The 55425-nt window shown below is 63.2% G+C and carries 53 protein-coding genes, 1 other RNA gene and 1 pseudogene; 34 read left to right on the top strand and 21 right to left on the bottom strand.

Annotated elements, in window-relative coordinates; genetic code table 11:
- The 5 genes and pseudogenes from AC1DXS_RS16680 to AC1DXS_RS16700 form a co-directional block, all read left to right on the top strand.
- Positions 1-293, top strand: a pseudogene (locus AC1DXS_RS16680) (hypothetical protein); the annotation flags it as partial.
- A 228-nt stretch (positions 294-521) separates the two neighbouring features.
- Entirely contained in the window at positions 522-899 is a 378-nt protein-coding gene (locus AC1DXS_RS16685; RefSeq protein WP_477738596.1) for a DUF2946 family protein, read from the top strand.
- A gap of 80 nt (positions 900-979) precedes the next feature.
- Entirely contained in the window at positions 980-3337 is a 2358-nt protein-coding gene (locus AC1DXS_RS16690; protein ID WP_477738597.1) for a TonB-dependent receptor, read from the top strand.
- Between the two features lie 45 nt (positions 3338-3382).
- Positions 3383-3934, top strand: a complete 552-nt coding sequence (locus AC1DXS_RS16695; RefSeq protein WP_477738598.1) for a YcnI family copper-binding membrane protein — start codon at positions 3383-3385, stop codon at positions 3932-3934.
- A gap of 58 nt (positions 3935-3992) precedes the next feature.
- Positions 3993-4478, top strand: a complete 486-nt coding sequence (locus AC1DXS_RS16700; RefSeq protein WP_477738599.1) for a copper chaperone PCu(A)C — start codon at positions 3993-3995, stop codon at positions 4476-4478.
- Positions 4479-4487: 9 nt separating this feature from the next.
- On the opposite strand, the gene AC1DXS_RS16705 is transcribed toward AC1DXS_RS16700, so the two are convergent.
- Positions 4488-5651, bottom strand: coding sequence for a helix-turn-helix domain-containing protein (locus AC1DXS_RS16705; protein ID WP_477738600.1), 1164 nt, complete (start codon positions 5649-5651; stop codon positions 4488-4490).
- Positions 5652-5728: 77 nt separating this feature from the next.
- Positions 5729-6115, bottom strand: coding sequence for a fluoride efflux transporter CrcB (crcB, locus tag AC1DXS_RS16710; RefSeq protein ID WP_477738601.1), 387 nt, complete (start codon positions 6113-6115; stop codon positions 5729-5731).
- Positions 6116-6164: 49 nt separating this feature from the next.
- Here crcB and AC1DXS_RS16715 point away from each other — a divergent pair, with 49 nt between their 5' ends.
- Positions 6165-6881: an aspartate/glutamate racemase family protein gene (locus AC1DXS_RS16715; RefSeq protein WP_477738602.1), complete on the top strand. Its 717-nt coding sequence runs from the start codon at positions 6165-6167 to the stop codon at positions 6879-6881.
- Between the two features lie 15 nt (positions 6882-6896).
- Here the strand turns inward: AC1DXS_RS16715 and AC1DXS_RS16720 are convergent, their stop codons facing one another.
- The 3 genes from AC1DXS_RS16720 to AC1DXS_RS16730 are packed head-to-tail and all read right to left on the bottom strand — an operon-like array spanning position 6897 to position 9776.
- On the bottom strand, positions 6897-8207 hold the full coding sequence (locus AC1DXS_RS16720; RefSeq protein ID WP_477738603.1) for a TRAP transporter large permease: 1311 nt from the start codon (positions 8205-8207) through the stop codon (positions 6897-6899).
- A 31-nt stretch (positions 8208-8238) separates the two neighbouring features.
- Positions 8239-8772 carry a TRAP transporter small permease gene (locus AC1DXS_RS16725; protein WP_477738604.1) on the bottom strand — a complete coding sequence of 178 codons (534 nt, stop codon included), beginning with the start codon at positions 8770-8772 and terminating at the stop codon, positions 8239-8241.
- Between the two features lie 20 nt (positions 8773-8792).
- A complete protein-coding gene (locus AC1DXS_RS16730; protein WP_477738605.1) occupies positions 8793-9776 on the bottom strand; it encodes a TRAP transporter substrate-binding protein in 984 nt (327 codons plus the stop codon).
- A 120-nt stretch (positions 9777-9896) separates the two neighbouring features.
- Between AC1DXS_RS16730 and AC1DXS_RS16735 the strand changes: the two genes are divergently transcribed.
- The 13 genes from AC1DXS_RS16735 to AC1DXS_RS16795 all read left to right on the top strand — a co-directional run bounded on the left by AC1DXS_RS16735 (position 9897) and on the right by AC1DXS_RS16795 (position 23843).
- Positions 9897-10847 carry a LysR family transcriptional regulator gene (locus tag AC1DXS_RS16735; RefSeq protein ID WP_477738606.1) on the top strand — a complete coding sequence of 317 codons (951 nt, stop codon included), beginning with the start codon at positions 9897-9899 and terminating at the stop codon, positions 10845-10847.
- A 121-nt stretch (positions 10848-10968) separates the two neighbouring features.
- Complete coding sequence (locus tag AC1DXS_RS16740) at positions 10969-12234, top strand: ABC transporter substrate-binding protein (protein ID WP_477738607.1); 1266 nt, start codon at positions 10969-10971, stop codon at positions 12232-12234.
- 137 nt (positions 12235-12371) lie between these two features.
- On the top strand, positions 12372-13238 hold the full coding sequence (locus AC1DXS_RS16745) for a branched-chain amino acid ABC transporter permease (RefSeq protein WP_477738608.1): 867 nt from the start codon (positions 12372-12374) through the stop codon (positions 13236-13238).
- 5 nt (positions 13239-13243) lie between these two features.
- Complete coding sequence (locus tag AC1DXS_RS16750; RefSeq protein ID WP_477738609.1) at positions 13244-14260, top strand: branched-chain amino acid ABC transporter permease; 1017 nt, start codon at positions 13244-13246, stop codon at positions 14258-14260.
- Positions 14257-14967 carry an ABC transporter ATP-binding protein gene (locus AC1DXS_RS16755; protein WP_477738610.1) on the top strand — a complete coding sequence of 237 codons (711 nt, stop codon included), beginning with the start codon at positions 14257-14259 and terminating at the stop codon, positions 14965-14967. Before AC1DXS_RS16750 ends, AC1DXS_RS16755 begins: the two co-directional genes overlap by 4 nt.
- A gap of 2 nt (positions 14968-14969) precedes the next feature.
- Entirely contained in the window at positions 14970-15674 is a 705-nt protein-coding gene (locus AC1DXS_RS16760; RefSeq protein ID WP_477738611.1) for an ABC transporter ATP-binding protein, read from the top strand.
- Between the two features lie 48 nt (positions 15675-15722).
- Entirely contained in the window at positions 15723-16490 is a 768-nt protein-coding gene (locus tag AC1DXS_RS16765) for a putative hydro-lyase (RefSeq protein ID WP_477738612.1), read from the top strand.
- A 50-nt stretch (positions 16491-16540) separates the two neighbouring features.
- On the top strand, positions 16541-17503 hold the full coding sequence (locus AC1DXS_RS16770; RefSeq protein WP_477738613.1) for a TRAP transporter substrate-binding protein: 963 nt from the start codon (positions 16541-16543) through the stop codon (positions 17501-17503).
- 27 nt (positions 17504-17530) lie between these two features.
- A complete protein-coding gene (locus AC1DXS_RS16775; RefSeq protein WP_477738614.1) occupies positions 17531-18133 on the top strand; it encodes a nuclear transport factor 2 family protein in 603 nt (200 codons plus the stop codon).
- Positions 18134-18173: 40 nt separating this feature from the next.
- Positions 18174-21815 carry a hydantoinase B/oxoprolinase family protein gene (locus tag AC1DXS_RS16780; RefSeq protein ID WP_477738615.1) on the top strand — a complete coding sequence of 1214 codons (3642 nt, stop codon included), beginning with the start codon at positions 18174-18176 and terminating at the stop codon, positions 21813-21815.
- 55 nt (positions 21816-21870) lie between these two features.
- Positions 21871-22503: a glutathione S-transferase family protein gene (locus tag AC1DXS_RS16785; RefSeq protein ID WP_477738616.1), complete on the top strand. Its 633-nt coding sequence runs from the start codon at positions 21871-21873 to the stop codon at positions 22501-22503.
- A complete protein-coding gene (locus AC1DXS_RS16790) occupies positions 22504-23286 on the top strand; it encodes a hypothetical protein (RefSeq protein ID WP_477738617.1) in 783 nt (260 codons plus the stop codon).
- Between the two features lie 20 nt (positions 23287-23306).
- On the top strand, positions 23307-23843 hold the full coding sequence (locus tag AC1DXS_RS16795; protein ID WP_477738618.1) for a DinB family protein: 537 nt from the start codon (positions 23307-23309) through the stop codon (positions 23841-23843).
- Between the two features lie 70 nt (positions 23844-23913).
- Here the strand turns inward: AC1DXS_RS16795 and AC1DXS_RS16800 are convergent, their stop codons facing one another.
- From AC1DXS_RS16800 to gyrA, 13 genes are all read right to left on the bottom strand, one after another.
- A complete protein-coding gene (locus AC1DXS_RS16800; protein ID WP_477738619.1) occupies positions 23914-24384 on the bottom strand; it encodes a ComEA family DNA-binding protein in 471 nt (156 codons plus the stop codon).
- A gap of 143 nt (positions 24385-24527) precedes the next feature.
- On the bottom strand, positions 24528-25535 hold the full coding sequence (gene rfaD, locus AC1DXS_RS16805; protein WP_477738620.1) for an ADP-glyceromanno-heptose 6-epimerase: 1008 nt from the start codon (positions 25533-25535) through the stop codon (positions 24528-24530).
- Between the two features lie 26 nt (positions 25536-25561).
- The gene (gene rfaE1, locus AC1DXS_RS16810) at positions 25562-26497 is read right to left on the bottom strand and encodes a D-glycero-beta-D-manno-heptose-7-phosphate kinase (protein ID WP_477738657.1); all 936 of its coding nucleotides are present in this window, start codon (positions 26495-26497) and stop codon (positions 25562-25564) included.
- Between the two features lie 21 nt (positions 26498-26518).
- Entirely contained in the window at positions 26519-27664 is a 1146-nt protein-coding gene (lapB, locus tag AC1DXS_RS16815; RefSeq protein WP_477738621.1) for a lipopolysaccharide assembly protein LapB, read from the bottom strand.
- On the bottom strand, positions 27654-27938 hold the full coding sequence (locus AC1DXS_RS16820) for a LapA family protein (RefSeq protein ID WP_477738622.1): 285 nt from the start codon (positions 27936-27938) through the stop codon (positions 27654-27656). The genes lapB and AC1DXS_RS16820 overlap by 11 nt, the downstream gene beginning before the upstream one ends.
- Before the next feature lie 75 nt (positions 27939-28013).
- On the bottom strand, positions 28014-28328 hold the full coding sequence (locus AC1DXS_RS16825) for an integration host factor subunit beta (protein ID WP_007869491.1): 315 nt from the start codon (positions 28326-28328) through the stop codon (positions 28014-28016).
- Positions 28329-28392: 64 nt separating this feature from the next.
- On the bottom strand, positions 28393-30078 hold the full coding sequence (gene rpsA, locus AC1DXS_RS16830) for a 30S ribosomal protein S1 (protein ID WP_007869489.1): 1686 nt from the start codon (positions 30076-30078) through the stop codon (positions 28393-28395).
- Between the two features lie 151 nt (positions 30079-30229).
- The gene (locus tag AC1DXS_RS16835; protein ID WP_477738623.1) at positions 30230-32212 is read right to left on the bottom strand and encodes a bifunctional 3-phosphoshikimate 1-carboxyvinyltransferase/cytidylate kinase; all 1983 of its coding nucleotides are present in this window, start codon (positions 32210-32212) and stop codon (positions 30230-30232) included.
- A gap of 10 nt (positions 32213-32222) precedes the next feature.
- Positions 32223-33101 carry a prephenate dehydrogenase gene (locus AC1DXS_RS16840; protein ID WP_477660758.1) on the bottom strand — a complete coding sequence of 293 codons (879 nt, stop codon included), beginning with the start codon at positions 33099-33101 and terminating at the stop codon, positions 32223-32225.
- Positions 33102-33134: 33 nt separating this feature from the next.
- A complete protein-coding gene (gene pheA, locus AC1DXS_RS16845; protein ID WP_477738624.1) occupies positions 33135-34217 on the bottom strand; it encodes a prephenate dehydratase in 1083 nt (360 codons plus the stop codon).
- An 80-nt stretch (positions 34218-34297) separates the two neighbouring features.
- The gene (serC, locus tag AC1DXS_RS16850) at positions 34298-35404 is read right to left on the bottom strand and encodes a 3-phosphoserine/phosphohydroxythreonine transaminase (protein WP_477738625.1); all 1107 of its coding nucleotides are present in this window, start codon (positions 35402-35404) and stop codon (positions 34298-34300) included.
- Positions 35401-35973 (bottom strand): DUF2059 domain-containing protein, encoded by a 573-nt coding sequence (locus tag AC1DXS_RS16855; RefSeq protein WP_477738626.1) that lies wholly within the window; start codon positions 35971-35973, stop codon positions 35401-35403. Before AC1DXS_RS16855 ends, serC begins: the two co-directional genes overlap by 4 nt.
- Positions 35973-38621 (bottom strand): DNA gyrase subunit A, encoded by a 2649-nt coding sequence (gene gyrA, locus AC1DXS_RS16860; protein WP_477738627.1) that lies wholly within the window; start codon positions 38619-38621, stop codon positions 35973-35975. The genes AC1DXS_RS16855 and gyrA overlap by 1 nt, the downstream gene beginning before the upstream one ends.
- A 252-nt stretch (positions 38622-38873) precedes the next feature.
- Between gyrA and ompA the strand changes: the two genes are divergently transcribed.
- The 5 genes from ompA to AC1DXS_RS16885 all read left to right on the top strand — a co-directional run bounded on the left by ompA (position 38874) and on the right by AC1DXS_RS16885 (position 42208).
- Positions 38874-39512 carry an outer membrane protein OmpA gene (gene ompA, locus AC1DXS_RS16865; RefSeq protein WP_477713076.1) on the top strand — a complete coding sequence of 213 codons (639 nt, stop codon included), beginning with the start codon at positions 38874-38876 and terminating at the stop codon, positions 39510-39512.
- Between the two features lie 66 nt (positions 39513-39578).
- A complete protein-coding gene (gene ubiG / locus AC1DXS_RS16870; protein WP_477738628.1) occupies positions 39579-40286 on the top strand; it encodes a bifunctional 2-polyprenyl-6-hydroxyphenol methylase/3-demethylubiquinol 3-O-methyltransferase UbiG in 708 nt (235 codons plus the stop codon).
- 23 nt (positions 40287-40309) lie between these two features.
- Positions 40310-40975, top strand: coding sequence for a phosphoglycolate phosphatase (gene gph, locus AC1DXS_RS16875; protein ID WP_477738629.1), 666 nt, complete (start codon positions 40310-40312; stop codon positions 40973-40975).
- A gap of 12 nt (positions 40976-40987) precedes the next feature.
- Positions 40988-41374, top strand: a transfer-messenger RNA (tmRNA) gene (gene ssrA, locus AC1DXS_RS16880).
- Positions 41375-41476: 102 nt separating this feature from the next.
- Entirely contained in the window at positions 41477-42208 is a 732-nt protein-coding gene (locus AC1DXS_RS16885; protein WP_477738658.1) for a pseudouridine synthase, read from the top strand.
- A gap of 25 nt (positions 42209-42233) precedes the next feature.
- Here AC1DXS_RS16885 and AC1DXS_RS16890 read toward each other — a convergent pair whose 3' ends face one another.
- Positions 42234-42770, bottom strand: a complete 537-nt coding sequence (locus AC1DXS_RS16890; protein WP_477738630.1) for a hypothetical protein — start codon at positions 42768-42770, stop codon at positions 42234-42236.
- A gap of 309 nt (positions 42771-43079) precedes the next feature.
- Between AC1DXS_RS16890 and AC1DXS_RS16895 the strand changes: the two genes are divergently transcribed.
- Positions 43080-43670, top strand: coding sequence for a putative pterin-binding protein (locus AC1DXS_RS16895; RefSeq protein ID WP_477738631.1), 591 nt, complete (start codon positions 43080-43082; stop codon positions 43668-43670).
- A 9-nt stretch (positions 43671-43679) separates the two neighbouring features.
- Here AC1DXS_RS16895 and AC1DXS_RS16900 read toward each other — a convergent pair whose 3' ends face one another.
- On the bottom strand, positions 43680-44462 hold the full coding sequence (locus AC1DXS_RS16900) for an alpha/beta fold hydrolase (protein WP_477738632.1): 783 nt from the start codon (positions 44460-44462) through the stop codon (positions 43680-43682).
- A gap of 129 nt (positions 44463-44591) precedes the next feature.
- Between AC1DXS_RS16900 and AC1DXS_RS16905 the strand changes: the two genes are divergently transcribed.
- From AC1DXS_RS16905 to ntrC, 9 genes are all read left to right on the top strand, one after another.
- The gene (locus AC1DXS_RS16905; RefSeq protein WP_477738633.1) at positions 44592-45608 is read left to right on the top strand and encodes a YVTN family beta-propeller repeat protein; all 1017 of its coding nucleotides are present in this window, start codon (positions 44592-44594) and stop codon (positions 45606-45608) included.
- Positions 45577-46434 carry a polysaccharide deacetylase family protein gene (locus AC1DXS_RS16910; RefSeq protein WP_477738634.1) on the top strand — a complete coding sequence of 286 codons (858 nt, stop codon included), beginning with the start codon at positions 45577-45579 and terminating at the stop codon, positions 46432-46434. Before AC1DXS_RS16905 ends, AC1DXS_RS16910 begins: the two co-directional genes overlap by 32 nt.
- A gap of 5 nt (positions 46435-46439) precedes the next feature.
- Positions 46440-47402 carry a sterol desaturase family protein gene (locus AC1DXS_RS16915; RefSeq protein WP_477738635.1) on the top strand — a complete coding sequence of 321 codons (963 nt, stop codon included), beginning with the start codon at positions 46440-46442 and terminating at the stop codon, positions 47400-47402.
- Positions 47403-47521: 119 nt separating this feature from the next.
- Positions 47522-48451, top strand: a complete 930-nt coding sequence (locus AC1DXS_RS16920) for an EI24 domain-containing protein (RefSeq protein WP_477738636.1) — start codon at positions 47522-47524, stop codon at positions 48449-48451.
- A gap of 12 nt (positions 48452-48463) precedes the next feature.
- Positions 48464-49288: a competence/damage-inducible protein A gene (locus AC1DXS_RS16925; protein WP_477738637.1), complete on the top strand. Its 825-nt coding sequence runs from the start codon at positions 48464-48466 to the stop codon at positions 49286-49288.
- Positions 49289-49517: 229 nt separating this feature from the next.
- Positions 49518-50933: a type I glutamate--ammonia ligase gene (gene glnA, locus AC1DXS_RS16930; protein ID WP_007869429.1), complete on the top strand. Its 1416-nt coding sequence runs from the start codon at positions 49518-49520 to the stop codon at positions 50931-50933.
- A gap of 178 nt (positions 50934-51111) precedes the next feature.
- Positions 51112-51639, top strand: coding sequence for a hypothetical protein (locus AC1DXS_RS16935; RefSeq protein ID WP_477738659.1), 528 nt, complete (start codon positions 51112-51114; stop codon positions 51637-51639).
- 18 nt (positions 51640-51657) lie between these two features.
- Positions 51658-52764, top strand: coding sequence for a nitrogen regulation protein NR(II) (glnL, locus tag AC1DXS_RS16940; protein ID WP_477738638.1), 1107 nt, complete (start codon positions 51658-51660; stop codon positions 52762-52764).
- Positions 52765-52859: 95 nt separating this feature from the next.
- Positions 52860-54371: a nitrogen regulation protein NR(I) gene (gene ntrC / locus AC1DXS_RS16945; RefSeq protein WP_477738639.1), complete on the top strand. Its 1512-nt coding sequence runs from the start codon at positions 52860-52862 to the stop codon at positions 54369-54371.
- 277 nt (positions 54372-54648) lie between these two features.
- On the opposite strand, the gene xth is transcribed toward ntrC, so the two are convergent.
- Positions 54649-55425 (bottom strand): exodeoxyribonuclease III, encoded by a 777-nt coding sequence (xth, locus tag AC1DXS_RS16950; RefSeq protein ID WP_477738640.1) that lies wholly within the window; start codon positions 55423-55425, stop codon positions 54649-54651.

Raw genomic sequence — 55425 nt, forward strand, 5'->3', positions numbered from 1 at the left:
GTCAAAAACAACTCGCTTCGCTCAGACACGTTTTTGCCCTGATCCGCTTGTCTCTGCGCTCCTCGGCCCAGCCAGGACGGGGCAATCGGGAGCGGGGACAAAAGATAAATACCAAAGAACAAACCAAGACAAACAAGGACACGCCGTGGCGTGTCCTTGTTGTTTCAGGTATTCGGGGTTTTGTCTTCGGCTGTTTGGCTGCTGGTAGTCGGGCCCCTTGTGTCTGCGCCGAGGAGCGCAGGGCCAGACGGATAAGGGCAAAAACGTGTCTGAGCGAAGCGAGTTGTTTTTGACCCCGTCTGGACCGAGCACCACAGGCTGCCCGTAGCGAAGCGAAGGGACGCAGACACCAGGGTCGCCTTTTCTTTTGCTTACTTTTCTTTTGGCGAAGCAAAAGAAAAGTGAGTAGCTGCCGGGCTACCCCCGGCCAGCAAGCCTTAGAAAAGGGAGCAGAGGAAAGCAGAGGTAGAAGAGGAAGAGCGCGCACCGCCGGCGCAAGACCCGGCACTTATAATCCCCCCGTGCCCCGCCACCCCAACCCCCAACCAACACTCCCCCTATGGAACCGCCTGGCCGCCTGGCTGGCTTTCCTGGCCGTGCTGTCGGCGTTGTGGGCGCCGGTGTCCATGCTGGCCCAGGACGTGCAAACCGGCAAGCTGGGTGGCATCTGCAGTATCAACACTTCGTCCAACGCCGGTGGTGATGCTTCCGACGGCGATGCAGGTGCCACGGGACTGCGCTGCGACCTCTGCGCCTCGCCGGGCCTGGTGTTGCCACCCTTGCCGCTGGCCGCCACTCCCTGTTTTTCCGGCACCGATGTTGCCGCATCGGACCTCCCTGCGGCCGCCGGTGCCGCCGTCCCCGGGCTGCCCTTCAGCCGCGGGCCTCCCTCCGTTTGATGTGAACCGCCTCGCCTGAGGCATTCCCGCGCGCGGGCCTGACGGTCTGCGCGTCCGTTCATTTCAGAGTGTGAGTTTTCATGAACCTTTCCCGCACACCGTGCGCGCTTGCCTGGCGCGGCGCCACGGCGCTGGCTTTCCCCTTGGCAGCCATTCCCCTGGCGGCTTTCGCGCAGGCGACGCCCGCCGAAGCGCCGGCCAAATCCCTGGGTGTGGTCACCGTCAACAGCGGCCAGCCGACCTCCTTGCCCACGCAGATTCCGACGACGATTGAAGGCATCACGCGCGAGCAGATCGCGCAGACCATCAACGCCACCGACAGCGAAGACGCGCTCAAGTACTTTCCCAGCCTGCTGGTGCGCAAGCGCTACATCGGCGATTACAACCACGCCATTCTTTCGAGCCGCGCCTCGGGCACCGGCAACAGCGCGCGCTCGGCGGTGTATGCCGACGGCATTTTGCTGTCCAACTACCTGGGCAACGGGATTGCCAACGGCACCAATTACGCGCCGCGCTGGGGCCTGGTGACGCCGGAGGAAATCGAGCGGGTCGACGTGCTCTACGGCCCGTTCTCAGCGGCCTACCCAGGCAACTCGGTGGGTGCGGTGGTGGATTACGTCACGCGCATGCCCACACAATTCGAGGCGCATGCCAAGCTCAGCGGCTTCACGCAAGACTTCAAGCTCTACGGCAGCGATAGCAGCTTCAGCGGCAGCCAGGCCAGTGCCTCGCTGGGTAACCGCAACGGCGACTGGTCCTGGTTCATCAATGCCAACCGCACTGAAAGCGCGGGCCAGCCGCTGACCTTCGCGACGCGAACGCTGAGCACGGCAGCCCCAGCGCCGGGCGCCACCGTGGTGAGCGGCGCGGTGCCCGGCCTGAACACGCGCAACGTCCCCTGGCTGTTGCTGGGCGGGGCCACGCAGTACGAGACACGGCAGGAACATGTGAAGTTCAAGGTCGCGTATGACTTTTCCTCCACGGTTCGCGCCAGCTACACCCTGGGCTACTGGAAGAACGGCGCCGAGAACCGCTCGCAAAGCTATTTACGCGATGCGGCGGGCACGCCGGTGTACAGCGGCAATGTCAACATCAACGGCCGGGGTTATACGCTGGCGGCGAGCGATTTTGGCGTGAGCAACGAAGCGCTGACGCATGTGATGCACGGCCTGTCCGTCAAATCCAACACCCAAGGCATCTGGGACTGGGAAGTTGCGGCCAGCCTGTATGACTACCAGAAGGACCAGATCCGCGCTGCCACCACCGCACAACCGGCCGCGTTGAACGGCGGAGCCGGCACGCTGCAGGACCAGGATGGCACCGGCTGGAACACGCTGGCCTTCAAGGGCATCTGGCGGCCCGAAGGCATCAAGGGCGCGCACCTTGTCGACTTCGGCTTCCAGCAGGACAGCTACCAGCTGAGAATCCTGAAATCCAATACTGTCGGCAGCTGGCTCACCGGCGGCGCCGGTGCGGTGGTGAGCGACGTGGGCGGCAAGACCCGGCTGCGCAGCCTGTATGCGCAAGACGCCTGGGCCTTTGCGCCCAAGTGGAAAACCGTGCTGGGCGCGCGCCTGGAAAACTGGACGGCCTCCAGCGGTTTCACCAGCTTCGGGCCCGGCAACCCGGCCAACACGGGCTATGCCTCGCGCAGCGACAACGCGGTATCGCCCAAGGGCGCGCTGTCTTACCAATGGTCTGCGGATACGGTGCTCAAGGCGTCGGTGGGCCGCGCGGTCCGCTTTCCGACGGTCGGGGAGCTGTATGGCGCGACGGCGACGGTCAATTCCCAGTACATCAACGACGCCAACCTCAAGCCCGAGAAATCCTGGACCACCGAGCTCACGGCCGAAAAAGACCTGGGCAATGCCTTGCTGCGCCTGACCTTTTTTACCGAGAACACGCGCGACGCACTGTATTCGCAGACCACCTTTGGTGCCGTGGCGAATGCCAACATCAGCCGCGTGCAGAACGTCGGGCGCATCAAGACCCAGGGCGTGGAGCTGGCTTTCAGCGGCAACGACGTGCTCAAAAAAGGGCTGGACCTGAGCGGCAGCATCACCTACGCTGACTCCCGTATCAAGGAGAACAACGGCTTTGTGGCGGTGGTGGGCGATACCCTGGGCAAATACCAGCCGCGGGTGCCGGTGTGGCGCGCCACGGCATTGGCCAGCTATCGCTTTACGCCACAGCTGACGGGAAGTTTTGCGGCTCGTTATAGCGGCAGGCAGTATTCCAGCCTGGACAACGCCGATGTGAACGGCTTTGCCTACCAGGGCACCAGCAAGTACTTCACCACCGACGTGCGCCTGCGCTACCAGGTCAACAAGCAGTGGAGTGCGGCCGTCGGCATCGACAACCTGAACAACTACCAATACTGGAATTTCCATCCCTATCCTCAGCGCACTTTTATGGCTGAACTGAATTTCAGCCTGTGATTCGCGCAATTTTTTATCAAGTCACCACATTACCAAGGATGAACCATGAAACATACCGCCCTTAAAACGATCGCCGCCGGCATGCTGCTTTTGGCCGCCTCCCTGCCCGCCGCCGCCCACGTCACGCTGGAATACCAGGTGGCCAATGCGGGCAGCTATTACAAGGGCAGCTTCAAGGTCGGCCACGGCTGCGGCAACTCGCCCGTCAAGCAGATCGTCGTCACGATTCCCGCGGGCGTTGAGGGCGCCAAGCCCATGCCCAAGGCCGGCTGGGCCCTGGAAGTTACACGCGAAAAGCTGGCCCAGCCCCGGCAGGACCACGGGAAGACCATCACCGAAGATGTGTCCCGCATCAGCTGGACGGCCAAATCCCCGGCCGACTATTTGCAGAACGACTGGTACGACGAATTCGTGCTGCAAGCCAAGCTGCCCGCCAAGGCCGGCATGCTGTACTGGCCTGTGCTTCAGGTGTGTGAAGAGGGCAAGGTGGACTGGTCGGAAGTGCCCACGCAGGGCCAGAAGCTCAACGACCTGAAAAACCCGGCCGCCGCATTGGAGCTGATGCCTGCGGGCGGTGGCGGTGAGCACAACCATTAAGCCGGCAGCGCCGCTTTTTTCCATCATTTCATTTCACAGCTTCAAGGAGTAATTTCCCATGGCATCCGCAAAATTTTCAAAGGCCGCACTGTTGTTCTCACTCGCGCTCGGCAGCCTGGCCACCCTGGCGCAGACCGCACCGGTCCAGGTCGATGGCGCCTGGGCGCGCGCCACCGTGCAAGGGCAAAGGGGCACAGGCGCATTCATGAGCCTCACAGCCAAGGATGCGACCCGGCTGGTGGGCGTGTCCTCACCCGTGGCGGGCGTGGCCGAAGTGCATGAAATGAAGATGGAAGGCGACGTCATGAAGATGCGCGCGCTGCCATCGCTGGAACTGCCCGCCGGAAAGAAGGTGGAATTCAAGCCCGGCGGCTACCACGTCATGCTGATGGACCTGAAAGCGCCGCTGGCCAAGGACAGCACGATTCCCCTGACCCTGCTGTTCAAGGACGCCAAAGGCGTGGAAAGCAAGCTGGAACTCAAGCTGCCGGTGGCCACCACGGCGCCGGGCGGTGCCGGCGGCGCGGCTGAGCACAAGCACTAAATCCGGGTACTAGCCGCGCTTGCCTGAGCCCAGCCGCCGGTACACGGTGGCGCGGCTCACGCCCAGCGCCCTGGCGGCCTGCAGCACATTGCCGCGCGCGTCGCTGACGGCCTTGCGGATTAGCGCGGTTTCCAGCTCCTTGAGCGGACGGCCCGCGTCGGCGGAAGGCGGCAGCTGCAAGGCTGTGGAAGGCGCATCGCGGCCCGCCGGCAACGGCAGCGCGTGCAGGCGCAGGCCGGACCACAGCGGCGCCTCCAGCACGCCGCCTTGGGCAGGGCTGTGGCGGCGCGCCGCGTCAAACAGCATTTCAAAAGGCATGGCAAACAGGTCGCCGCAGTGCGCCGTGCCCTCAGCCGTGGCGCCCAGCCGCGGGATCATCTGCCGCGCCGCCGGATTGGCGCCGGTGATGCGGCCGTCGGCGTCGACGCAGAGCAGGCCGTCGGTGTCGTCGCCCAGCGTGCGGCCCGGCCAGTTGAGCCGGATCAGGAGTGCGTGCGGCCGGCCCAGCGTGAGTGCGTTTTCGATGCCGCGCGCGCACTGGGTGACCAGGTGTTTGAGTTCGGGCCGCTCGGCCGCTTCGATGCCCGTCAGGTCCAGCATGCCGGCGCAATGCCCGTCGGGGCCGAACAGCGGCGCGCCCGCGCAGCTGTAGACCGAGGTCGCATCGAAAAAATGCTCGCCCCGGTGCAGCCAGACCGGCTGCAGCTCGCCCAGCGCCGCGCCTATGGCGGTGGTGCCGACCCGGGCTTCCGAGAGGTCGGTGCCTATGCGCGTGATCACATCGGCGCGGCTGTCGCTGCGGTCTATGCGGCCGTTGACGTCGACCACCACGCCGGCCTGGTTGGTCAGGATGGCGAAGTAGCGGGTGTCGGCGATCGCGCGGCCCAGCCGCTCCAGTGTGGGTTTGGCCGCCTGCACCAATTGCTGGTTGGCGTCCTGGTGGCGTCGCATCTCGGCGGCCGGCACGGTATCGAAGGAGGGCGCTTGCTCAGGGCGTTGGCCGCTCGCCAGGCAGCGCCGCCAGGAACTTTCTATCCAGCCTTCCAGGGCCGGCGCAGCGTCGGGGCCCCGGGTCTCGCCGTACAGGACCGCCTGCCTGGCGCGCCCTATTCGCGCGAGCCGGTCCTGGCCGCCTGTGGTCGGGGCGCCGTGAAAGGGGGTGATGGAGGCCATGGCACATTGTGGCCAATTTCGCCGGTTTGCGCGCAGGGGCGTTTTGCCCGAGTGCGCCGCTGTGGCAAACGCGCTGCTCAGCGCGCGTTGGCGGCCAGCAGGAACATGGCGGACTTCAGCCCCGCCACCGTCATCAACAGCGAACCCAGCACATGCACCGTGGCTGTCAGCGCCGCCAGGCCGTAGCGCGCGTCCATCAGGAAGATCACCACCTCGGCCGAGAACGAGGAGAAGGTGGTCAGCCCGCCCAGGAAGCCGGTCACCAGCGCCAGGCGCCAGACCGGGTCCAGCTGGGGCATGGCCTGGAACACCGCGATGCAGATGCCTATCAGGTAGCCGCCAATCAGGTTGGCCGCCAGCGTCCCCCAGGGGATGATGCCGCCGGGCGTGAGCCAGAGGCTGAGGCCCCAGCGGGCCAGTGCACCCAGGGAGGCGCCGATGGAGATGGCGAGGACAGTCAGCATGGCGTATGAACGGAATAGAGGGGGGCGGGTTTGGCGGGACAATGCTGCCATGACTTTAACCGCTGCGCCCGCTTTCGGCGAAGCGCCCGGCTTCCTGGGCGTTGTGATGCTGGACACCCGCTTTCCGCGCCCGCCCGGCGACGTGGGCCATCCCGATGCGTTTGGCGTGCCGGTGCGCCGGCATGTGGTGCGGGGAGCCTGGCCCGGCAAGATCGTGCAGACGGCGGCCGGATTGCGCGCCTCGGGCGTGGCGCCGGCCTTTGTGGAGGCCGTGCAGGCGCTGGAAGCCGAGGGCGCACGCGCCGTCACCACGAGCTGCGGCTTCCTGGTGCTGCTGCAGGACGAGCTGCAGGCCGCCGCGCGGGTGCCCGTGCGAACGTCCAGCCTGCTGCAGTTGCCGGCGCTGCTGGCAGGCGAACGCAAGGTCGGTGTGCTGACCATCAGTGCGGCTGCGCTGGGCCCCGAGCATTTGCTGGCGGCGGGCGTGCCGGCAGGCCGGCTGGCCGACGTGGTGCTGCAGGGCGTGGACCCGGCCGGGGAATTCGCGACGGCCATACTGGGCAACCGCGAGACCCTGGACATGGACAAGGCCGGCCGCGAGGTGGTGGATGCGGCGGTGGCACTCAAGCGGCGCGAGCCTTCTCTGCAAGCGGTGGTGCTTGAGTGCACCAACTTGCCGCCCTACCGGCAGGCTGTCGAAGCGGCCACAGGCCTGAAGACCTGGGCGCTGACGGATGATGAAAGGCTTCTGGCTCCTTGGCGTTGAGGGGGCCGCCCTTGTTTACTTTTCTTTGCCCATGACGAGGTCGGGCAATATGGTCACGATCTGCGGGAACAGCGTGATCAGCACAATGCACACCACCAGGCAGGCGAAGAAGGGAATCGCGGCGCGGGCAATCGTGTTGCTGTCCTTGCCGGTCATGTTCTGCAGCACAAAGAGGTTAAAGCCTACGGGCGGCGTGACCTCGGCGATCTCGACCAGCAGGATGATGAAGATGCCGAACCAGATCAGGTCGAAACCAGCCTTCTGGATCATGGGCAGCACCACGGCGCTGGTCAGCACAATCATGGAGATGCCGTCCAACGCCGTGCCCAGGATCAGGTAGACGATGGTCAGCACAAAAATCAGCGCATAGGGCGAGAGGTGCATGTGGTCCACCCACTCGGCCAGCTCGCGCGGGATGCCGGTAAACGCCATGGTCTTGGTCAGGAAAGACGCACCCGCCAGGATGAACATGATCATGCAGCTGGTGCGCGTCGTGCCCATCAGCCCGTCCTTGAAGTTCTGCCAGGTCAGCGAGCGGCTCCACAGCGCCAGGCCCAGCGAACCCGCCACGCCGTAGGCCGCGCACTCGGTGGCGGTGGCATAGCCGGCGATCAGCACCCAGCAGATGAAGACGATCAGCAAGGCGCAGGGAATCAGGTTGCGCGACTTGTGCAGCTTCTGCATGAAGGTCGTGGGCTGGTCGGGCGCGGGCTGCAGCTTCGGGTTGCGCAGGGCCCACCAGATGATGTAGCCAGAGAAAAGCGCCATCAGCAGGAAACCGGGTAAAAAGCCGGCCAGGAAGATGCGGATGATGGAGGCGTCCGCGGCGACGGCGTAGACCACCATGGTGATGGACGGCGGAATCAAAATGCCCAGCGTGCCGGCCGTGGCCAGCGAGCCCAAGGCGATTTTTTCGCTGTAGCCGCGTTTGACCAGCTCGGGCAAGGCCACCTGGGAGATGGTGGCGCAGGTCGCCGCGGACGAGCCCGACACCGAGCCGAAGATGCCGCAGCCCAAAATGGTGGTGTGCATCAGCCGGCCCGGAATGCGGTTCAGCCAGGGGCTCAGGCCTTCGAACATTTCTTCACTGAGCTTGGTGCGAAAGAGGATCTCGCCCATCCAGATAAAGAGGGGCAGGGCCGCCAGCTCCCAGCTGGCATTGCTTTCCCAGAAAGCGCTGAACAGGTTTTTGCCCGGCTGCGTGCTGGTGAAAAAAAACTGCCCGACCCAGCCGCAGATGGCCAGGGTCATCGCGATCCACACGCCGCCCGAAAGCAGCAGCATCATGAGCAGCAGCAAAATGCCGCCCATCATCAGGATATCCATGTTGTTATCTTTTTAAAAATTCGGACAAAGCTCAAACTTCAGAAGAGAAGTCGCCACGTGCATGGCGTTCCTCGACTTCTCGCACAAAGGTCGGCACACCGCCGCGCACCACGATGATGAGCTCATCGACCACGGCGACCATCAGCAGGATGGAGCCCAGCGCGAAGCTCAGCTGCGGAATCCACATCGGCATGGGCAACAGGCCTTGCGAGATATCGTTGAACTCCCAGCTTTCATAGGTGAAAAGGCAGGCGGACCAGGCCAGGTAGGCCACCGCCACGCTGCCGATCACCAGCGAAGTCAGTTCCAGCACACGGCGGGTTTTGGCATTGACTTTTTCCAGCAGCAAGGTCACCCGCACAAAGTCGCCGTGCTTGAAGGCATGGGCCATGGCAAAAAAAGCGGCGGCCGCGCAAAACCAGGCCACCACATCATTGACGGCGCCGGTCTTGATATGAAACTCGCGCAAGATGCTTTGCGCGATCATCAGCACGGCGATCAGGGCGATGAAGGCGGCGCCGATGGCACCGCCCGCCAGGTAGAGTTTGTCCAGGAATTTGCGCATGGCCTGCCTTGCTGTATGTCTTACTTCTTCGCAGCCTTGAGCTTGTTGAAGTTGGCGATGATGGCTTCGCCGTCAGGGCCGGCCTTCTTCACCCAGTCGGCCTGCATGATGGTGCCGACCTGCTTCATGTCGGACACCAGCTTGGCCGGCGGCGTGACGATCTTCATGCCTTTTTCGGTGAGGGCTTTTTTGTACCACTCGTTCTTTTCCTCGCTGAGCTTCCAGCCGCGCACTTCGGCGTCGGCGGCGGCCTTGGTCACGGCGGCCTGGGTGGCGGCATCCAGGCCGTCAAAGGATTTCTTGTTCACGATGACGGCATTCTTGGGCAGCCAGGCCTGGGTGTCGTACCAGTACTTGATGCTTTCATAGGTCTTGGAGTCGTAGCCGGTGGAGCCCGAGCTCATATAACTTTCCACCACGCCCGTGGCCAGGGCCTGGGAGAGCTCGGCCGCCTGGATGGTGACGGGTTGCGCGCCGATCAGCTCGGCGATTTTGGCGGTGGCGGGGCTGTAGGCGCGCCACTTGATGCCGCGCAGGTCGGCCACCGAGGCCAGTTCCTTCTTGGTGTAAATGCCTTGCGGCGGCCAGGGCACGGCATAGAGCAGTTTCATGCCCTGCGTGCCCAGCAGCTTGTCGAGCACGGGCCTTTGCGCGTCGTAGAGTTTCCTGGAGTCGGCGTAGGACGTGGCCAGGAAGGGGATGCCGTCGGCGCCGTAAATCGGGTTTTCGTTTTCAAAGTTGGCCAGCAGCACTTCACCGATCGGGGCCTGGCCGCCTTGCACCGCGCGCTTGATCTCATTGGCCTTGAAGAGGGATGCATTGGCGTGCACCGTGACCTTGAGTTTGCCGCCGCTGGCCTTGTCGACGTCGGCCGCGAACTGCGTGAGATTTTCCGTATGGAAGTTGCTGGCCGGGTAGGCGGCGGGCAGGTCCCACTTGGTCTGGGCAAAGGCGTTGGTGCCCAGGGCAAGAGCGGCGGCCGCCACGGTGATCTTGAAATTCATGAGAGGCTCCAGGACAAGGAATTGATAAGTAGTAATAGGATAGACGCAAATCCCGCGCCAGTTCATCGGGCATACCCCGAAATACTGCGTCCACCTGTTTACGCGACCCTGGGGCCCGCCATGAACCTGCGTTTTGTTGAAGCCTTTTATTGGGTGGCCTCGCTCAAAAGCATCTCACGCGCCGCCGACAAGCTCTACCTCACGCAGTCGGCCATGTCCAGCCGCATCGCCACACTGGAAGAGGAGCTCGGCATCCTTCTGCTGGATCGCCGCGACAAGCAATTCAAGCTCACGGTGGCGGGCGCGCGGTTCTTTGTCTACGCGCAAAAGCTGCTGGAGCTGCAGCGCGAGGTCAAGCAGGAGATGGGTTCGGGCGCGCCCATGGCCGTGTCCATGCGCATAGGCGCGATCGAGTCGGTGCTGCATTCCTGGCTGATTCCCTGGCTCGAAAAACTGCGGGTGGACCATCCGGGTCTGGAGCTGGAACTCACGGTGGAAACCACGCCCATCCTGATGGACCAGGTGCAGCGCGGCACGCTGGATCTGGTCTTCGCGGCGCTGCCGGCATCGGCCGACGGTGTGCGCAACCAGGCCCTGCCGCACATGGACATGGCTTTTGTGGGAAATCCGGCACTGCATAAAAAAAGAAATTACCGGCTCGATGAACTGGCCGAGATGGAGTTGCTGACCTTCCAGAAGGGATCGCAGCCGCATGTCACGCTGCTGGACCTCTTCAAGCAGAACCGCATGGAGCCCAAAAAGGTGCACGCGATTTCGTCGATCTCGGCCATGGTCCAGCTGGTGCAGGGCGGCTTTGGCGTGGCGCTGCTGCCGCGCGCCGCCGTGCAGCGGCTGACGGGTTTTGCCAGCATTAAATTGCTGACCTGCGACAAGAAACCCAAAGCCCTGCCCATCCACGCCAGCTACCGCACGGACCCCACCTCGTCGACCGTGGAGACGGTGGTCAGGTCGGCCGTGGAGTTTGCGGGGGAGGGCGGTGTCGGCACCAAAACGGCTCGCAACCCAACGGCGAAAGCGGCAAAAACCGCCAAAAAAGGTGCATCAGGGTAAGTCCTAGTCATCGAAAAAATCGATGACGCAAGCAAAATATTTTTTGTTTGATTTCGTCATTTGCTAATCGCACACTTCGGCCCATGTCATCCAACTGTCATGTTTTTACGAGGAGTGCGAAATGAAGAAGTCATGGTGGGCCCGAGTGGCCGCGATACTGGCCGGCGCCGGTTTCAGCCTGTGCGTCCACGCGCAGCAGGAAGTCAAAATTGGCGTGCTGTATCCGTTGACCGGCCCAGCCGCTTCGGTGGGCGCGGAACTGCGCAGCGCGCTGGAACTCGCCGCCGACATCATCAACAACGGCGCACCCGGCGTATCTGAATTGCCGCTGTCCGGCGGCAAGGGCCTGCCCAAGCTCAATGGCGCAAAAATCAAGCTGGTCTTCGCCGACCACCAGGCCAACCCGCAGACCGGTGCAACCGAAGCTGAACGCCTGATCACGCAGGAAAAAGTCGTGGCATTGGTCGGCGCCTACAACAGCGCCGTCACCGCCACGGCCAGCCAGGTCGCCGAGCGCGCCGGCATTCCTTTCCTGAACCCGGAGTCGTCTTCGGCTTCGCTCACGCAGCGCAATTTCAAGTGGTTCTTCCGCACCACGCCGCACGACGACCTGTTTGTGCACAACGCGTTCGACTTCCTCAAGGAACTCGAAGCCAAAAAGGGCATCAAGGCGGGCGTGGTGGCCAGCCTCAATGAAAACGGCCTGTGGGGCACGGAAACCACCAAGCTGCAGACCAAACTCGCGCCCGAGTTCAAGCAGAACCTGGTCAAGCAGGTGATGTACCCGGCCAAGACCACGCAGCTGACCTCGGAAGTGCAGACGCTCAAGGCGGCCAACCCCAACCTGGTGCTTCAGTCGTCCTATACGGCCGATGCCATCCTGTCGATCAAGACCTACAAGGAGCTGGGCTTCTCGCCGGACATGATCCTGGCGAACAACGCGGGCTTCACCGACACCGACTTCATCAGGACCCTGGGCAAGGACGCCGACTACATCATCACGCGTGAAGTCTGGGCGCTGGACCTGGCCAACCGCAACCCGCTGATCAAGCAGGTCAACGACCTGTTCAACAGCCGCTACAAGATCAACTTCACCGGCAATTCCTCGCGCACCTTCACCGGCCTGATGGTGATGGCCGATGCCATCAACCGTGCAGGCTCCACCGAACCCGAGGCCATCCGCAAGGCGCTGGCCGCGACCGACATGCCCGGCAGCAAACTCATCATGCCGTGGAAGGGCGTGAAGTTCGACGCCACTGGCCAGAACACCCTGGGCCAGGGCATCCTGGTGCAGATCATGGGCGGCAAGTACAACACGGTCTGGCCTTTCGACATGGCCTCGCGTGAAGTGACCTGGCCTATGCCCAAGTGGGACCAGCGGAAGTAATTCCATCCCCACTTCAATGCGATACGTCGTTGCGCCTCCTTGCCGTGCTACAGCACTGTCTGCGGTGGCGCGCCTAGTCTCGCATCGAACTGGAAATGGAACGCGCCCTTAACGGACAACTTAATTCAGAGACAACCATGACCACGGAAATATTGCTTCAGACGCTGGCCTCCGGCGTCCTGATCGGGCTGATTTACGCGCTGGTGGCTATCGGCCTGACCATGATTTTCGGTGTCATGGACATCGTGAACTTCGCCCACGGGGAGTTCCTCATGCTCGGCATGTACTCGGCCTTCTGGCTGTTCGCCCTGTATGCGCTGGACCCCATGATCACCCTGCCGCTGACGGTCCTCATGCTGTTCGGCTTCGGTGTGCTGCTGTACAAGCTGGTGATCGTGCGCATCATCAACGCGCCCATGCTGTCGCAGATCTTCACGACCTTCGGCATCATGATTTTGCTGCGCGGCGTGGCCCAGTTCCTCTGGAAACCGGACTTCCGCTCCATCGAGAACTCGGCCGTCAGCGGCACCGTCAAGCTGCTGGGCGTGCAGCTGGGCAAGCCGCAGCTGGTGGCCGGCGTGGGGGCCATCGTGGTCACCGGCCTGATCTATTTCTTCCTGAACAAGACCCGGCTGGGCGCGGCGCTGGAGGCCACCGCCTCCGACAAGGAAGCCGCGCGCCTCATGGGCATTGATTCACACAAGATGTTTTCGCTGGCCTGGGGCATAGGTGCGGCCTGCGCCGGCGCGGCTGGGGTGCTGCTGTCGACCTTCTTCCCGATCTTCCCGGACGTAGGCGCGAGCTTCATCCTGCTGGCTTTCGTGGTGGTCAACCTGGGCGGCTTCGGCAGCGTCTCGGGCGCCTTCTGGGCCGGCATTCTGGTCGGCGTGATCGAGGTCATGGGCGGTTTGCTGCTCGGGCCGCAGTACAAGACGGCCATCGTGCTGGTGCTGTTCCTCGGTGTGTTGATGTTCCGGCCCCAGGGCTTGATGGGAAAGGCGTGAACATCATGAAAAACCTCGTCTTCGCAATTGCCGCCCTCGCGTTTGCGCTGGCCGTGCCGGCCTTCACCGATGCCTCGCATCTGAACATGGCCATCCTGATCCTCATGGCGGCCCAGGTGGGTGTGGCCTGGAACATCGTGGGCGGTTATGCCGGCCAGGTGTCGCTCGGCCATGCGGCTTTCTATGGCTTGGGCGCCTATGCCTCGACGCTGCTGCTGGTCAAGTTCGGCGTCAACCCCTGGATAGGCGTGCTGGCCGGCGGCTTGCTGGCGGCCCTGCTGAGCCTGGGCTTTGGCTGGTCGTGCTTCCGGCTCAAGGGCCACTACTTCGCGATGGCGACCATCGCGGTGGCTGAGCTGGTGCAGATATTCTTCACCGAATGGGAGTATGGCGGCGCTGCCGTGGGCCTTTATGTCCCCATGGACAAGCAGGGCTGGCTCTGGCTGAACTTTGCCACCAAGCTGCCCTACTACTGGCTGGCGCTGGGCCTGCTGCTCATCACGCTGGGCGTGAACTGGTGGATAGAGCGCAGCTACCTCGGTTATTACTTCCGTGCCATCAAGGACGAACCCGATGCCGCCCGCAGCATAGGTGTGAACATCGCGCGCTACAAGCAGGTGGCCTTGTCGGTCAGCGCCTTCCTCACGGCCGCCGGCGGAAGCCTGTATGCGCAGAAGGAGCTGTATATCGACCCAGGCTCAGTGCTGTCGACGGCGCTTTCCATCAAGATGGCGCTGGTGTCCATCCTGGGCGGCGTGGGCACCTTGTTCGGGCCGGTCGTGGGCGCCGTGGTGCTCACCAGCATCGAGGAGGTCACCCGCATCGCCTTCGGCGGCACGGGCCGCGGCACAGACGTCATTATTTACGCGAGCCTCATCATCGTGATCGCAGTGTTTTATCCCACGGGCCTGATCGGCTGGTTGCGCAGCTTCCGCGAACGCCGCCAGGCGCGCGCCGACGCGTCGCGGCAAATGGCAATGCCAAGCGTCGCCGTGCAGAACGCCGGCAAGGAGGCCGCATGAAATTGCTCGAAGTCAAGCAGGTCAGCAAGCGCTTTGGCGGGCTGGTCGCCAACCAGGATGTTTCCTTTGGCGTGGATACCGGGCAGGTGGTGGGCCTGATAGGCCCCAACGGTGCCGGCAAGACGACCATGTTCAATTGCGTCGCTGGCTACTTTGCCCCCACCTCGGGCAGCATCATGCTGGGTGGCCGCGACATCGCCGGCCTGCCGCCGGAAACCTGCGCCCGCGCCGGCGTGGCGCGGACTTTCCAGATCGCGCGCACCTTCACCAGCATGACGGCCTGCGAGAACGTGATGACGGCGGCCATGCTGCTGCAGCACAACGTGGCGAAGGCGCGCAAGGCGGCCATGGGCTGGCTGGCTTTTGCGGGGCTGGAGCGTTTCGCCGACAGGCCCGCCGCCAGCATGACCATCAGCGAGCAGCGGCGCCTGGCCGTGGCACGCGCACTGGCCACGCAGCCGCGCATCCTGCTGATGGACGAAGTCATGGCCGGGCTCAACCCGTCGGAAGTCCGCGAAGCGGTCGATGTCGTGCTGAAGATCAAGGACAAAGGCATTGCCTGCCTGATCGTCGAGCATGTGCTCGAAGGCATCATGCCCATCGCCGACAAAATCGTTGTACTGGACCGGGGCGTGAAGATCGCAGAAGGCACACCGCAGCAGGTGTCCAGCGACGCCGCCGTGATCACCGCCTACCTGGGGGACTGAAGATGCTCGAAATCAAGAACCTCAAGGTTTGCTACGACGATGTACTGGCCATTTCCGACGTCAGCCTGCAGGTCGAGCCCGGAAAGATCGTGGCGCTGGTAGGCGGCAACGGCAACGGCAAGTCCACCACTTTGCGCGCCGTGGCGGGCCTCAACGCCGCCGCGGCCGGCAGCATCACCTTCAATGGCGAGCCGGTTCACCGCATGCCGGCGCACAAGCGCGTCCCGCTGGGCCTGTCGCTGGTGCCGGAAGGCCGGCGCCTGTTTCCCCGGCTCACGGTGCTGCGAAACCTGGAGCTCGGCGCCTTCACGCGTATGGACAAGCACGAGGTGGCGAGCGGCATTGAAGAGATGCTGCAGCTGTTTCCCATCCTCAAGGAACGCGCCACGCAGCTGGCCGGCACCATGAGCGGTGGCGAGCAGCAGATGCTGGCCATTGCCCGCGGCTTGATGGCCCGGCCCAAGCTGCTGATGCTGGACGAGCCCTCCTGGGGGATCGCTCCCAAGTTCGTGACCAAGGTGCTGGAGGTCATCCAGCAGGTCAACGCCACGGGTGTGTCGATATTGCTGGTCGAGCAGAACCTGCAAAAGGCCTTGAACATCGCGCATTACGGTTATGTCATCCAGACCGGCCGCATCGTCATGCAGGGCAAAGGCCATGAGCTGCTCAATGACGACCGGATCAAGAAGGCCTACCTGGGGCTTTGACCGAAACCTCCATCCAGTTTTTTGCTGAATACGCTTTATCCCAACACCATGAACAAGATTTTCGATCGTCCCGCAGACCTGCGCATGGCCAGCCGCCGCGGCGAGTTTGCCCTGCCCACGGCGGGACACGCCGACGGCCATATCCAGGCCAACCTCATGATCGTGCCGCAGGCRCAGGCCTTTGACTTCCTGCTGTTTTGCCAGCGCAACCCCAAGCCCTGCCCGCTGGTGGAAGTGCTCAAGCCCGGCGCCACGGAGCCTTTGTGCGCGCCCGGGGCCGACATCACGACCGACATCCCGGGCTACCGGGTTTACCGCGACGGCGAGTTTGTCGAGGAGCGCAGCGAAATCCGCTCACTCTGGAAGGACGACCATGTGGCCTTCCTGATCGGTTGCAGTTTTTCCTTCGAGGCCGCGGTCATGCAGGCCGGCATTCCCCTCAGGCATGTCGAGCAGGGCCGCAATGTCTCGATGTTCCGTACCAGTCTCCAGTGCCAGCCCGCCGGCGTGTTCAGCGGCGAGATGGTGGTCACCATGCGGCCCATCAAAAGCCGCGACGTGGCGAAGGTGGTGGAGATTTCTGGCCGGTTTGACGTTGCGCACGGTGCGCCCGTTCACATCGGCAATCCGGAGGCGATAGGCATTACCGACCTGTCGCGCCCGGACTACGGCGATGCGGTCGACATCAAGGACGATGAAGTCCCGGTGTTCTGGGGTTGCGGCGTCACGCCGCAGTGGGTTGCCCAGAAGAGCCGTTTGTCGATATGCATCACCCACGCGCCGGGCAAGATGTTTGTGACCGACCTGAAAGGGTGAGCGCCATGCACCCCGCGCCGGGCTAACCCTCAACTCCCAAGGAGTTCCTCATGAAAGCAATTTTGATAGCCGCGCTGGTCGCGGCGGGGGCAGCGCACGCCCAGACAAACTGGAAGCTGGCCACCGGCTACCGGGCGGAGTCCTTCCATACGCAAAACATCCAGCAGTTCAGCCGCGATGTGGAGCTGGCCACGCGGGGCGATTTACGGATAGAGGTGTACCCCAACAACACGCTGGCCAAATTGGCCGACATCAGCGCGGCCGTGCAGCAAGGCAAGGCCGAAGCCGGCGAGACCATCATGACCAGCATGGTCAAGGAAATGCCGCTTGCGGGCGCGGACTCGATTCCTTTTGTGGTCACTTCGTACAAGGACGCGCAACGCCTGTGGAAGCTGCAGCGTCCCGGCCTTGAAAAACACTTCACCGAGCGCGGCATGAAGCTTCTCTACGCCGTGCCCTGGCCGCCGCAGGGCCTGCACTCGAACAAGCCGGTGCGGGGGCCGGCGGACTTTCGCGGCACCCAGATGCGCACCTACAACCAGACTACCATGCGCATCGCCGAAATGCTGGGCGCCAAGCCGGTGGATGTGGCCATGGTCGATGTGGGCAAGGCGCTGGCCGAAGGCCGCATGGACAACATGATCACCTCGGCGCTGACCGGGGTGGAGAACAAGGTCTGGGGCCCGATCAAGTATTACTACGAGATCAATGCCTGGTTCCCGAAAAACGCGGTATTCGTGAGCAACAGAGCCTTTGATGCACTCAAGCCCGAGGCGCGCGCCGCCGTGCTCAAGGCCGCGGCCGACGCGGAAGTGCGCGGCTGGCAGGCCAGCCAGGCACTGGCCGCCAGCGCCACCGAGGAGCTGCGCGCCAACGGCGTGAAGATAGAACGCATTTCGCCCGAGCTGGACCAGGAGATCAAGCGCATGGGCGAGAAATTCTCGCGCGAATGGATACGCTCGGTTGGCAATGAGGCGAACGACATTTTTGTGCCTTACTACATGCCGCAATGAGACGGGCGCAACAGGACGCCACATCGTATGAAAACACCTTCCGCAGCCGTCACAGCCTACCTTCACGCCAAGGACGGCAACCGCCCTCATCTGTTGGCGCAGGCATTCACGGGCGATGCCTTGCTGGAGATGGTTGTCCATACCGCGGCGATTTCATTTCCGCCGGTATGCCAGGGGCGAGATGCCATCGCCGAGGTGCTGGTGCGCCGGTTCGGCCAGTCTTACGAAAATGTCTACACTTTTTGCCTGTCCTCGCCGCCTGAGGGCGATGCCGAGGTGTTTGTCTGCGATTGGCTGGTCGCCATGACCGAAAAGGACAGCCGTGCCGTGCGTGTCGGATGCGGCCGCTACGATTGGTGCTTTTCGCCGCCTTCATACCTGGCGGAAAGCCTTTCGATCACCATAGAGACCATGCAGACATTGCCGGCTTCGCAGGCGGAGAAGGTCATGGATTGGGCGGCCGGCTTACCCTATCCCTGGTGCCCGGCGGCGGTTGCCCTGCCAGGTGCGCCGGACATTCAGCAGCTGGCACCGGTACTTGGGTACATTGGCAGGGAGCGTATGGCCGGTTCCGGCCGGGCGGCCCCGGCCCGCAGTGCCAGGCCGGGCGTGGCGGCACACAGACCCTGAAGATCATCCAAAAACACGTTAACTCTGAAATCAAAAAATCATGCAAGACACCACATCCAAACCGGGCGGCGACCGTTGGCAATTCTGGATAGACCGCGGCGGAACTTTCACCGACATCGTGGCCAAAAAGCCCGATGGTTCGCTGGTGACGCACAAGCTGCTGTCTGAAAACCCCGAGCAATACCGCGATGCGGCCGTGGCCGGCATACGCCACCTGCTGGGCCTCAAGCCCGGCGAGGCGATACGCGCCGATGTGGTCGATTGCGTGAAGATGGGCACCACCGTGGCCACCAACGCCTTGCTTGAACGCAAGGGCGAACCCACGCTGCTGGTGACCACACGCGGCTTTCGCGATGCGCTGCGCATCGCCTACCAGAACCGGCCGCGCCTGTTCGACCGCAACATCGTGTTGCCCGAACTGCTGTACAGCGCCGTGGTCGAGGCCCAGGAGCGCGTGGGCGCGCAGGGCGAGGTGCTGCAGGCGCTGGACGAGGCCCTGCTGAAAAAAGAACTGCTGGCCCATTATCAAAAGGGCCTGCGCAGCCTGGCCATCGTGTTCATGCACGGCTACCGCTTCACCGAGCACGAGAAGGCCGCCAAACGCATCGCGGCCGAAGTGGGGTTCACGCAGATCAGCACCTCGCATGAAACCAGCCCCATGATGAAGTTCGTGAGCCGCGGCGACACCACCGTGGTCGATGCTTACCTCTCGCCCATTCTGCGACGCTATGTGGAGCAGGTCGCCAGCGAGATGCCTGGCGTGCGGCTGTTTTTCATGCAATCCTCGGGCGGCCTGACCGATGCGCATGTGTTCCAGGGCAAGGACGCCATCCTCAGCGGCCCGGCCGGCGGCATTGTGGGTATGGCCCGCACGGCGGCGATTGCCGGCCATGCCAAGGTTATCGGCTTCGACATGGGCGGCACCTCCACCGACGTGTCGCACTATGCCGGCGAATTCGAGCGTGAGTTCGAAACCCAGGTGGCCGGCGTGCGCATGCGGGCGCCCATGATGAGCATCCATACGGTGGCAGCGGGTGGCGGCTCCATCCTCAAGTTCGACGGTGAGCGTTTTCGTGTGGGCCCGCAAAGCGCGGGCGCCAACCCCGGACCGGCCAGCTACCGGCGCGGCGGGCGCCTGGCGGTGACGGATGCCAATGTGATGGTCGGCAAGGTCCAGCCGCGTTACTTTCCCAAGGTGTTCGGCCCGAATGCCGACGAGCCGCTGAGCTACGAAGCCGTCCAGGCCCAGTTCAACGAACTGGCCGGCCAGACCGGCCGCAGCGCCGAGGTGGTGGCCGAGGGCTTTATCAACATCGCGGTGCAGCAGATGGCCAACGCCATCAAGAAAATCTCGGTGGCGCGCGGCTACGACGTGACGCGCTACACCCTGCAATGCTTTGGCGGTGCGGGCGGCCAGCATGCCTGCCTGGTGGCTGATGCGCTGGGCATGACCAAGGTGTTTGTGCATCCGCTGGCCGGCGTGCTGAGCGCCTACGGCATGGGCCTGGCCGACCAGAACGTGATCCGCGAGCAGGCGGTGGAGCTCAAGCTTTCCGAGGCCGCGCTGCCCGAGATCGCCGGCAAGCTCGGAGAGCTCGCCACTCAGGCCGAAGCCGAGCTGCAGCGCCAGCAGGTCAGCACAGGCGGCATTACCACCCACAGGCGTGTGCATGTGCGCTATGAGGGCAGTGACTCCGCGCTGGTGGTTCCTTTCGGCACGCTGGACCAGATCGAGGCCGGCTTTGAGGCTGCCTACCGTCAGCGCTTTGCCTTCCTGATGCAAGGCAAAGGCTTGGTGGTGGAGGCGGTGTCGGTCGAGGCCGTGGTGGCCGGCGACGCGCCGGCCGAGCCGCGCCATGCCACGCATGAGCCGCGCGAAGTGCCGCGCCGCGAAACCGTGCGCATGTATTCGGGTGGCCAGTGGCACGACGCCGCGCTGGTGGTGCGTGAAGACCTTCGGCCCGGTGACATCATTTCGGGGCCGGCCATCATTGCCGAGAAAAACGCGACCACGGTGGTCGAGCCCGGCTGGGAAGCGGCGCTCACCGCGCTGGACCACCTGGTGCTGGACCGCCGCGCCGAGCGTGCCGTGACCTTCGCGGCCGGCACCACGGTGGACCCGGTGCTGCTGGAGGTCTTCAACAACCTCTTCATGAACATCGCCGAGCAGATGGGCCTGCAGCTGCAGAACACCGCCTACTCGGTCAACATCAAGGAACGCCTGGACTTCAGCTGCGCGTTGTTCGACACCGAAGGCAACCTCATCGCCAACGCGCCGCACATGCCGGTGCACCTTGGCTCCATGGGCGAAAGCATCAAGACGGTGATTCGCGAGAACACCGGCAGCATGCAGCCGGGCGACGTCTATGTGCTGAACGATCCCTATCACGGCGGCACGCATTTGCCCGACATCACGGTCATCACGCCGGTGTATCTGGGATCCGCTGCGCAACCGACTTTTTACGTGGGTTCGCGCGGACACCATGCCGACATAGGCGGTACCACGCCGGGTTCCATGCCGCCCTTTTCGACGCTGATCGAGGAGGAGGGCGTGCAGATCAACAACGTCAAGCTGGTGGAGCGCGGCGTGCTGCGCGAGGCGGAGATGGTCGCGTTGCTCAAGAGCGGCAAGTACCCCAGCCGCAACCCGCAGCAGAACATGGCCGACCTCAAGGCGCAGATTGCCGCCAATGAAAAAGGCGTGCAGGAACTGCGCAAGATGGTCGAGACCTTCAGCCTGGAGGTCGTGCTGGCCTATATGCGCCATGTGCAGGACAACGCCGAAGAATCGGTACGCCGCGTGATCACGCGCCTGAAGGACGGCGAGTTCACGCTGCCACTGGACAACGGCGCGCAGATCAAGGTGGCGATCCGCGTCGACGCCAAGGGCCGCAGCGCCGAGATTGATTTCACCGGCACCTCGCCGCAGCAAACCAACAACTTCAACGCACCCACGGCGGTGTGCATGGCGGCGGTGCTGTATGTGTTCCGCACGCTGGTGGATGACGACATTCCCCTGAACGCGGGCTGCCTGAAACCGCTCAAGGTCATCATCCCGGCGGGCTCCATGCTGAACCCGAATCCACCGGCTTCGGTGGTGGCCGGCAACGTGGAAACCTCCACCTGCATCACCAATGCGCTGTACGGTGCGCTGGGTGTCATGGCGGCCGGCCAGTGCACCATGAACAACTTCACCTTCGGCAATGCGCGCCACCAGTATTACGAAACCATTTCGGGTGGTTCGGGCGCGGGCGGCAAGCTCGATGAGACGGGCAAGCTGGTGTCGGGTTTTGACGGCACCAGCGTGGTCCAGACCCACATGACCAACTCGCGCTTGACCGATCCCGAGGTGCTGGAATTCCGTTTCCCGGTTCGGCTGGAGAGTTATGAGATCCGTGAGGGCTCGGGCGGTGCGGGCCGCTGGCGCGGCGGCAACGGCGGCGTGCGCCGCGTGCGCTTCCTCGAAGCCATGACGGCCAGCATCCTCTCCAACGGCCGCAAGCACGGCGCTTTCGGTATGGCAGGCGGTGAGCCGGGGCAGGTCGGACGCAACCTCGTGGTGCGCGCCCAGGGGCAGGTCGAGGCGCTGGACCACATAGGCCAGGCCGACATGCAGCCGGGGGATGTGTTTGAGATCCATACGCCGGGCGGCGGGGGATACGGCAAGGAATCGCTGACGTGAGCCTTGCCGGTCGGCGCATCGCTATCTGCCCGCGCCCGCGGCATGGAAATCCCCCATGCCCGATGGCGAAGCGATGCGCATGAAGCTGTACCAGCGCGATACCTCGGTCTATTCCTATAAGGTGCGGCTGCTGCTGGCCTTCCTGCGCGTGCCGTATGAGGCCGTCGCGGTGAAGCGGCTGCCTGACGGCCGCAATGACGTGGGGCCGGAGTACCTGCGGCTGAATCCACGTGGCCAGATTCCCACGTTGGAAGACGATGGCGTCGTGCTGTGGGGAAGTACCGCGATATTGACCTACATCGCCCTGCGTTACGACCCGCAGCGGCATTGGCTTCCGGGCGATGCCGCAGCCGCGGCCGAGGTGGCGCAATGGCTGGAGCTGGCGCAGAACGAAGTGCGTACCGGCCTGTTCCTCACACGCGCCATCTCGCGCTTTGGCTACGCCGGGGACCTGGATAAGGCCAGAAGCACCGGGCAGGGTGCGTTGCGGCTGCTGGAGCAGCGCCTGTGCGGCCGGCCATGGCTGGTGGGGGAGAGGCCGACGCTGGCCGACCTCGCCTGCTTTCCGGAAGTGGCCTTGAATGAGGGCGTGGAGTTCAATCCGGCGGAGTTTCCTTCAGTGCGGTCCTGGTTGCAGCGCTTCCGGAGCTTTGAAGGATTCGTGCCGCCGGCGATTCCGAAGGTTTGAATGTTCGCGCTGAAACTCACGCTGGTCGCGTTCTCGGTACTGCTGTCCACGCTGGCCGCCCGGCGTTTCGGTCATCGCGTGGGCGGTGCGGTGGCCGGCATGCCCATGATCGCCGCGCCTGTGATCGCCATCCTTCTGCTGGACCATGACGCCGGGCAGGTGAGGGCGGTTGCCTTGGCCACGCTGGTGTGCCTGCCGGCGGCGGTCGTGCACATCGTGAGCTTCGCGGCCGGCGCCRGGCGCTGGGGCGCGCCGGTATGTGTGTCGCTGGCGCTGCTGGCCTATGCCTGTGCGTCGGCGGTGCTCACGCATCTGCCGCTTGCGCCCGTGCCGGTCAGCCTGCTGGCGCTGGCGGCGCCGGCCGCCGGCCTGTGGTTCGCGGCGCATCATGCAGGACCTGCCGTGCCTGTGACAGTGCCCAGAGTGGAACTGGTGCTGCGCATCGCGGTTGCGGTGGCGATGGCTGCCGTCATCATCGCGGGCGCCGACGTACTGCCGCCCGCCATCAGCGGCTTGCTGCTGGCGGTGCCTATCACCGGTACGGTATTGCCTTGCTTCACCTTGCCGCGCTACGGCGCCGCCGCAACCCGCTCGCTGGTGGCCGGCTTTCTGCAGGGTCTGCACGGTTTCGCAGCCTTCTTCATGACGCTGTACTGGACTCTGGGCGCCACCGGCCGGCTGGTGGCCTTTCTGACGGCCCTGGCCGCCGCGCTGGCCACTGCGGCGGCGATGCAGGCCCTGCGCCGGCGCATGCAGCGCCCCAAAGCGGCGGGGACGGTCTGATCGCGCCATAATGCGTCGCCATGGACACCTCTGCTTTCGCCGACAACTACCGCCTGCTTGCCCGCTACAACCGCTGGTTCAACCAGCGCCTGTATGACGCCAGCGAGCAACTGACGGACGAAGAACGCAAACGTGATCGCGGCGCTTTCTTCGGCTCCATCCACAACACGCTCAACCATCTCATCTGGGGCGACCAGGCCTGGCTGAAGCGCTTCGCTGCGCAAGGAGTGGCTTTTGAGGCGTTGCCCGACTCGCTGCTGGCCCTTCCGGCCGGCGCGCTGCACGGGACCGTGCTGTACGAGGACTGGACCGCTCTGCGCACGCAACGCGAGCGCCTGGATGCCGCCATCGAGGATTTCGCGAACCGGATGCCGCCGGACTTTCCCTTGCGCACCATGCGCTATGCCAACACGCGGGGCGTGCAGCGCGAGCATCCGGTGTGGCAGGCGTTGACGCACTTCTTCAACCACCAGACCCACCACCGGGGGCAGGTGACCGCGCTGCTCATGCAGGCCGGCATCGATCCGGGGACCACCGACTTGATCGCCATCATTTGAGACGGTTGCGACCTGGTCTCCAATGAAAAAAAGCCCGCCAATGGCGGGCTTTTTGCTGGCGAGGACGGCTTTACTTCTTGGCGGCGCTGGCGGCGCTGGCGGCCGGCTTGGCTGCCTCTGCCTTGGCGTCTTTCTTCTCATCCTTGGCAGCAGGTTTGACGTCCTTGGCCTTCTTGGCGTCTTCCTTCGCCTTGTTGTCAGCGTCGGCCTTGGTTTTCTTGTCGGCTTCTTTTTTGGCCTCAGCCTTGGCGTCCTTCTTGGCGGCAGGCGCGGCACCCGTGTAGGCGGCGCCGCCGACCGTCAGGCCTGCAGCTGAAAATTCGGCCGCGCGCTTTTCCTTGACGCCTTTGATGCGGGCCATGAAGTCTTCCCAGCTTTTGAACTCGCTCTTTTTGCGCTCGGCAATGATCTGCTTCGAAGTCGCCGGGCCGATGTGTTTGATGCCGTCAAGTTCGGCTTCACTGGCCTTGTTGACGTCGACAGCCGCGAACGATACTGCCACGTACATGGCGGCGGCAAAAGCCAGAATTTTTTTGAACACGAGAGATCTCCTCAGGATTTTGGATGGGTATGAAGCGCGTAATCCATCCTTGCGAAGAAGGATGTCCTCTTCATAACGACCCTTGGGGAGGCGCGTTGACCTTCTGGCCGGTCTTGCGCCGCAGGAAAACCCTAGGCGCGAATTCAGCCCGCGCTGGCGCTCAAGGCCTGCATGTAAGCGGCCACACCTGTCTGCACATCTGCGAAGACGTGGCTGCAGCCGGCCGCACGCAACGCGCGCGGGTCGGCCTGGGTGTAGCTCTGGTATTTTCCGACCAGTGCGGGTGGGAAGGCGATGTACTCGATCAGCCCGCCGCGCACGGCTTCCTCCAGGCTCATGGCCGCAGCGTCCTGCCCTTTGCGCAGGGTGTTGACGACGGCCAGGGCCACGTCGTTGAAGGGCTGTGCCCGGCCGGTGCCGAGGTTGAAGATGCCGGACTTGCCGGGGTTGTCGAAGAACCAGAGGTTCACGGCCACCACGTCGTCGATGAAGATGAAGTCGCGCATCTGGCCGCCGGCGCCGTAGCCGCCGTATTCGCCGAAGAGCTTGACCTTGCCCTCGGCCCGGAACTGGTTGAACTGGTGAAAGGCGACGCTGGCCATGCGGCCCTTGTGCTGCTCGCGCGGGCCGTAGACGTTGAAGTAGCGAAAGCCCGCGACCTGGGTGGCGGCGTTTTCAAAGCGGGCGCCGAGTTCGCGCCGCATGCGCTGGTCGAACAGCAGCTTGGAGTAGCCGTAGACGTTGAGCGGGCGCTCGAATTCGGGTGATTCGGTAAAGGTGTCCGAGCCGCCGTAGGTGGCGGCCGAGGAAGCGTAAAGCAGGCGTGTGCCCTGGTCCTGGCAGGCATGGAACAACTCGCAGGACAGCGTGTAATTGTTGTCCATCATGTACTTGCCGTCGGCTTCCATGGTGTCGCTGCAGGCGCCTTCGTGGAACACGGCCTCGACCTGGCCGTAGGCACCTTCGGCGAACAGGTCGTAGAAGTCGTCGGCGTCGACATAGTCGGCGATCTTCAGGTCGGCCAGGTTGCGGAACTTGTCGCCATGGGTCAGGTCGTCGACGGCGATGATGTCGTCAATGCCGCGGGCATTGAGGCCTTTGATGATGTTGCTGCCAATGAAGCCGGCGGCGCCTGTGACTACGATTTTCATGATGGATCCTTGAGGTGAGCGCAAGCTCACTGCGCGGCGAACAGCTCGCCGTAGTTGACGGTGGCGGTGCCGAACTTGCCGACCACGATGCCGCCCGCGCGGTTGGCGATCGGTACGGCGTCGCGCAAACGCATGCCGGTGGCGCACATGGCGGCCAGCGTGGCGATCACGGTGTCGCCTGCGCCGGTGACGTCGAACACCTCGCGCGCCACGGCCGGGACGTTGAGCTCGCCCTCGGCATCGAACAGGGTCATGCCTTCTTCGCTGCGCGTGAGCAGCAGGGCTTCCAGGTTGAGCGCCGTCCGCAGGTTGTGGGCTTTGGCCCGCAGGTCGGCTTCGCTGCTCCAGGCGCCTATGACGTGCTCAAGCTCGGCACGGTTGGGCGTGATGACGCTGGCGTTTTTGTAGCGCGCGTAGTCCGAGCCCTTGGGATCGACCAGCACCACCTTGCCGGCGGCGCGGGCCTGGGCGATCATCAGCACGATGTGCGCGAGGCCGCCCTTGCCGTAGTCGGAGAACAGCACGGCGTCGTGCTCGGTGTGCAGCTTTTCAAAGGTGGCGGACTGCGAGGCCAGCACCTCGTTTTCGGGCGTGTTCTCGAAGTCCAGGCGTATGAGCTGCTGCTGGCGGCCGATGACGCGCAGCTTGACGGTGGTCTTGAGCTGGGCGTCGCGGCCGAAGTAGGGCGTGATGCCGGTCTTGGCGACCAGCGCCTCAAGCTGGTGGCTGGCCTCGTCGTCGCCCACCACGCTCAGCAGCGAAGCCTGCGCGCCCAGCGTGACGATGTTGTAGGCCACGTTGGCCGCGGCGCCTATGCGCTCTTCGGTGCGCGTGACCCGCACCACGGGCACGGGCGCCTCGGGCGAGATGCGGTCCACCGCGCCATACCAGTAGCGGTCCAGCATGGCATCGCCGACCACGAGGACGCGGGCTTTGGAAATCTTTTCAGGCGTCAATTGCATGCTCATTCGTCTTGTCTTTTTTTACAGCTCTTCTATTCGGCGTGTGGGGTAGCTGTCCCAGGCCTGGCAGCCCGGGCAGTGCCAGAAGTGCTGGGTGGCCTCAAAGCCGCAGGCCGCGCAACGGTAGCGCATCAGGGGTTTGGTGGCCTGGTCGAGCGCGCGCTGGACCAGCGTGTGGTGCTGTTCGTCCTGCAGCTTCTCACCGGCAATCCACTTGCCGGCCGCGACCAGCGAAGCCTGGCGCTCCAGGTGTTTCACATACCACTGCCGCGCCGAGGCCGGGTCTTTCTCGAGCTTGACGATGGCTTCGATCACGTCAATCGATGGCATGTTGTCGTAGCTGGCCTTGAGCAGTTCCAGCGCCATGGCCTCCTGGCCGCTGGCCTGGGCGATGTTGGCCAGCAAGCCGGCGGCCAGCGGCAGGCCTTGCGGCGCGGTTTTTTCGAGCTTGAGCAGGGTTTGCAGTGCGTCCTGGTGTCGGCCGAGCTGGTTCTGCAGCTTTGCGAGGTCGATCAGCGGGCGGGCCAGGGCCGGGGCCATGGCGATGGCCTCCTGCAAGGCGCCCAAGGCTCGGGTGGTGTCGCCGGCGGCCACGGAGGCGCCGGCCTGCTCGCACAGGTAGTGCGCCTGGCGGGCGCTGAAGCTGCCGTGGCTGGAACTGCCCAGCCGGGCCGCGATTTCGGTGGCATTGGTCCAGTCGCGTGAGCGCTCGTAAATCGAGAGCAGCGCCAGCCGCGCCTCTTCCTCAAAAGGCGTGCCTTCGAGCTTGCGCAGCGCAGCTTCGGCGCGGTCCAGCAGGCCGGCCTTGAGGAAGTCGAGTGCCAGCGCGTGCTGGGCGCGGTCGCGCTCGGGCTGCGTGAGATCGCCGCGCGACATCAGGTGTTCGTGCACACGCACGGCACGCTCGTATTCGCCACGGCGGCGAAACAGGTTGCCCAGGGCGAAGTGAAGTTCGGAGGTGTCGGGGTCGTTCTGCACCGCCTCGATGAAGGCGTCGATCGCCTGGTCCTGCTGCTCGTTGAGCAGGAAGTTCAGGCCCTTGAAATAGGCCTTGGGCGCCTGGCGGTTTTCGATGCGGAGTTGCCGCAAGTCCAGCCGGGAGGCCAGCCAGCCTAAAGTGAAAGCGATCGGAAACCCAAGCAGGACCCAGGTGAAGTCAAATTCCATGGTGCAGCGTGGACGGGTCTTCGCTTACGGTGTGGGGGCCGACGGTCGTGTAGGCGTATTTGGGCGATCTGCGCTTTTTCCACCAGCGCGGCATCATGACAAAAATGCCGAGCGCCAGGCCGCAGGCGAAAGTCGCCAGCACGACCAGCACGAGAGGCGCTTGCCACATGGTGCCGAAAAAGAAATACACCGCAACCGTTTGCTGGTTATTCAGTGCGAAAGCGAAGAGCGTAAAAAAAAGGGCTGCTTTAAGCAGCCACATGAGGTATTTCATTGGGTGATCCCTCAGGGTGGTCTGGCGATTGTAGCCAGCCCACCGGGGGAAACCGAAAAGACCGTGAACAGGTCCTTACTTGGGTTCCGTGACCGCCAGCAACTCCTGGGTGCGGGCATCAACGGCTTCGCGCAATGCCTTCCCCGGTTTGAAATGCGGCACCCGTTTTTCAGGGATGGCCACGCTTTCGCCGGAACGCGGGTTGCGCCCCATGCGGGGTGGCCGCCGGTTGATGGAGAAACTGCCGAAACCCCGGATTTCAATGCGGTGGCCGCGCACCAGCGCGTCGCTCATGGCGTCAAGAATCGTCTTGACGGCATATTCGGCATCGCGGTGCGTCAGCTGGCTGAATCGGGCCGCCAGTTCTTCAACAAGGTCGCTTCGGGTCATGGATCAAGTGGTTGCGCAGCGATGCGACCCGCCCAAGGGCGCATCGTACCGCTGCGTGCTTGCCTTACTTTTCGTTGTTGTCCAGCTTGGCGCGCAGCAGGGCGCCCAGGCTGGTCGTGCCGGCGTTTTCACGCGAGGACTGCTGGCTCAGGTTAGCCATGGCTTCCTGCTGGTCAGCGTTGTCCTTGGCCTTGACCGACAGCTGGATGTTGCGGGTCTTGCGATCCACGTTCACCACGACTGCGGAGACTTCGTCGCCTTCCTTCAGCACGTTACGAGCGTCTTCAACGCGGTCGCGGCTGATTTCGCTGGCGCGCAGGTAGCCGATGATGTCTTCGCCCAGGTCGATTTCAGCGCCCTTGGCGTCAACCGTCTTGACCTTGCCGGTCACGATCGCGCCCTTGTCGTTGATCGACACGAACGTGGTGAACGGATCGGAGTCCAGCTGCTTGATGCCCAGGGAGATGCGCTCGCGGTCGACGTCGACGGCCAGCACGATGGCTTCCACTTCCTGGCCCTTCTTGTAGTTGCGAACGGCGGCTTCGCCGGGTTCGTTCCACGAGAGGTCGGACAGGTGCACCAGGCCGTCGATGCCGGCAGCCAGGCCCACAAAGACGCCGAAGTCGGTGATCGACTTGATCGGGCCCTTGACGCGGTCGCCGCGCTTGGTTTCCTGCGCGAACTCTTGCCATGGGTTGGCCTTGCACTGCTTCATGCCCAGGCTGATGCGGCGCTTGTCTTCGTCGATCTCGAGGACCATGACTTCGACTTCGTCGCCCAGGGCCACGAGCTTGCTCGGGGCCACGTTCTTGTTGGTCCAGTCCATTTCGGACACGTGGACCAGGCCTTCGATGCCGGGTTCGAGTTCCACAAACGCGCCGTAGTCGGCGATGTTGGTGATCTTGCCGAACAGGCGCGTGCCTTGCGGGTAGCGGCGGTTCACGCCCATCCATGGGTCGTCGCCCATCTGCTTCAGACCCAGCGAGACACGGTTCTTTTCGGTGTCGAACTTCAGGATCTTGGCAACGATCTCTTGACCAGCCGTCACCACTTCGCTTGGGTGACGCACGCGGCGCCATGCCATGTCGGTGATGTGCAGCAGGCCGTCGATGCCGCCGAGGTCAACGAAGGCACCGTATTCGGTGATGTTCTTGACGACGCCCTTGACGGCAGTGCCTTCCTTGAGGGTTTCCATCAGCTTGGCGCGTTCTTCGCCCATGCTGGCTTCGACCACGGCGCGGCGGCTCAGCACCACGTTGTTGCGCTTGCGGTCCAGCTTGATGACCTTGAATTCCATGGTCTTGTTCTCGTACGGAGACAAGTCCTTGATGGGGCGGGTGTCGATGAGCGAACCGGGCAGGAAGGCGCGGATGCCGTTGACGAGGACGGTGAGGCCGCCCTTGACTTTGCCGCTGGTCTGGCCGGTGACGAATTCGCCGGATTCCAGGGCTTTTTCCAGGCTCATCCACGAAGCCAGGCGCTTGGCCTTGTCGCGGGACAGCAGGGTGTCGCCATAGCCGTTTTCGACGGAGTCGATGGCCACGGAAACGAAATCGCCGACCTGGACTTCGAGCTCGCCCTGGTCGTTCTTGAATTCTTCGAGGGGGACATAAGCCTCGGATTTGAGTCCGGCGTTTACAACGACGTGGTTGTGGTCGATACGAACGACTTCAGCGGTGATGACTTCACCGGTACGCATTTCAGAGCGTTGCAGCGATTCGTTAAATAGGTCGGCAAAAGATTCAGACATGATTTTCCTAGTCCACACAACAGGGTTCCAATAGCGGAATTGCTATTGTTTTTATAGCTGCTTGCGGCGGTTTTGTGCGGCCAGACGTCGGGTGAGGCCGCGGGTTACGTTGATGAACCTGCTGACCCAAGCGCAGGTTGCGCGTCGGGGGTCAGAAGGGCCGGGTGCCTTGCCACCATTGAAGCACCTGCTCCACCGATTTTTCAATCGACAGGTAGGAGTTGTCCAGCGGCCGGGCGTCATCAGCAGGCTTTAAAGGGGCTGCTTTTCGCGACGAATCGCGCGCATCACGTGCCTCTAAATCTTGCTGAATCTCGGCGATTGTAGCCGAATTTCCCTTTGAAATCAACTGCTTATGCCTGCGTTCAGCGCGGTGCTCGGCGCTGGCCGTGAGGAAAACCTTGAGCGGGGCGCCCGGGAAGATGACGGTCCCCATGTCCCGGCCGTCGGCGACCAGGCCGGGCAGCTTGCGAAAGCTGTGCTGGAGCTCCAGCAGGGCGGCGCGTACCTCGGGGTGAGCCGATACCCGGGAGGCGGCCATGCCGGCGGCTTCGGTCCGAATCGCCTCGGAGACATCCTGGGGGCCGAGGAAGATGTGGTTACCCTGGAAACGCACCGGCATGGTGCGTGCCACGCGGGCCACGGCGGGACCGTCGTCCAGCGAAACGCCGGCCAGCGTCGCGGCATGGGCGCTCAGGCGGTAAAGCGCGCCGGAATCCAGGTAGTGGTAGCCGAGCCGGTGGGCTGTGAGGGCCGCCAGCGTGCCCTTGCCGGAAGCCGTCGGGCCGTCAATGCAGATGACGGGGACGCGCGCGGTGTCGGCCTGGGCCACTTCAAACAGGGCTTCGAAGTAGTCGGGAAAGGTCTTGGCCACGCATTTGGGATCGAGGATGCGCACCGGCAACTGCGCCGGATTGAAGGCCGCCAGCGAAAAGCACATGGCCACGCGGTGGTCGTCGTAGGTATGAATCGCGCCCGTCGTCCATTGGGCGGGCGGGGTGATCTTGAGGTAGTCCGTGCCTTCTTCGACCACAGCGCCCAGTTTTTGCAGTTCGCAGGCCATGGCGGCAATGCGGTCGGTTTCCTTGACGCGCCAGCTCGCGATATTGCGCAAGGTGGTGGTGCCGTCAGCGTAGAGGGCCATCACGGCCAGCGTCATGGCGGCGTCGGGAATGTGGTTGCAGTCCAGGTCTATGGCCTTGAGCGGCCAGGCGCCGCGCGAGATGCGCAGCGAGTTCGGCGTACTCTCAACCCGCGCACCCATCATTTCGGCGGCCTCGACAAAGCGGATGTCGCCCTGGATGGAGGCGGCGCCCACACCCTGGATTTCGATACCGGAGTGCCCCGGGGACGGCGCCGCGATGGCGCCCAGCGCGATGAAATAACTGGCCGAAGAGGCGTCGCCCTCGACGTGTATGGCACCCGGCGACTGATAGCGGCTGCCGGCCGGGATGGTGAATCGTTCCCAGCCCTCGCGCCTGACGTCTATGCCGAAGCGCTGGAGCAGCTTGAGCGTGATTTCAATGTAGGGCCGCGAGATCAGTTCACCGACCACTTCAATGCAAATATCCTGTTTTGCCACCAGCGGCAGTGCCATCAGCAGGGCAGTCAGGAACTGGCTGGAGACATCGCCGCGCACTCTTATCGGGTCTTGCAGCTTCAGTTGGCCGGGGCGCAGGCGCAGCGGCGGATAGCCCTCGTTGCCGAGGTAGTCGATGGCGCAGCCCAGTTGCCTGAGCGCGTCGACCAGATCGCCTATGGGCCTTTCGTGCATGCGCGGAACGCCGGAGAGTTCGAACTCCCCGCCCATCAGGGCCAGCGCGGCCGTAAGCGGCCGCATGGCCGTGCCGGCATTGCCCATGAAAAGCTTGACCGGAGTCTGGACGGGGCGGCCGCCCAGCCCGCTGATGACGGCGGTGGTGCCATCTTGCGTGACGGTGCAGCCGAGTTGCCGGAGCGCGGCCAGCATGACGGCGGTGTCGTCGGAAGCGAGCAGGTCGTGGACGGTGGTTTCGCCGTGGCTCAATGCGGCCAGCAGCAGGACGCGGTTGGAAATGCTTTTGGAACCGGGCAGGCGGACGGTGCCTCCCGCGCCGCGCAAGGGCGGAATATCCAGGAACTCTATGTCGAACATGAACCGCGGGCTATTTGTGCGATTTTTGTGAGGAAATGCGCCAGTTGGCCCGGGTCTCGCTGGCCCGTTCGATCAGCACTTCCAGGACGTCGCCGCTGCTGCTGGAAATGAGCTCCTCGAGCGACTGCAGGGTCTCCTGGAAAATTTTTGACTGGGCCAGCAATTCTTCGCGATTCGCAATCAGGATGTCGCGCCACATCTTCGGATCGCTCGCGGCGATGCGCGTGAAGTCCCGAAAGCCCGGCCCGGCCAGCGACATGTATTCCTTGCCATGGTCCTGCCCGGTGATGCCGTTGATCAGGGCAAAAGCGATCAGGTGCGGCAGGTGGCTGACGGCGGCGTAAGCGGCGTCATGGGCCTGGGGTGACATCTTGAGAACATGGCAGCCCAGGGCCGTCCAGACGTCGTTGGCTTTTTGCAGCTGTACCGTGAAAGTGCGTTCTATGGGCGTCAGGATGACTTGCTTGCCGGCGTAGAGGTCCACGTCCGCATGTTCGACCCCCGAGACTTCCTTGCCGGTGATCGGGTGGCAAGGGACGAAGGAGCCGACGTTGTCGCGCAGCACGCGCCGGGCGGCGTCCACCACGTCGCGTTTGGTCGAGCCGACGTCCATGATCAGCGTGTTCGGGCCGACCAGGTGACGTATGGCTTTGAAGGTGGCCTCCGTCGCGGAAACCGGTACGGCCAGCAAAACGATGTCGGCACCCGAGACCGCCAGCAGCGCCGAAGGCGCCTCCACGTCGATCACGCCCATCTGGCGCGCCCGCTCCGTGGTGGAGGGGGATTTGCTGTAGCCGACGACGCGCTTGACCAGGCCGGCACGTTTGAGCGCCAGCGCGAATGAGCCACCCATCAGGCCGCATCCAATGAGACCTAATTGTTCAAACATGTTGTGGCACCAGGGAGGTTGTGAGTCGTTGCATTAGTCGCCGATGGGATAGGTTCCGAGGACCTTGTAAAAGGCGCACAGCTGCTGTAAATCGGCCAGCGCGGCTTTGACATGGTCCTGGGAGGGGTGACCTTGCAGGTCAATATAAAAATAGTATTCCCACTGGCCGGAGCGTGCCGGGCGCGATTCGAAGCGGGTCATGGAGACGCCGTGGGCTTTGAGCGGCATCAGGATGTCGTGGACGGCGCCCGGGCGGTTGGGCACGGACACCACCAGGCTGACGCAGTCCTTGCCGGAAGCGGGCGGGGAGGGCAGTGTCTGCGGCAGGCAGACCACGGCAAAACGCGTGCGGTTGAAGGCATCGTCCTGGATGGCGTGGGCCGCCGTATAAAGGCCGAACTGGGTGGCCGCCCGGTCGCTGGCGATGCCGGCCCAGGCCGGGTTGGTGGTGGCCAGGCGCGCACCTTCGGCGTTGCTGGAAGCGGTGCGGCGGTCCGCATGGGGCAGGTGGGTGGTCAGCCAGCCCTGGCACTGGGCCAGGGCCTGGGGGTGGGCGTAGACCGCTTCTATGCCTTCGAGCGACTCCGAGAGCCGCAGCAGGTTGTGGCGCACCATCAGGCTGATCTCGCCGACGATGTGCAGGGGGGAGTTGAGGAACAGGTCGAGCGAGCGCGAGACCACGCCTTCGGTGGAGTTCTCTACCGGCACGACGCCGTAGCTCGCGCTGCCGGCCGCCGTCGCGCGGAAAACCTCGTCAATGCTGACGCAGGGAACGTGTTCGATGCTGGCGCCGAAAAACTGCAAGGCCGCCTGTTCGCTGAAGGTGCCGGCGGGGCCCAGGTAGGCGACGCGCACCGGGGACTCCAGCGCCAGGCAGGCCGACATGATTTCGCGCCAGACCGCAGCGACATGCTCGTTCTTGAGCGGTCCCTGGTTGGCCTGCTGGATTTGCTCTATCACCTGGGCCACGCGGTCGGGACGGAAGAAGGGGGTGCCTTCACGTTTTTTGACCTCGCCAACCTGCTCGGCAACCTGGGCGCGACGGTTCAGCAGGGAAAGCAGTTCCCTGTCCAGGGCGTCGATCTGGACGCGTAAATCAGCAAGGTTGGCAGTCATATCAGGGGCCGTCCGCCCTCGCCATCTGCACTGGATGCCCCTTGGGGACAGTGAATATGGCGGGCATGGGGTATTTCGTCCTAGGCGTGTTTTTGTTCGAATTCTCGCATGTACGCCACCAGCGCCTGCACACCGGCCAGCGGCATGGCGTTGTAAATGCTGGCGCGCATGCCGCCTACTGACTTGTGGCCCTTGAGCTGCAACAGGCCGGCCGCCTTGGCGCCCGCGAGGAAAGCCTCGTTGCGAGATTCGTCGCGCAGGAAAAAAGGCACGTTCATGCGCGAGCGGCAATCCTTGCCGACTTTGTTCACGTAGAACTGGGAGCCGTCGATCGCGTCGTACAGCAGTTGCGCCTTGGCCAGATTGCGCTTTTCCATGGCTGCGACGCCGGCGGCCGCGCCTTCCTGCTGGCGCTTGAGCCACTGGAAGGTCAAGCCCGCGATGTAGATGGCGTAAGTGGGCGGTGTGTTGTACATCGACTGGTTGTCCGCCACCGTCTTGTAGTCGAAGGCGCTGGGGCAGGCCGGCATGGCATGGCCGAGCAAATCTTCGCGGATGACTACCAGTGTCACGCCCGCCGGGCCGAGATTTTTCTGCGCTCCGCCGAACGCCAGGCCGACGCGCGTCCAGTCGACGGACCGGGAGGCCACGTGGGACGAGAAGTCAATCACCAGGGGTGCGTCGCTTCCCAGGGCCTTGAGGTCGGGCAGGCTTTGGAACTCCACGCCGTTGATGGTTTCGTTGGTGCACAGGTGCACATAGGCCGCATCGGACCGGAGCTTCCAGGCCGACGGCGACGGCAACAAGGTATGGCCGTTGTCCGCATTGCTGGCGGCAATTTGCACGTCGCAATATTTGCGCGCCTCTTTTTGCGATTTGTCGCTCCAGCTGCCGGTCACCACAAAATCTGCGGAGCGTCCGCGCGACAGGTTCAGCGGAACGATGGCGTTCTCAGCCAGCCCACCGCCCTGCATAAAGAGGATCTTGAAATTGGCCGGGATGGCCATGAGCTCGCGGAAATCGGCCTCGGCGGCTTCGTAGATGGAGATGAACTCCTTGCCGCGATGGCTCATCTCCATCACGCTCATGCCACTGCCGTGCCAGTCCAGCATTTCGCCCGCCGCCTGCTGCAGAACCTCCTCGGGGAGGTTCGCGGGTCCAGCGGAAAAATTGAAAGGACGGGTCATTTCTTCGCGGGCGGCTTGGCTGCTCCCGGTGCTGCTGGGGCAGAGCCGACGATTTTCACCGCTGCGTCGTCGAACTGCTTGATGCGCGCCACCACGTCAGTGCGCGAGGCCTCGACCAGCTTTTGCACGAAGACGTTACCGAGTTCGGGTGCGGTAGCCTGGTATTTCTTGATGGCGGGGGACTCAAAGAAGGCAGCGATCTGCTGCAGTTCTTCCAGGGTGAAGCGTTCCGCATAGGCAGGCACCAGCGATTCGGCGCTGACTTTGGCCACCTGCTTGCCGATCAACTGGCTTGCGTCATCGGCGTATTTCTTGAGTTCGGCGTTGAGGTCTTCGGAGGCCTTTGCCTGCTTGGCCTTGGGTACTTTGGCTTCGAGTTGCGGCCCCCATTTGGCGATCAGGTCCTGGGCCGTGCTGCCGGCCAGCTGGCCCACCAGGCGGTCCAGCTCTGGACCCTGCTGCAGGGCGACCACTTTTTTAGCCAGTTCGATTTTGGGGTCGGTCTGGGCGTGGACAGCCGCGCTGCAGGCCAGGCCGGCGATCGCGAGGGCGGTGATCAGTTTTTTCATCAATTGCTTTCGGTGTTGGAGGCGTCTGTGCCGGTGTCGTTTTCGGTATCGAGGTCGTCCAGCGTGGCATCGTTTTCGACGATGCGCTGCAGGCCGCTCAATTGTGAGCCCTCGTCCAGGCCGATCAGCGTAACACCCTGTGTAGCCCTGCCCATCTCGCGGATTTCGCTGACGCGCGTGCGCACCAGCACGCCCTTGTCGGTGATGAGCATGATTTCGTCGTCGACGTGGACCAGCGTCGCCGCCACGACCTTGCCGTTGCGCTCGCTCTGCTGGATGGCGATCATGCCCTTGGTGCCGCGGCCGTGGCGCGTGTACTCGGTGATGGATGTGCGCTTGCCGAAACCGTGTTGGGTGGCCGTCAGCACGCTCTGCTGCTCGTCTTCCGCCACCAGCATGGCGATCACGCCCTGGCCGTCTTCGAGCGTCATGCCGCGCACGCCGCGCGCGTTGCGGCCCATGGGGCGCACGTCGTTTTCATCGAAGCGCACGGCCTTGCCGCCGTCGCTGAACAGCATCACGTCGTGTTTGCCGTCGGTCAGGGATGCGCCTATCAGGTAGTCGCCCGGATCCAGGTCCACGGCGATGATGCCGGCCTTGCGAGGATTGCTGAACTCGTCAAGAGCCGTCTTCTTCACGGTGCCCATGGAGGTGGCCATGAAGACGTACTGGTCTGCAGGGAAGCTGCGTTTTTCGCCCGTCAGCGGCAGGACAACGGTGATCTTCTCGCCTTCTTGCAGCGGGAACATGTTGACGATGGGGCGCCCACGCGAGCCGCGCGAACCTGCAGGCACTTCCCAGACCTTGAGCCAGTAGAGCCGGCCCCGGTTGGAAAAGCACAGGATGTAGTCGTGCGTGTTGGCAATGAAGAGCTGGTCGACCCAGTCGTCGTCCTTGGTGGCGGTGGCCTGCTTGCCGCGGCCGCCGCGTTTTTGCGCCCGGTATTCAGACAGCGGCTGGCTCTTGATGTAGCCGGTATGCGAGAGCGTCACCACCATGTCGGTCGGCGTGATGAGGTCTTCGGTGCTGAGGTCGAAAGAGCTGTGCTCGATGTGGCTGCGCCGTGCGCCCAGCTTGGTCTGGCCGAACTCCAGCTTGATCGCGGAAAGTTCCTCGCCGATGATGGTGGAGACGCGCTCGGGCTTGGCCAGGATGTCGAGCAGGTCGTCGATCTCGGCCATGACTTCCTTGTACTCGGCCACGATCTTGTCCTGCTCCAGGCCGGTCAGGCGTTGCAGGCGCATCTGCAGGATTTCCTGGGCCTGGGTTTCCGACAGGCGGTAGAGGCCGTCGTTGCCCATGCCGAACATTTTCTCGAGGCCGTCGGGGCGGTAGTCGTCGGCGTTGACGATGCCGCCATCGGCGCGCGTGCGGGTAAGCATTTCGCGCACCAGGCTGCTGTCCCAGGGGCGCAGCATCAGCTCGGCCTTGGCCACCGGCGGCGTGGGCGCGTTGCGGATGATGGCGATGAAGTCATCGATATTCGCCAGGGCGACGGCAAGGCCCTCCAGCACATGGCCGCGCTCGCGCGCCTTGCGCAGCGTGAACACGGTGCGGCGCGTCACCACTTCGCGGCGGTGCGAGAGGAATACCTGGATCAGGTCCTTCAGGTTGCACAGCTTGGGCTGGCCGTTGACCAGCGCCACCATGTTGATGCCGAAGGTGTCCTGCAGCTGGGTCTGCTTGTACAGGTTGTTCAGCACCACTTCGGGCACTTCGCCGCGCTTGAGTTCGATGACCAGGCGCATGCCGGACTTGTCGCTCTCGTCCTGGATGTGGCTGATGCCCTCGATTTTTTTCTCGTGGACCAGCTCGGCCATGCGCTCCTGAAGCGTTTTCTTGTTGACCTGGTAGGGCAGCTCGTCGACGATGATGGACTGGCGCTGGCCCTTGTCGATGTCCTCGAAGTGGCATTTGGCCCGCATCACCACCTTGCCGCGGCCGGTGCGGTAGCCGTCCTTGACGCCGTTGATGCCGTAAATAATGCCGCCCGTGGGGAAGTCCGGCGCCGGCACGATTTCCATCAGCTCGTCGATGGAGGCCTCCGGATTTTTCAGCAAATGCAGGCAGGCGTCGACCACTTCGTTGAGGTTGTGAGGCGGGATATTGGTCGCCATGCCCACCGCGATGCCGCCCGAGCCGTTGACCAGCAGGTTGGGCAAGCGGGTCGGCACGACCAGCGGCTCTTGTTCGCTGCCGTCGTAGTTGGGGCCGAAATCGACAGTCTCCTTGTCCAGGTCGGCCAGCAATTCGTGGGCGATTTTCGACAGGCGGATTTCCGTATACCGCATGGCGGCCGCGTTGTCACCATCCACGGAGCCGAAATTTCCCTGGCCGTCGACCAGCAGGTGGCGCAGGGAGAAGTCCTGGGCCATGCGCACGATGGTGTCGTAAACAGACTGGTCGCCGTGCGGGTGGTACTTACCGATCACGTCGCCGACGATACGGGCCGACTTCTTGTAGGGGCGGTTCCAGTCGTTGTTCAGCTCATGCATCGCGTACAACACGCGCCTGTGCACGGGCTTGAGGCCGTCCCTGGCATCGGGGAGGGCCCGGCCCACGATCACGCTCATGGCGTAATCGAGATAGCTGCGCCGCATTTCCTCTTCAAGACTGATGGGCAGGGTTTCTTTAGCGAACTGGGTCATGAGCGGCCTGGTTGGGATTTCGGGATTCTTGAGGAAAACCAGCAATTTTAAGGCTTGAGTTTATAGTGACTACTTGTGGCGGGGCAGCAACAAATGCTCAAGAATCTCAAGTCTGTGTCAGACGAAGCCGATAGCGTGCTTGAAGGTTGGGGCAGGTGTGGCACAATCGATGTAACGCTTTGAGTGATGGTCACTCACGGCGTGTAAATTACTAATCGCAGCAAGTCTGCGGCTTTTCTCTAGAGGAGAACCATGAAGAAACTCAACAAAGTGGCAATGTTGTTTGCTTCCGCAGCGCTTGTTACCGCCGCTGGTGCACAAACGATCGACAACTGGAAAAACGGCAACAACGAACTGGTCTGGAAAAACGGCACCAATGAACTGTGCTGGCGCGATGCCAACTGGACGCCTGCTACCGCAGCGCCTGGTTGCGATGGCGCAATTGCCCCTGCGATGGCTCCTGCTGCCCCTGCCGCCGCTGCTCCTGCAGCTGCCGCTCCTGCTGCTGCCGCTCCGGCTGCTCCTCCTGCCGCAACGAAAGTTACCTACGCTGCTGACGCATTCTTTGACTTCAACAAGTCTGTGATCAAGCCAGAAGGCAAAGCCAAGCTGGACGATCTGGTCGGCAAGATCAAGGACATCAACCTGGAAGTCATCATCGCCGTGGGTCACACCGACTCCGTCGGTAGCGATGCTTACAACCAGAAGCTGTCGGTTCGCCGTTCGGAAGCCGTCAAGGCATATCTCGTGTCCAAGGGCATCGAGAAAAACCGTGTCTACACTGAAGGCAAGGGCGAGAAACAGCCAGTTGCTGACAACAAGACCGCTGAAGGCCGCGCCAAGAACCGCCGCGTCGAAATCGAAGTGGTTGGTACCCGCGCCAACAAGTAATCCTCCCGGATCGCTTCAAAAACCGCGCTCAGGCGCGGTTTTTTTATGCCTCAACGATAATGCCTCATGTCTACAAGCGATAACTTTGACCCCGCCGAACTGGCTAAATTCTCCGACCTGGCGCACCGCTGGTGGGACACCGAAAGCGAATTTCGCCCCCTGCACCAAATCAACCCCTTGCGCTTGGGCTGGATCGAGGGCCAAGCCCCACTAAAAGGAAAGCGTGTCCTGGACGTGGGTTGCGGCGGCGGTATCCTGGCCGATTCCATGGCCCGCAAAGGCGCAGAGGTACTGGGCATAGACCTGGCCACGAAGGCGCTCAAAGTCGCCCAGCTTCACGCGCTGGAAGCCCAGACTGAAGGGGTGCAATACCGCGAAATCAGCGCCGAAGCGCTGGCCGCCGAGCAGCCAGGCAGCTTCGATGTCGTCACCTGCATGGAGATGCTGGAGCATGTGCCCGATCCCTCTTCCATCGTCAAGGCTTGCGCGGCGCTGGTCAAACCCGGCGGGCATGTGTTTTTCTCCACCATCAACCGCAACGCCAAAGCTTTTATGTTCGCCATTGTGGGCGCGGAATACGTGCTGAACATGTTGCCTCGCGGCACCCACGAATACGCCAAGCTGGTCAAGCCCAGCGAACTGGCCGGCTATTGCCGGGCCTCGGGACTCTCGCTGCAACAGACCCGCGGCATGGAATACAACCCGTTGACGCGCCACTACTGGCTCAGCGCAGATACCAGCGTGAATTACCTGCTGGCCACCCAAAAGAGCTGAAATCCACCGTTTCAACCGATCACATGTTCAAAGACATTGCCGCCGTGCTGTTCGACCTCGATGGCACTTTGATAGATAGCGCCCCCGACCTGGGTGCCGCAGCCGACAAAATGCGTACCGACCGGGGGCTTGAATCGCTTCCGCTGGCGCTATACCGCCCCATGGCAGGTGCGGGCGCGCGCGGGATGATTTCCGTGGCCTTCGGCCTGACGCCGGACGACGCCCGCTTCGCCGAACTCAGGGAAGAGTTTTTTCGCAACTACGAGGCCCGCATGACGGAGCACACCACGATATTCGAGGGTGTGGCCGAGTTGATCGCCCGGATCGGCCAGGCCGGCTTCAAGTGGGGCGTGGTAACCAACAAATCCGCCCGCTTTACTGTCCCGCTGACCAAGGCCATGCCTCTGTTCAATACCGCACAGACTATTGTCAGCGGCGATACCACGCCGCATTCCAAGCCGCATCCGGCGCCCTTGCTCGAGGCGGCGCGCCAACTCGACATTGCGCCCGGCCGCTGCATTTATGTGGGCGACGACGAGCGCGACATTGTTGCGGGGCGGGCTGCAGGCATGCCCACGGTCGCTGCCGCCTACGGCTATCTCGGCAAAACGGCGGATACCGGTGGCTGGAAGGCCGATGCGACCATCGCTGCGCCAGGGGCGCTCTTGAATTTGCTGCGAATGGCGTAAACTAAGCCTCCTGGGGCTGCATTGGTTTCGACGTGGGTTCGGACGCGGTGTGGTGCATGTCGAGCTGAGTGTGCTCGTAAAACAGATTCAAACAAACTAACTGCAAACGACGAACGTTTCGCACTCGCTGCTTAATTGCCAGTGAGCTTTACAACAGCAGGCCGATGGGCTGGGCAAGGGGTGTTTAGCGCAAGTTAAACGCTCCCGGCTGTAAAGATAATTTCATCGGCTGGCTCCGGGCTGGGTACCTTAACCCGGGGCGAGAAAATAGGGTGCTGGCGTCCTGTGTAGCGTGCGACTGCGCGACACAGGTGGCGAGACTCAAATCAGACCGCTAAACATGTAGATCTGCCCGAACAAGGCTTGCGGACGGGGGTTCAAATCCCCCCAGCTCCACCACCATCACGAAAGCCCGACCTTTATCCGTCGGGCTTTTTTCATGGGCAACCGGTTGCGTGATCAGAGGCTTGTGCTCGCGGCGACAATATCCCCATGGCAAGCATGCAACTCCAGGAAATCCTCTTCTCTCAAGGCTTTGGCACGCGCCGCGTGTGCGCGGGGCTGGTTCAACAAGGTTATGTGGCGGTCGCGGGCTCGCCTTGCGACGACCCGGCCGCTGAATTCGAGCCCACCGAAGGCCTGCGCTTCACAGTGCAGGGCACGGACTGGGAATATCATGAAAAAGCTTATTTGATGCTGCACAAGCCTGCGGGCTACGAGTGCTCGCAAAAGCCCAGCGCTTACCCAAGCATCTACACCTTGCTGCCGGCGCCTATTCGCCAGCGTGGCGGCGGCGCAGCGGCCGGTGTGCAGGCGGTGGGCCGGCTGGACCAGGACACGACGGGTTTGCTGTTGCTGTCTGACGACGGCAAGTTCATCCACCGCATGAGTTCGCCCAAGCACCATGTGCCCAAGGTGTATGAGGTGCGCGCCAAGCATGCGGTGGACGAGAAGCAGGTTGCCAAGCTGCTGGCCGGCGTGGTGCTGGATGACGATCCCAAGCCGGTGCGGGCCGCGGCCTGCGAGAAAACCGGCGACAACCAGCTGAGCCTGACGCTGACCGAAGGCAAGTACCACCAGGTCAAGCGCATGATCGCCGCCGTGGGCAACCGGGTGGAAGAGGTCGGCGGGCTGCACCGCTCGCGCATAGGCTCGCTGGATCTGCCGGTCGACCTGAAGGCCGGCGAGTGGCGCTGGCTGACGCCGCAGGACCTGGCCAGCATTTCGGCCTGAGCCCTGGCTGGCGCTTGAGCCGTGCCTATCGCAGTTCGGCCGGGCGGGTGTTGGACTGGATGAGAAACGAGTCGTGCCAGTGGTCGGGCATGCTGCTGGTGTGTTCCTGCTCGACGAGGGTGCGTATCTGGCGCTGTTGCGCCAAGGTGTTTTTCAGGCTGATGCGAGCGGTTTCGAGGACCGCTTCCTCGCGTTTGAGGTGCCGGGTTTTGGTGGCCTCTTCGCCGAGGAACTCATTGCGGAGCGCATCCGGGTCCGGCAGCATGGAGGGGTTGAGCACCACGTAGCAGATGCCGCACTCGGCCAGCAAATGGCTTTTGAGGTTTCTGGCTTTGTGCGAAAGGCCGAAGGACTTGGGAACGTCCACGCAGCCGATCACGTGGCCGTCGTTGGCGCAGACCGAAAAGGTGCAGATGGTGTTCTGCAGCATCTCGTACCAGTAGAGACTGTTCTCGTTGGCGTTAGGGCGGGTAAAGCGGGTCACCGGCATCTTGACGAGCACATGGTGGTCGTCAAAGGCGCTCATCATCCAGTGCCAGACCCGCAGTTCTGCGCTGTTCATCAGAACCCGCGCATGCAGGGGCCAATGTTTTGGAATGCGCCGTTTCCCCCGGTTTACCCATCGTGACCACAAGCTGTACCATTCGGCGATGTGCTCCATGTGGGGCTGCTCCGCCGGCGACCATTCCGAGTTTCTGTACATGACGAACTCCTGGTTTGTTACGGGTACTTACAATATGCGACTATTTGACTACTTTGTCTTGAGGTTTATCACGGTGATTTGCTTGATTAGTGACTAAGTGTGACTTTTTAGACGGAAACTCCGTCGCCGGTGGTGCGTAGAACTTGCAAAAAAGGGGGAGAGAAATCCATGGACAAACGCAGATTTATGGGTGTTGCGGCCTTGGGTGCCGCCGCCCTGCCTCAACTGGCGCAGGCCCAGCTGGCGCCCAAGGCGCAAAAAGGCCCGACGGTGCTGACCGTCAGCGGGCTGATAGGCGCGGGCAACCGCGGTGCGCTCGACCCGGCGCTGGACCAGATGATGGCCAAGCAGAAGATCAAATTCGACAAGGCGCAGGCCTTTGACTTCGCCGCCCTGGCCGCGTTGCCGGCAGTCACCATCAAGCCGACGCTTGAGTACGACAACAAGCCGCACACCCTCAAAGGCCCGCTGCTGGCCGACGTGCTCAAGGCCAGCGGCGTGAAGCTGAACGACAAGACCACGGTATTCGCACGCGCGGTGGACGGCTACGCAGCCCAGATCACGGCGGCCGAGCTCAGCAAATACCGCTTTATCGTCGCCACCCATATGGACGGCCAGCCCTTGTCATTGGGCGGGCTGGGGCCGCTGTGGGTGGTTTATGACGCGGACCGCTTCCCTGACATGGCGGCCAAACCGGTGGCCGCGCGCTTTGCCTGGTGCCCCTGGGCGACCTACCACGTCGAGGTCAAGGAAGCCTGACGTTCAGGCCTACGCCTTCAGGAAGTCAGCGATTGCCTCCACGGTCTGGCCGGCCTGGTCGCGCTGGGGTGAGTGCCCGCACGCGGCCAGCCGCAGCTGCCGGGCATGGGGCGCCGCGTGTGCGATTTCGTCGAGTTGCCGCATCGTGCCGTACTCGTCGCCCAGGCCCTGGATGAGCAGCAGCGGCGCTGTGATGCAACCACATTCCTCGCGGATGTCGAAGCGGCGAAATGCTTCGGACAGCCAGATGTCGTTCCATTGCCAGAAGGCCACGTCGACATCGGCGTGGTAGCGCGCCAGCCGCTCGCGCAAGCCCCCTGATTCAAAAGCCGTGCGGGCCTGCGTGATGGCCTGCACGGCAATGTCTTCCACCAGCACATGCGGCGCCATGGCGATGCTTGCCGACACCGGGTGGCGGCTGGCATGGAGCAGGGCGATGGTGGCGCCGTCGGAATGGCCCAGCAGCACAGGCCGGTTGATGTCCAAAGCTTGTAGCAGCGCGGGCAGCACCTCCCAGGCTTCGCGGTGCATGTAGTCGGGCTGCAAACGGCCACTGCCGCGCACGTCGGGCACCGGCTCGGACTGGCCGTAGCCGCGCCGCGAAAACACGATGCCGGCCCGGCCCGTGGCGGCGCACACGGCTTGGGGCCAGTCAAGCCCGCGCTGCGCCCACAAGGCGACCGAACCCAGGCCTTCGTGCAGGAAAACAATCGGGGCCAGCTCGGGCTGCCCGGCGATGCGCTTGGTTTCCAGGCGCACACCGTTGATCTCCATCATCTCGGTCACATTCATCGCTGCATCGTAAGGGATGCCGACGATTCAGGGATTCCGGGTAATTGGCCCCGCCGGGGCGGGCCTTTAAGGTGGGAACCCCGCCTGCGCCCGGTACACTAACCGGTTGCACCTAGAAAGACCGTTTTTGTGAATGTTTCCGCCCGTTTTGCAGCCGCCTGGCTGTGCGCCCTTGCCGCCCTGACGAGTTTCCCGTCCGCTGCCCAGACCGCCACGGCGTCGCCGGCAGCCACCGGTATCACCACGCCCGTCTTTGTGCTCAATTCGCTGGACGACACGGTCAGCGTGATCAACCCGGCCACCTGGACGGAGACCCGGCGCATCGCCACCGGCAAGCAGCCGCACCACCTTTACCTCACGCCGGATGAAAAATCGGTGATCGTGGCGAATGCCCTGTCGGACTCGCTCACCTTCATCGATCCGAAAACCGCCGAAGTGCAGCGCACAGTACGCGGCATCCTGGATCCGTACCAGCTGCGCTTTTCGCCCGACATGAAATGGTTCGTCACAGCGGCCAATCGCCTGAACCACATCGACATCTACAAATGGGACGGCAAGGACATCACGCTGGCCAAGCGTGTGGCCACAGGCAAGACACCCAGCCATTTGTGGATAGACAGCAAAAGCACGACGATCTACTCGACGATGCAGGACAGCGACGAACTGATTGCCGTCGATCTGGCGACGCAGGTCATCAAATGGCGAACCAAGACCGGCTCCATCCCGGCAGACGTTTATGGCACGGCGGACGACAAGTTCATGCTGGTGGGACTGACGGGCAGCGACGCCGTCGAGGTCTATGACGTGAGCGGCGCCCAGCCCCAGCGCACCAAGGTCATCAAGACCGGCGCCGGTGCCCATGCCTTTCGCGCCTTCGGTGACAAGCGCCATATCCTGGTCAGCAACCGCGTTGCCAACACCATCAGCCGTATAGACCTGCAAACCCTGGAAGTGGTCGACAACTACCCCGCGCCGGGCGGTCCCGACTGCATCGAGGTGAGCCGCGACGGCAAGCAGATCCTGGTGAGCTCGCGCTGGGCGCGCAAGCTCACCGTGATCGATGTGGCGACTCGCAAGGTGGTGCGCCAGGTCAATGTTGGAAAGAGCCCTCACGGTGTTTGGACGCTCGACCATTCGCCAAGGTAGGCCGGCCCTGGCGGCTGCGCTGCTTGCCGCTGTCCTGGCGGCGGTTGGCATRCACCCTGCCCAGGCAGCAGCCCCCTGCAAACCGGTCTACCTGACCCTGGACACCGGCCACATGGCCGTCGCGCCGCTGATGGCCGAGGTGCTCAATAAACACCAGGTCAAGGTCACATTTTTTGCCGCCAACGAGCGCACGGAAACCGGCGACGGCAGCCTGGGCACGCAGTGGGCCGGTTGGTGGAAGGCGCGGGCCGCCGAGGGTCATGAGTTTGCGTCCCACACCTGGGACCATGTGTACTGGCGTGGCGACCTTCCCGTGGCCAACGGCGAAGCGCCCAGCTTCAAAATGCGGCCCTCCGCGGGCCCGTCGGAAGGCAAGGACCTGAACTGGACAGCCGCGCAGTACTGCGAAGAAATCAGCAAATCAGCCAGGCGCCTGGAAGCCATCACCGGCAAAAAAACACTGCCGCTTTTCAGGGCGCCGGGCGGCAAGACTTCGCCCGCGCTGCTGGCTGCCGCCAAGTCTTGCGGGTATGAACATGTGGGCTGGTCGCCGGCGGGCTTTCTGGGTGATGAACTGGCCAGCGAGAAATACCCCAACGACTTTCTGCTCAAGAAAGCGCTGCGCGACGTGCGCTCCGGCGACATCCTGCTTGCGCACCTGGGCATCTGGTCGCGCAAGGACCCATGGGCGCCCAAGGTGCTGGAGCCCTTGATTACCGGCCTGCAGTCGCGCGGCTTTTGCTTCAAGACCCTGCGCGAGCATCCCCAGTACAAGGACTGGATTGAGGCGCAGTCCGGCCCGGCCCCGGCCAAGCCTGCAAAATAAGCGGCATGGACTGGTTCAGTGATCTTTTTTCAGCGGCGCAGCAATGGCTGTTCGAGGCCGCCGTTCAGCCGGCCATGTTCGCACTGGGCATGGGCAACCTGCTGGAAGACGGCTACGACGCCACCGCCTGGTTCATGGTGGGCGTGATCCAGGTGCTGATCCTGCTGGCGCTCGTCGGCCCGCTGCAGCGCTGGCGGCCGGTGGAGCCGGTGACCGACCGAGCCACCATACGCACCGACGTGCTGTACACCTTGATCCATCGGCTGGGCTTGTTCCGCATCGCGCTGTTCTTCACGTTGGACCCATGGTTCGACGAGGCCTTCGGCGCGCTGCGCACCGCCGGCTACGGCACCTTCCACCTCGACCAGCTTTGGCCGGGCGTGACCGACCACGCTGCGGTCAGCTTCCTGATTTACCTGGTGGTGTTCGATTTCGTGGCTTACTGGACGCATCGCGGCCAGCACCAGATCGAGTGGTGGTGGCGGCTTCACTCGCTGCATCATGCGCAGCGGCAGATGACCATGTGGAGCGACAACCGCAACCACCTGCTCGACGACATCCTGGTTGACTCCATCGTGGTGATCGTGGCCCAGCTCATCGGCGTGCCTCCCGGCCAGTTCATCGCCGTGGTGGCCTTCACGCAGCTCAGCGAAAGCTTCCAGCATGCCAATGTGCGCATCTGGTTCGGCCGTATCGGCGAGCGCCTGTGGGTGAGCCCGCGCTTTCACCGGCTGCACCACAGCATCGGGATTGGGCATGAGACCGTGAAGGCGCAGCGCACCGTCCTCGGCGGGCATAACTTCGGCGTGCTGCTGCCTTGGTGGGACGTGTTGTTCGGCACCGCCAATTTTGAGCAGCGCTATGACCCCACGGGCGTTCGCGACCAGGTCGAGGCCAACCGCGATTACGGCAAAGGTTTCTGGTCGCAGCAGTGGGTGGGCCTCAAGCGCTTATTTGGCCGCGCCTGAGACTGAGTTTTTCAACCCAGCAGGGGCCGCGGAACCGGCTTTGCCGGGCCGCAGGCGCAGCGCCCCCTCGGGGGGCAGCGCATTACACGAAGTGAAAAGCGTGGGGGCTACACTAAGTTATGAGCAAACTTCTTGACGCCTTTTGGCGCGCTGCGATGTACTGCCTCCATCCGCGGGTCATTGCCCTGTCGGTGATGCCCCTGGTCATCATGGTGGCGATCGCGCTCGGGCTGGGGTATTTTTTCTGGAGCGATGCGGTCGAAGCCATCCGCTCCCAGATCAGCAACTATGAACTCGTCAACAGCATGGTGCGATGGCTCGAAGCGCTGGGCCTGGGCGGCCTGCGCATGGTGTTGGCGCCCGCGCTGCTGCTGTGCCTTGCCATTCCCGTGATCGTGATTGTCTCGCTGCTGTTTGTGGCCATGCTCATGACGCCGGCCATGGTGGCGCTGGTGGCTGAGCGGCGGTTTCCGCAGCTGGAGCGCAAACAGGGCGGCTCCATGCTGGCCAGCCTGTTCTGGTCGCTGGGCTCAACCCTGCTCGCGGTCGTCGCGCTGATTGTGTCGATTCCCCTGTGGCTGATTCCGCCCCTGATCCTGGTGCTGCCGCCGCTGATCTGGGGTTGGCTGACCTACCGTGTGATGTCTTACGACGCGATGGTCGACCACGCGAGCAGCGAAGAGCGGCGGCAGATTTTCAAGGAGCACCGTATGCCGCTGCTGGCCATAGGTGTGCTCAGCGGTTACCTCGGTGCCGCGCCCAGCCTGATCTGGGCTTCGGGCGCGATGTTCGTGGCCATGGCGCCGCTCCTGGTGCCGGTGGCCATCTGGATCTATACGTTGGTGTTCGCTTTTTCCTCGCTCTGGTTTGCCCACTACACCCTGGCTGCGCTGGAGCAGCTTCGCAAAAGAAACAATGCACTGGCCCCTGACCCGCTGATCCAGGCCGAGGTCACGACAACGGCGGCCGAGCTTGCGCCCGAGGCCCTGCCCGGGCCGGCACCGAGCTTCGGCACGCTGGGCGGCAAGCCCGATTTACACCTGCCTTGAACCCTCAAAAACATGACCCCTCACTTCGGCCTCATCATCGTTGGCGATGAAATCCTCTCCGGAAAACGCGCCGACAAACACCTGCCCAAAACCATAGAACTGCTGGGCGCGCGCGGCCTGCAACTGGCCTATGCCGACTATGTGGGCGACGATCCGGCGCGCATCACGGCCACGCTGGCGCGCGCCTTTGCGGCGGCCCGCGAGAATGGTGACGTGGTGTTCTCCTGCGGTGGCATTGGCGCCACGCCCGACGACCACACCCGGCAGTGCGCCGCGAAGGCGCTCGGGGCGGAGCTGGCCCTGCATCCCACGGCCAAAGCCTTGATCCTCGAACGCATGGCCGACGTCGCCAAAGAGCAGGGCATCGCGTATGAGCCTGATCGCGACGACAACATCCACCGCCTGAACATGGGGGTGTTTCCAGTGGGCGCGGAAATCATCCCGAACCCGTACAACAAGATTCCGGGCTTTACCTGCCGGGCGGGACAGGGCGCGGTTCATTTCGTTCCGGGCTTCCCAGTGATGGCCTGGCCCATGATCGAATGGGTGCTTGACACGCTTTACGCCCACCTGCACCAAAAGTCGCCTTACACCGAGAAGTCGGTGATCATTTTTGGGTCCATGGAGGCCATGCTCACGCCGCTGATGCTCGCCATTGAGGCGGAACATGCAGGCGTCAAGGTTTTCAGCCTGCCGAGCGTGGACCACCCGGAATACGGCCGCCACATTGAGCTGGGCGTCAAAGGCGCACCTGAAGCGGTCAATCTGGCCTACCCGGCCATGCTCGCCGGCTTGCACAAATTCGACCTGAAGTTTGGCCCCGAATTGGTGCGTTGATTTTTCGCACTAAATCAGTGCAATATAGAGGTGGCACCAAAATAGTGCGATCGCTGTTGCCGAGGTTTTTTCGCTTTTCAGTGTCTATAGCGCCAGAACCGAGGCCAGATAACGGCACAATCCGAGGCTTGGCAGGAAAGCGCACAGCCGGTGGCTTTGGCACAAAAAGTGCATTCAACAGGCCTGAAGACAATTTTTCAACCACCCATCCAGCACACAGGAGATTTTGATGGCAAAGACCGTCGCAGACGTCATGAAAATGGTCAAGGAAAACGAAGTCAAGTTCGTTGACTTCCGTTTCACCGACACCCGGGGCAAAGAGCAGCACGTGACCGTGCCCGTGTCCCACTTTGACGAAGACAAATTCACGTCGGGCCACGCCTTCGACGGATCGTCCATCGCCGGCTGGAAGGGCATCGAGGCTTCGGACATGCAGCTCATGCCTGACCCGAACACCGCCAACATCGACCCCTTCTTCGAAGAAACCACGCTGTTCCTGCAGTGCGTCGTGGTCGAGCCCAGCGACGGCAAGGCCTATGACCGCGACCCGCGCTCCATCGCGCAGCGCGCTGAGGCTTACCTGAAGGCTTCCGGCCTGGGCGACACCGCCTACTTCGGCCCCGAACCCGAATTCTTCATCTTCGACGGCGTGCGCTGGAGCAACGAGCCCGGCAACGTCATGTTCGCCATCGACGAGTACGAAGCTCCCTGGAACAGCGGCAAGCAGCTCGAAGGCGGCAACCGCGGCCACCGTCCCACCGTCAAGGGCGGCTACTTCCCCGTGCCCCCGGTCGACAGCACGCAGGACATGCGCGCCGAAATGGCCCTGATCCTCGAATCGCTGGGCATCCCCGTTGAAGTGTTCCACCACGAAGTGGCTGGCGCAGGCCAGAACGAAATCGGCACCAAGTTCAGCACGCTGGTCCAGCGCGCCGACTGGACGCAGGTCCTGAAGTACGTGGTCTGGAACGTGGCCAACGCCTACGGCAAGACCGCTACCTTCATGCCCAAGCCCTACGCCGGCGACAACGGCTCCGGCATGCACGTGCACCAGTCGATCTGGAAAGACGGCAAGAACCTGTTCGCCGGCGACGGCTATGCGGGCCTGTCCGACTTCGCGCTGCACTACATCGGCGGCATCATCAAGCACGCTCGTGCCCTGAACGCCATCACCAACCCCGGCACCAACAGCTACAAGCGCCTGGTGCCCGGCTTCGAAGCCCCGGTGAAGCTGGCTTACAGCTCGCGTAACCGCTCGGCCTCGATCCGCATCCCGTTCGTGGCGAACCCCAAGGGCCGCCGCATCGAGGCGCGTTTCCCCGATCCATCGGCCAACCCCTACCTGGCCTTCTCGGCCCTGATGATGGCCGGCCTGGACGGCGTGGAAAACAAGATCCATCCGGGCGAAGCCGCCACCAAGGACCTGTACCACCTGCCGCCGGAAGAGGACGCAAAGGTCCCAACCGTCTGCCACAGCCTGGACCAGGCGCTGGACTACCTGGACAAGGACCGCGGCTTCCTGACCAAGGGCGGCGTGTTCACCGACTCCATGCTCGACGCCTACATCGAGCTCAAGATGGGCGAAGTCACGCGTTTCCGCATGGCGCCGCACCCGGTCGAATACGATATGTACTACTCCCTGTAAAGCAGGAAGAGGGGCAGCCACCCACTGTTTTTATCTACAGTTTGTGGCCAAAAAAGGACGGCATTTGCCGTCCTTTTTTATTGCCCCCGGCGCTTGTGGGTCTGCTGGCTTTGTATTTTTGCCCCTTTGCCCCATACTGATAGACCGTCCTTGCCTTAGCTGGCTTCAGGAGTTTGCTATGAAAAATACCTTTTTGCTTTCTGCCATATCCCTGCTGCTTGCCGGCGCGGGGAATGCCGCATGGGCGCAGCAGGTTTTCCGCTGTGTCGGCGTTGGGGGCTCTACGCCCGAATACATCAACAATCCGAAAGAGGCGCAGACTCGCAGTTGCAAGCTGGTCTCGGGCGGCAATGTCACGGTTGTGGCGAGCACGCCGATGCCCGCCACGTCATCCAAGCCGGGCGTGCGCGTGGCAACCGCGAGCGGCCCGCGTGCCGACGGTGGCCCCGAACAGCGTGCCCGCGACAGCGATTCGCGCGCCATCCTGGAAGCGGAGCTGAAAAAAGCCGAGGCCAAACTGGCCGAGCAGCAAAAAGAGTACAACAACGGCGAGCCCGAGAAGCAGGGCATCGAAGGCCGTAATTACCAGCGCTACCTGGATCGCGTGGCCGAACTCAAGGAAAGCATTGCCCGCAACCAGAGCGACATCGCCGGCATCAAGCGCGAAATATCCCGGCTCCCTTCGGGCGCTCCGACCCTTAATTAAGCCGGCTTCTGGGTGAAAATGGACGGCTTGAACAAGTCATCCATTCGCCCCCCATCTTCCTCGGCTCCGGTTTCGGGGCCCCCTCGTTTCCAGGCCTTCGACCTGCTGGCCACGCTGGTGGCCGTCGTCCGCACCGACGGCACCGTGGTGTTCGCCAATGCCGCGCTCGAAGACGCGCTTGGCACTTCCCGGCGGACCATCGAAGGCTCCCAGCTCCCCGAGTGTTTTACCGAACCGCTGATTCTGCAAAACGCGCTCGAAGGGGCGGGCAGCAACGAATTCGCCGCCCTGCGTTATGACGCCTGGCTCAGGCGCCTGAACCATGAACCGTTACCGGTCCACGTGGTGGTGGCGCAAACCGACACGCCGGGCGAGGCCATCGTGGAACTGCTGCCGCTGGAGCAGCAGGCCAAGCAGGAGCGGGAAGAGCGCCTGATAGACCAGGCGCAGGCCAACAAGGAGCTGATCCGCAACCTGGCCCATGAGATCAAGAACCCGCTGGGCGGCATCCGCGGCGCGGCCCAGCTGCTGCAGATGGAAATCGGCAAGGACCTGACCGAATACACCCAGGTCATCATCCACGAGGCGGACCGGTTGCAGACCCTGGTCGACCGACTGCTCGCGCCGCACCGCCGGCCGCACCTGGTGGGCGACGTGAACATCCACGAGGTTTGTGAGCGCGTTCGCTCGCTGATCCTGGCGGAGTTTCCCAGGGGCCTGAAGGTCACGCGGGATTACGACATCTCGATTCCCGATTTTCGCGGCGACCGCGAGCAGCTGATCCAGGCGGTGCTGAACATCGCGCACAACGCCGCACAGGCGCTGGCTGAGCTCATCGCGGCGGGCAATGCGCGGATCACTTTCAAGACCAGAATTGCCAGGCAGGTAACTTTTGGCAAGCAGCGCTATCGCTTGGCACTGGAATTGCATGTTATCGACAATGGACCGGGCGTGCCGGACTCCATCAAAGACCGCATCTTCTATCCCCTGGTTTCGGGGCGCGAGGGTGGTTCGGGGCTGGGGCTGACATTGGCGCAAACCTTTGTGCAGCAACACCACGGTTTGATCGAGTGCGACAGTGTGCCGGGCCGTACAGATTTCAAGCTGCTCATACCGCTTCCTTGAAATGTGTCTGCCGCATGATTGATACATAACGCGATCGGCGCGGAGGTTCCCAACAAGGGCCACGCGCTGAAAGCATGAAAAAAGGGACTGCATACATGAAACCGATCTGGATCGTTGATGATGACCAGTCCATCCGGTTTGTTCTGGAAAAGGCCCTGCTTCGCGAGGACCTTCCCACGCGCAGTTTCACCAACCCACGCGAAGTGCTTGCCGCGCTGGAAAGTGCGACTGAAGAAGACGGTCCGCAAGTCCTGGTGAGCGACATCCGCATGCCGGGCGGTTCGGGCCTGGACCTGCTGGAAAAGGTCAAGGAGAAGCTGCCCGGCCTGCCGGTCATCATCATGACGGCGTTTTCCGACCTGGACAGCGCGGTCTCCGCCTTCCAGGGAGGGGCTTTCGAATACCTTCCCAAACCTTTTGACCTGCCCAAGGCGGTTGAGCTCATTCGCCGCGCGGTGGAGGAAAGCCAGCGAGAGGAGGTGGCCGAGGAGCGCATGGCCGCCGCGCCCGAAATGCTGGGCCAGGCGCCCGCCATGCAGGACGTGTTCCGCGCCATCGGGCGTTTGAGCCAGAGCATGGTGACGGTGATGATCACCGGCGAGTCGGGCTCCGGCAAGGAACTGGTCGCGCGCGCGCTGCACAAGCATTCGCCGCGTGCCAGCGGGCCTTTCGTCGCCATCAACACCGCGGCCATCCCCAAGGATTTGCTCGAGAGCGAGCTTTTCGGCCATGAGCGCGGCGCCTTCACCGGCGCGCAGACCATGCGGCGCGGCCGCTTCGAGCAAGCGGAGGGCGGCACACTCTTCCTCGATGAAATCGGCGACATGCCCTTTGACCTGCAGACGCGCCTGCTGCGCGTGCTCAGCGACGGCCATTTCTACCGCGTCGGCGGGCACAACGCCGTCAAGGCCAATGTGCGCGTCATCGCCGCCACCCACCAGGACCTGGAGCAGCGCGTCAAGGAAGGTGGTTTTCGAGAGGACTTGTTCCACCGCCTCAACGTGATCCGCTTGCGCCTGCCCGCGTTGCGCGAGCGGCGCGAAGACGTGTTCATGCTGACCCGCCACTTCCTGCAGCAAAGCGCCAAGCAACTCGGTGTTGAACCCAAGCGGATATCCGACACCGCCTTGCAGCAGCTGAGCAACTTCAGCTTTCCGGGCAACGTGCGCCAGCTCGAGAATATCTGCCACTGGCTGACCGTCATGGCGCCGGCCCAGGTGATAGAGCCCAAAGACCTTCCCCCGGAAGTGCTGGGCATGATCCCCGAGCCGGGAAAGTCCCTGGCCACGACTGAAAGGACAGACACCGTCCGCACCGAGTGGCCGGGCAGCGCCGACAAGGCCCCGCCGGCACAGTCACTCGAAACGGCCTTGCCTGCCATGGCCGGTCTGGGGCAGGACTGGGAAAGCGGCCTTGAAGCCGAGGCACTGGCCTTGTTGGCTACGGGACGCAGCGATGTGTGGGACGTACTCACGCGCCGCTTTGAATCCAAGCTGATCCAGACCGCTTTGGCTAACACGCGCGGCCGCCGCATCGAGGCCGCCCAGAAGCTGGGCATTGGCCGCAACACCATCACGCGGAAGATTCAGGAACTCCACCTGGAATAAGAGCCCCCACGCTCCCCCACTGCGTGTGGGTCGCTGCCCCCCGAGGGGGCCGCTGCGCCTGCGGCCCGGCAAAGCCGGTTCCGCGGCCCCTGCTTGGTTGAAGAGTTCTGTGGGTGTGTCTAGTGACGGAGGCATTTCACCAGCGGGGGCCGAGGGTCCGGCTTCGCCGGCCCCAGGCGCCGCCCCCTTGAGGGGGGAACAAGCTACACGCAGTGAGCTGGACAGGGGTGTGCCAATTTTTGGGGAACGGGCTACACGCAGTGAGCCCGGACGGGGGTCAGCCGATTTCTACCGTCACCGGCGCATGGTCGCTGGGCTTTTCCCATTTGCGCGGCACGCGGTCTATGGTGCAGCCTTTGACTTGAGGTTTCAGCGCTTCGCTGACCAGGATGTGGTCTATGCGCAGGCCCCGGTTCTTCTGGTAGCCCAGCATGCGGTAGTCCCACCATGAATAGCTTTTGGGCGCCTGCTCGAACATGCGGAAGCTGTCGGTCAGGCCCAGCGCCAGCAGCTGGCGGAAGTGCTCGCGCTCTTCCTTGGTGTGGTGGATGGTGTCCCTGAGTCCTTCCGGGTCGAAGGAATCCTGGTCTTCCGGTGCGATGTTGAAGTCGCCCAGCAGCATCAGTTGCGGATGGGCCGCCATCTCGGCGCGCACATAGGCCTGCAGGCCATCCAGCCAGCGCATCTTGTAGGCGAACTTTTCGCTGCCGGGCTCCTGGCCGTTGACGAAGTAACCGTTCATCACACGCACCGGCCCCGTGGGGCCATCCACCGTGGCGGCGATGACGCGCGAGTGCTCGTCTTCAAAACCGACGATGTTCTTCACCACCTCGCGCAGCGGCGTGCGCGACAGGATGGCCACGCCGTTATAGGTTTTCTGGCCAAATGCGGCGGCTTCATAGCCCGCAGCCTTGAGTGCCTCCAGCGGGAACTTGTCGTCCGTCATCTTGAGTTCCTGCAGGCACAGCACGTCCACAGGGTTGGCGGCCAGCCAGTCCAGCACGTGCTGCAGGCGAGCGGTCAGGGAATTGACGTTCCAGGTGGCAATTTTCAT

This window comes from Polaromonas sp. P3_B1, from assembly GCF_056402935.1.

Excerpts from the sequence above, each read along its gene's own strand:
- AC1DXS_RS16690 (WP_477738597.1), top strand. The coding sequence starts at position 980 with ATGAACCTTTCCCGCACACCGTGCGCGCTTGCCTGGCGCGGCGCCACG.
- AC1DXS_RS16695 (WP_477738598.1), top strand. The coding sequence starts at position 3,383 with ATGAAACATACCGCCCTTAAAACGATCGCCGCCGGCATGCTGCTTTTG.
- AC1DXS_RS16700 (WP_477738599.1), top strand. The coding sequence starts at position 3,993 with ATGGCATCCGCAAAATTTTCAAAGGCCGCACTGTTGTTCTCACTCGCG.
- AC1DXS_RS16705 (WP_477738600.1), bottom strand. The coding sequence starts at position 5,651 with ATGGCCTCCATCACCCCCTTTCACGGCGCCCCGACCACAGGCGGCCAG.
- crcB (WP_477738601.1), bottom strand. The coding sequence starts at position 6,115 with ATGCTGACTGTCCTCGCCATCTCCATCGGCGCCTCCCTGGGTGCACTG.
- AC1DXS_RS16715 (WP_477738602.1), top strand. The coding sequence starts at position 6,165 with ATGACTTTAACCGCTGCGCCCGCTTTCGGCGAAGCGCCCGGCTTCCTG.
- AC1DXS_RS16720 (WP_477738603.1), bottom strand. The coding sequence starts at position 8,207 with ATGGATATCCTGATGATGGGCGGCATTTTGCTGCTGCTCATGATGCTG.
- AC1DXS_RS16725 (WP_477738604.1), bottom strand. The coding sequence starts at position 8,772 with ATGCGCAAATTCCTGGACAAACTCTACCTGGCGGGCGGTGCCATCGGC.
- AC1DXS_RS16730 (WP_477738605.1), bottom strand. The coding sequence starts at position 9,776 with ATGAATTTCAAGATCACCGTGGCGGCCGCCGCTCTTGCCCTGGGCACC.
- AC1DXS_RS16735 (WP_477738606.1), top strand. The coding sequence starts at position 9,897 with ATGAACCTGCGTTTTGTTGAAGCCTTTTATTGGGTGGCCTCGCTCAAA.
- AC1DXS_RS16740 (WP_477738607.1), top strand. The coding sequence starts at position 10,969 with ATGAAGAAGTCATGGTGGGCCCGAGTGGCCGCGATACTGGCCGGCGCC.
- AC1DXS_RS16745 (WP_477738608.1), top strand. The coding sequence starts at position 12,372 with ATGACCACGGAAATATTGCTTCAGACGCTGGCCTCCGGCGTCCTGATC.
- AC1DXS_RS16750 (WP_477738609.1), top strand. The coding sequence starts at position 13,244 with ATGAAAAACCTCGTCTTCGCAATTGCCGCCCTCGCGTTTGCGCTGGCC.
- AC1DXS_RS16755 (WP_477738610.1), top strand. The coding sequence starts at position 14,257 with ATGAAATTGCTCGAAGTCAAGCAGGTCAGCAAGCGCTTTGGCGGGCTG.
- AC1DXS_RS16760 (WP_477738611.1), top strand. The coding sequence starts at position 14,970 with ATGCTCGAAATCAAGAACCTCAAGGTTTGCTACGACGATGTACTGGCC.
- AC1DXS_RS16770 (WP_477738613.1), top strand. The coding sequence starts at position 16,541 with ATGAAAGCAATTTTGATAGCCGCGCTGGTCGCGGCGGGGGCAGCGCAC.
- AC1DXS_RS16775 (WP_477738614.1), top strand. The coding sequence starts at position 17,531 with ATGAAAACACCTTCCGCAGCCGTCACAGCCTACCTTCACGCCAAGGAC.
- AC1DXS_RS16780 (WP_477738615.1), top strand. The coding sequence starts at position 18,174 with ATGCAAGACACCACATCCAAACCGGGCGGCGACCGTTGGCAATTCTGG.
- AC1DXS_RS16785 (WP_477738616.1), top strand. The coding sequence starts at position 21,871 with ATGCCCGATGGCGAAGCGATGCGCATGAAGCTGTACCAGCGCGATACC.
- AC1DXS_RS16795 (WP_477738618.1), top strand. The coding sequence starts at position 23,307 with ATGGACACCTCTGCTTTCGCCGACAACTACCGCCTGCTTGCCCGCTAC.
- rfaD (WP_477738620.1), bottom strand. The coding sequence starts at position 25,535 with ATGAAAATCGTAGTCACAGGCGCCGCCGGCTTCATTGGCAGCAACATC.
- rfaE1 (WP_477738657.1), bottom strand. The coding sequence starts at position 26,497 with ATGCAATTGACGCCTGAAAAGATTTCCAAAGCCCGCGTCCTCGTGGTC.
- lapB (WP_477738621.1), bottom strand. The coding sequence starts at position 27,664 with ATGGAATTTGACTTCACCTGGGTCCTGCTTGGGTTTCCGATCGCTTTC.
- AC1DXS_RS16820 (WP_477738622.1), bottom strand. The coding sequence starts at position 27,938 with ATGAAATACCTCATGTGGCTGCTTAAAGCAGCCCTTTTTTTTACGCTC.
- AC1DXS_RS16825 (WP_007869491.1), bottom strand. The coding sequence starts at position 28,328 with ATGACCCGAAGCGACCTTGTTGAAGAACTGGCGGCCCGATTCAGCCAG.
- rpsA (WP_007869489.1), bottom strand. The coding sequence starts at position 30,078 with ATGTCTGAATCTTTTGCCGACCTATTTAACGAATCGCTGCAACGCTCT.
- AC1DXS_RS16835 (WP_477738623.1), bottom strand. The coding sequence starts at position 32,212 with ATGTTCGACATAGAGTTCCTGGATATTCCGCCCTTGCGCGGCGCGGGA.
- AC1DXS_RS16840 (WP_477660758.1), bottom strand. The coding sequence starts at position 33,101 with ATGTTTGAACAATTAGGTCTCATTGGATGCGGCCTGATGGGTGGCTCA.
- pheA (WP_477738624.1), bottom strand. The coding sequence starts at position 34,217 with ATGACTGCCAACCTTGCTGATTTACGCGTCCAGATCGACGCCCTGGAC.
- serC (WP_477738625.1), bottom strand. The coding sequence starts at position 35,404 with ATGACCCGTCCTTTCAATTTTTCCGCTGGACCCGCGAACCTCCCCGAG.
- AC1DXS_RS16855 (WP_477738626.1), bottom strand. The coding sequence starts at position 35,973 with ATGAAAAAACTGATCACCGCCCTCGCGATCGCCGGCCTGGCCTGCAGC.
- gyrA (WP_477738627.1), bottom strand. The coding sequence starts at position 38,621 with ATGACCCAGTTCGCTAAAGAAACCCTGCCCATCAGTCTTGAAGAGGAA.
- ompA (WP_477713076.1), top strand. The coding sequence starts at position 38,874 with ATGAAGAAACTCAACAAAGTGGCAATGTTGTTTGCTTCCGCAGCGCTT.
- ubiG (WP_477738628.1), top strand. The coding sequence starts at position 39,579 with ATGTCTACAAGCGATAACTTTGACCCCGCCGAACTGGCTAAATTCTCC.
- gph (WP_477738629.1), top strand. The coding sequence starts at position 40,310 with ATGTTCAAAGACATTGCCGCCGTGCTGTTCGACCTCGATGGCACTTTG.
- AC1DXS_RS16885 (WP_477738658.1), top strand. The coding sequence starts at position 41,477 with ATGCAACTCCAGGAAATCCTCTTCTCTCAAGGCTTTGGCACGCGCCGC.
- AC1DXS_RS16890 (WP_477738630.1), bottom strand. The coding sequence starts at position 42,770 with ATGAACAGCGCAGAACTGCGGGTCTGGCACTGGATGATGAGCGCCTTT.
- AC1DXS_RS16895 (WP_477738631.1), top strand. The coding sequence starts at position 43,080 with ATGGACAAACGCAGATTTATGGGTGTTGCGGCCTTGGGTGCCGCCGCC.
- AC1DXS_RS16900 (WP_477738632.1), bottom strand. The coding sequence starts at position 44,462 with ATGAATGTGACCGAGATGATGGAGATCAACGGTGTGCGCCTGGAAACC.
- AC1DXS_RS16915 (WP_477738635.1), top strand. The coding sequence starts at position 46,440 with ATGGACTGGTTCAGTGATCTTTTTTCAGCGGCGCAGCAATGGCTGTTC.
- AC1DXS_RS16920 (WP_477738636.1), top strand. The coding sequence starts at position 47,522 with ATGAGCAAACTTCTTGACGCCTTTTGGCGCGCTGCGATGTACTGCCTC.
- AC1DXS_RS16925 (WP_477738637.1), top strand. The coding sequence starts at position 48,464 with ATGACCCCTCACTTCGGCCTCATCATCGTTGGCGATGAAATCCTCTCC.
- glnA (WP_007869429.1), top strand. The coding sequence starts at position 49,518 with ATGGCAAAGACCGTCGCAGACGTCATGAAAATGGTCAAGGAAAACGAA.
- AC1DXS_RS16935 (WP_477738659.1), top strand. The coding sequence starts at position 51,112 with ATGAAAAATACCTTTTTGCTTTCTGCCATATCCCTGCTGCTTGCCGGC.
- glnL (WP_477738638.1), top strand. The coding sequence starts at position 51,658 with ATGGACGGCTTGAACAAGTCATCCATTCGCCCCCCATCTTCCTCGGCT.
- ntrC (WP_477738639.1), top strand. The coding sequence starts at position 52,860 with ATGAAACCGATCTGGATCGTTGATGATGACCAGTCCATCCGGTTTGTT.
- xth (WP_477738640.1), bottom strand. The coding sequence starts at position 55,425 with ATGAAAATTGCCACCTGGAACGTCAATTCCCTGACCGCTCGCCTGCAG.